The following is a 54,061-nucleotide window of genomic DNA, read 5'->3' as shown; positions in this document are numbered from 1 at the left end:
TTTTCCCGGCGACACGCCGATCGACGTCGAAAGGATCGGCGCGGCCCTCGGCGAGCGGCTCGATGCGGCACCCGATATTCTGCGCACCAGCGAGTTCGCTATCGAACTCGGCCGCTGGCTGGTCGGCGAAAGCGGCGTCTATCTGACGCGGATCGTCGACCGGAAGGAGAGCAGGGGCGAGGTCTTTCTCGTCGTCGATGGCGGGCTGCATCACCAGCTTGCCGCCAGCGGCAATTTCGGCACCGTCGTTCGCCGCAACTATCCCGCTGCGATTGCCGCGAAAATGGCGGAAGAGGCGCAGGAAACGGTGTCCGTGGTCGGTTGCCTCTGCACGCCGCTCGACCGGCTGGCGGATCGAGTCGCGCTGCCGCGGGCGGATGTCGGTGACGTCGCCGCGATATTCCTCGCCGGAGCTTACGGCCTGACGGCAAGTCCCACGGTCTTTCTCGGCCACCCCAAGCCCGCGGAGTTGCTGGCCAATTCCGGGCAGACCTAACGCTAATTTAACCTCTCCATCCCATAGCATCGTCGATCCTGCGCGCCTTGCCGGAGTGACGTCACCGGCATCGGCGCGCCAGAGCGGGGAGTTGGACGACGATGCGATTGGTGTCTTTCGGTAAGCTGGTGGCGGCCCCTGTGGCTGCTGCGCTGCTACTCACCGGCTGTATGGGCGGAAGCCGTCCCGAACTGCCGCCGGCGAGTTTCGTCGCCGGAAGCCAGGCGCCCAGCGAGCATTACATCATCGGCCCGCTCGACAAGCTCAACATCTTCGTCTGGCGCAATCCCGAACTTTCGGCGCAGGTACAGGTTCGCCCCGACGGGCGCATCACCACGCCGCTGGTCAGCGACATGCCCGCGGTCGGCAAGACCCCCGAAATGCTGGCCAGCGACATGAAGCTGGCGCTCAGCGAATATATCAACGATCCCATCGTCTCGGTCATTGTCGAGAATTTCTCCGGCACGTTCAGCCAGCAGATCCGCATCGTCGGCGCGACCGAAAAGCCGGCATCGATCCCGTACCGCGCGAACATGACGCTCCTCGATGCGATGATCGCGGTTGGCGGGCTGAACCAATATGCCGCGGGCAATCGTGCCCGCCTCGTGCGCTTCGATCCCGACACCGGCAAGCAGAAGGAATACCACATCCGGCTCAACAGCCTGCTGAAGGACGGCGATGTCAGCGCGAATGTCCGGCTGGCGCCGGGCGATGTGATCATCATTCCGGAAAGCATGTTCTGACGTGGACGGGCTCTACAACGAAATCCGCGCGGCGCTTCATGCCGTCTGGTCACGCCGCTGGATCGCGCTGGCGGTAGCGTGGGCACTGTGCCTCGCCGGCTGGCTGGTCGTGTCGCAGATCCCCAACCAATATACCTCGACCGCGCGCGTATCGGTGCAGGTGCGCGACATCCTGCCCGGTCAGACCAGCGGGATGAGTTCGGTCGAGCAGTCGAAGCAGATCGACCGCGTGCGCCAGACGCTGACCTCTGCGGTCAATCTCGAAAAGGTCGTGCGCGGTACCGATCTCGCCAATTCGGTCGCCAACGACCGCGATGTCGCCGCGAAGGTCGCGTCGCTTCAGAACATGATAAAGCTGACCGCGCAGCAGGATAATCTGTTCCAGATTTCGGCGACGGTCGCCGGCGGGTCGGATGCCGAAAGCGCCAGGCTGTCGCAGCAGATCGTTCAGAAGCTGATCGACATCTTCGTCGAGGACAATCTCGCCAGCAGCCGCGACGAAACCAACCAGTCGCTCCAGTTCCTCAACCAGCAGCTCGCCCAGCGCCAGAAGCAGCTTCAGGATGCCGAGGCGAAGCGCGCCGACTTCCGGAACCGCTATCTGGCAGCGTTGCCCGGCACGGGGTCGCTCAACGACCGCATATCGGCTGCGCGCACCGAGCTGGCGCAGGTCAATTCCGACCTTGCCGCCGCGCAAAGCAGCCTCAATGCGGTCAATTCGCAGATGGCGGCGACGCCGCGCACCAGCCCCGGCACGGCCACCGCCGGCCCTGCGCATGCCCGTGTCGCGGCGATCAAGGGGCAGCTTGCCGATGCCCGCGCGCGTGGCTGGACCGACAGCCATCCCGATGTGATCGCGCTGAAACAGCAGCTTGCCGATGCGGAGGCGGCGGCGAAGAAGGAGCCGAATGTCGTTGCCGGCGGCGCGACCAATCCGCTGTTCCTTCAGCTTCAGTCGATGCAGACCGACAAGGCTTCGACCGTCGCATCGCTGCAGCAACGCAAGAACCAGCTCGAATCCGATCTGCAGCAGTTGCAGACCAAGATGAACGACGATCCGGCGGTCGCCGCCGAACAGGCGGACATCGAACGCAATTATCAGGTGCTCAAGGACCAGTATGACAAGCTGCTTGCCGACCGCGAGCAGGTGAAACTGCAGGCGCAGGTTCAGGACCAGACCGATGCCGTGAAATTCTCGGTCATCGACCCGCCGACCGCGCCGACCGCGCCGACCGCGCCCAACCGGCCGCTGCTGCTTACCGCTGTGCTTATCATGGGGCTGGCCGGCGGTGTCGGTGTCGCCTTCGGCCTCAGCAAGTTGCAGACGCGCTTTGCCACCGTGCCACAGCTCGAACGCGCCAGCGGGATGCCGGTGATCGGTTCGATCGGTGAGGTCGTGACAGCGGCGCAGACCGCGCTTCGGCGCCGCAGGATGCGCATCTTCTATGGCGGTCTGGCGGCGCTGGGCGTTGCCTATGTCGCGCTGCTCGGTGTCGAGTTCATCCAGCGCGGCCTGGTGGCGTGAGGGGGATCAAGCGATGAATGACGCCACACCACGCAAGTTCAAGGGCTCGTTGCTCGAACGCGCGGCCGAGGTCTATCCGTTCGGCCTGGAACCGGCACTGCGCCCGGTGCCCGAGCGCGAGACGGTGTCCGAGGGGCCGCAAGAACCAGAAGTGCGGTTCGTCGCCGAGACGGCCGAGCCTCTGCCGCTCCACCGCGAGCCCGAGCCCGTCGCGCGCGACGATGAAGCCGCCGATGCGGACATGGCCGAACCGTGGATGGAGCCGGCCGCCGAAGAGGATCGGCCTTCGCTTCTTTCCACCATTCGCGGCAAGATCGCGATGCGGTTCCGTCGCAAGCAAGGTGGTGATGAGCCTCATACCAATACCATGCCCGATGCGGCCGAGGAGGAATTTCTCGAGCCGTTGCAGGCTGGCGGCGCGGTTTCGCGCAAGCGGCTGGCGCGCAGGGGCATGCTGATCCCCGGTGGTCCGGTCACCGTGCTCGCCGAAGAGTTCCGCATGATCAAGCGTCACCTTCTGACGACCTCGCGCGCGGTGTCGGCGAACGATCCCGAAGGTGCGCGGATGGTGCTCGTCTGCTCGGCGCGGCCCAATGACGGCAAGACCTTCTGTGCGATCAACCTCGCCATCTCGATGGCTGCCGAAAAGGACGTCGAAATCCTGCTCGTCGATGCCGATTTCGTTCAGCCCGGACTGATGAAGGCGCTCGGCCTGAAAGATGGTCCGGGTCTGCTCGACGCGCTCGCCGACCCCACGGTCGATGTCGAGGACTGCGTCGTCCGCACCGATATTCCGCAGCTGTCGGTGCTTCCCGCCGGCACGCCGCGCAGCACCGATACCGAGCTGCTCGCGAGCGAGCGTGCGCGCACGATGCTCGATGGCCTGGCCGCCGCCAATTCGCGTCGCATCGTGATTTTCGATTCGCCGCCAGCGCTCGCCGCGTCGCCGGCCTCGGTCCTTGCCTCGCATGTCGGGCAGGTGATGCTTGTCGTCCGCGCCGACAGCACCACCGAATCCGACCTGCGCGAGACGGTGCAGTTGCTCGAGGCCTGCGAGCATATCCAGCTCGTGCTCAATTCGGTGTCCTTTTCTCCCGGCGGGCCGCGCTTCGGCACCTATTATGGTGAGGAGAAGGCGGCATGAAACGGCTTCTGATCCTCGTTGCCGCCGGCGCGCTCTGCACCCCGAGCGCAGCGTCCGCGCAGCAGCATAGCCAGGTCACGCCGTATATCGAGGCGAGTCAGGTTCTGACCGCCGATCTGCAGAACGGCGATGTGCTGACCTATTCGACGATCGGTGCTGGCGTCGATGCCAGCGTCCAGACTCGCCGCGTAGAGGTCCAGCTCAGCTATCAGTACGAACACGCCTTCTCCTGGGACGGCAGCGGCGATTCGGACGTCCATAGCGGACTGGCGCGTGCCAACGTTCATGTGACGCGCGACGTGACGTTCGAAGCGGGCGGGATCGCGACGCGCGCGCGTTCCGACATTCGCGGGATCGATTCGTTCTTCTTCGGCGACAATTCCAATACGTCGCAGGTCTATTCGGGCTATCTCGGCCCCAATGTCGCGACGCATGTCGGCGTCGCCAGCCTGACCGCGCTCTATCGCCTCGGCTATACGAAGGTGGAGACGCCCGGCTTTACCGGCGTTCCGGCAGGCCAGCCGCGGCTCGATTATTATGACGACGCCACCAGCCAGCTCGCCATGGCGAGCATCGGGACCAAGGCTGGTGACATCGCGCCCTTCGGCATCACGCTCAGCGGCGCGGGCCAGCGCGAAGATGCCGGCCAGCTCGACCAGCGTTATCAGGGCGGCTTCCTCCGCATCGACATCGTTCAGCCGGTCAGCCGCCAGCTCGCACTCGTCGCCGGCGCTGGGTACGAGCATATCCGCATCAGCCAGCGCGATCCGCTGCTGGACGCCAATGGCGTGCCGGTGCTCGACCGCAACGGACGTTTCGTCACCGACCCCGGTTCGCCGCGCCGTACCGCCTATGAAACCGACAATCCGATCTTCTGGGATGCCGGCATCATCTGGCGGCCCAGCCCGCGAACCGAACTGGAAGCACGCGTTGGCCGGCGCTACGACAGCTGGACCTATACCGGCTCGTTCAGCCACGAAATCGGCCCCGGTTCGGGTATCCAGATCGGCGTCTATGACAATGTGCAGAGCTTCGGGCGTCAGTTGAACGACGGGCTGGCGGCGCTGCCGACCAGCTTCACCTCGACACAGGACCCGTTCAGCAACAACTATAATGGCTGCGTATTCGGGACGGTCGGCAATGCGGCCGGGGGCTGCCTCAACGGCATCTTCCAGTCGATCGCGACCGCCAACTACCGTGCGCGCGGCGTTAACGGCATCATCGCGTTCAACCGCGGCCGGACGCGCTACGGCGTCGGCGCCGGCTATGCCAATCGTCGCTTCTATGCGCCCGATACCGGGCCGGGGTTCACGGTCAACGGCGTCGATGACGACGCCTATTACGCACAGGCCTTTGCCGCACGCGCGCTCGATTCGGTGTCGAGCCTGGAGGGCAATGTCTATGTCAGCCGCTATCACAGCGGCATCATCGCTGCGCCGGTCGTGTGGACCGGCGGCGCCAACGCCTCCTACCACCGTTCGTTCGGCCGGCTCGCCGCGAACGCATCGGTAGGGATTTACTGGTACGACCAGCAATCGGCGGACGATGTGTTCGCCCAGGCGATGCTCGCGCTCGGCTATCGGTTCTGAGAAGAGGCAGGGAAGCAATGTACGACGACCATTACGGACTGAGCGAGCGGCCTTTCCAGCTTACGCCCGATCCGAAATTCTGGTTCGATACGGCGACGCATCGCAAGGCGATGGCCTATCTCGGCTACGGTCTCAGCCAGGGAGAGGGCTTCATCGTCATCACCGGCGACCCCGGTGCCGGCAAGACCACGCTGATCGGCCATCTGACCGCGCAGATCGATCCAGAGCGGCTGAACGTCATCAAAATCGTGACCACGCGTATCGAGCCTGACGATCTGCTTCACCTCGTCGCGGCCGGGCTCGACGTGAAGACCGACGGCATGGGCAAGGCGCAGCTTCTGACCGAGATCGAGCGCGGGCTGCACCGCGTCGCGCGTACCGGCAAGCGCTCGCTGCTGATCGTCGATGAAGCGCAGGGGCTTCCCGTCGGCTCGCTCGAAGAGCTGCGGATGCTGTCCAATTTTCAGGCGGGCGGCCATCCGTTGCTGCAGATCCTGCTCGTCGGTCAGCCCGAATTTCGCGACGTGATGCAGGGTGGCGATCGGCTGGAGCAGTTGCGCCAGCGCGTCATCGCCATGCATCATCTCGATCCGATGGGCCCCGACGAGGTCGAGGACTATCTCGTCCACCGCCTGTCGGTCGTCGGCTGGCAGGGGAGACCGGATTTCACGCAGGAAGCGGTCGATGCGCTCTATCGTCATTCGGGCGGTGTTCCGCGTCGCCTCAACCAGCTTGCCGGCCGCGTGATGCTGTTCGGCGCGATCGAGAATATCGACTGTTTCGGAGAGGATGACGTCAACGCCGTCGTCGCCGACCTCGAAGCGGACATGACCGGCCATACCGAAAAGCCCGCGGTCGAGGCCTCGGCTCCGGCGGCACCGCCGCAGCAGGTGGCCGATGCCGCCAGCCGCGAGCAGGTCGAAGCGCTGACGCGACAGATCGCGACCATCGAGAACCGGCTGGAGGAGCAGGACAAGGCGCTGCGACGCGTTCTTACGCTGCTCGTCGACTGGATCGAGAGCGATGCCAGCCGGCCGGACCTGTCGGCAATCCGGGGTAGCGCCGCCTGAGGGGAGCCCCGATGCTGAACGGCATGTCGGTCGATATCGAGGACTGGTTCCAGGTCGGCGCCTTCGAAACGGTGATCGACAGGCGCGACTGGAATTCGCTCGAACACCGTGTCGAGGCCAATACCGATGCGGTACTCTCGCTGTTCGGCGAAGCGGACGTAAAGGCGACGTTCTTCACGCTTGGCTGGGTTGCGCAGCGCTATCCGGCGCTGATGCGGCGGATCGTCGAAGCGGGGCACGAACTTGCCAGCCATGGCTGGGACCACCGGCGAGTCTTCACCATGGATTCCGACATGTTCGGCAAGGATCTCGAGCGCGCGCGCAAGGCGCTGGAGGATGCCTCTGGCATAGCGGTGACCGGGTACCGCGCGCCTAGCTTTTCGATCGACAAGCGCACGCCCTGGGCGCACGCCATTCTTGCCGAAGCGGGCTATCGTTATTCGTCGAGCGTCGCGCCCGTGGTGCATGACCATTATGGATGGCCCGAAGCGCCGCGCTTCGCACACCGGCCGCTGCCGGATTCGGACCTGATCGAGCTGCCGGTGACGACCGCGCGGGTCGCCGGGCGCAACATGGCGACGGGGGGCGGCTTCTTCCGCCTGCTGCCCGGTGCGCTTACCCATTGGGCGTTTGACGCCGTCAACGGGCGTGAGGGCCGCCCTGCTATATTCTATTTCCACCCATGGGAAATCGACCCCGACCAGCCGCGCGTCGCGCGCGCGCCGTTGAAGTCAAAGCTACGTCATTACAGCCGGCTGCCCGTAATGGCGGATAAGCTCCGCACGCTGATGAAGCGCCGCCAATGGGGCCGGGTGGACGAAGTCGTCGCGGCGGAGGCGAAGCGGCTGGCATGAACGCACCGACGCTCCATCCGTCCCTCGAAATCCGCACCGTCGATCTGGCCGATGCGGGCAATTGCGCGCGTATCGAGGCGTTTATCGGTGAACATCCGGAAGCCACGCCGTTCCACCTACCGCAATGGCTTCGCGCGGTCGCGCGCGGGTGCCGACAGCGCGGCCATTATCTGATCGCGGAGCGCGGCGACGGTTCGCTCGCGGGCGTGCTTCCGCTCACCGAGGTGCGTTCGCTGCTGTTCGGGCGCGCGCTCGTTTCGTCGGGCTTCGCGGTTGGTGGCGGAATCCTGGCGACGAATCCAGCAGCGGTTGATGCGCTTTCAGCAGCAGCCTGGGACATGGCCGAGCGGCTGGATTGTCCGACGCTGGAGCTTCGCGGCGGGCCGAACCCGGGTAATGAATGGCTGGTCGATGACGACACCTATCTCGGTTTCGCTCGTGCGCTTGCCGACGATCCCGACGCCGAACTTCAGGCGATTCCGCGCAAGCAGCGCGCCGAGGTTCGCCGCTCGCTGAAATTCGATCTCGACGTGTCGGTCGGACGGGATGGGCGGCACCGTGCGGCGCACTATGCCGTATATGCCGAATCAGTGCGCAATCTTGGTACGCCCGTATTTCCGGCGCGGCTGTTCCGCGAGACGCTCGATGCGTTCGGCGACGATGCCGACATCCTTCTCGTCCAGCACGAAGGACAGGGCGTCGCAGCGGTGCTCAGCCTGTACTGGCGCGGCTGCGTCTATCCCTATTGGGGCGGCGGAACGCATGCTGCGCGTGGGCTGCGCGCCAATGATCGCATGTATTTCACGTTGATGAACCATGCGCGTGAACGTGGCTGTTCGCGGTTCGATTTCGGGCGTTCGAAGGCAGGAACCGGTCCGGCGGCGTTCAAGAAGAACTGGGGGTTCGAACCGCAGCCGCTGACCTATTACAAGCGCGCTGCCAAGGGTGAAGCCCCGCGTGAGATCAATCCGCTCGATCCCAAATATCGCAAGAAGGTCGAGGCGTGGCAGAAGCTTCCGCTGTGGCTTGCCAACCGTGTCGGTCCGCATATCTCGCGGGGGCTCGGCTGATGGGCGATATCCTCTTCCTCGCGCATCGCATTCCCTATCCGCCCGATCGCGGCGACAAGATGCGCGGTTTCCACATCCTGAAGCATCTTTCCCGACGCCACCGCGTGCATCTCATCGCCTTTGCCGACGATCAGCGCGACCTGGCGCATCAGGCGGTGCTTTCCGGGCATGTGGCAAGCTGTCAGGTCATCTGGCGCGGTAAGCACAATATCGTCGCCGCGCTGCAATCGCTGGCGACGCACCGCGCGGCGTCTATCAGTGCGTTCGACAATCGCGAGATGGCGGCGACCGTTGCCAAGGCGCTCAAGACGCGGCCGATCGATACGATCTACGTCTTTTCCAGCCAGATGGCGCAATATCTGCCCGCAAAGCCCAGGCAGCGCGTGCTGATGGATTTTGTCGATGTCGATTCGGCCAAATTCGAAGCCTATGCCGGGCAGGCGCGCTGGCCGATGCGCTGGATGCACGCGCGCGAGGCGAGGCTGCTCGGCGGGTATGAACGCGCGGTCGCGCGTCGCGTCGATGCCGGGCTTTTCGTAAGCGAGGCCGAGGCTGCGCTGTTCCGCAGCCGGGCCCGCGGCGGCAACATCCAGGTCCTCGAAAACGGCATCGATACCGACTTTTACGATCCGAAAGCAGCGATGGAGCGGATATCGGGGATGGGGCCGCTGCTCACCTTTACCGGCCAGATGAATTATCGTCCCAATGTCGAGGCGGTGAAATGGTTCGCCGACCGGGTGATGCCGCGCATTCGCGAACATCATCCGCGCGCGCGCTTCGCGGTGGTCGGGCGCAGGCCGGCCGATGCCGTGGTTGCGCTCGCGAGCCGCGAAGACGTGCTCGTGACCGGCGAAGTCGCCGATGTTCGCGGCTGGCTTGCCGCCGCATCGGTTGCGGTGGCTCCGCTGCGGCTGGCGCGCGGTATTCAGAACAAGGTTCTCGAAGCGATGGCCATGGCGCGTCCTGTCGTCGCCTCGGCCGCTGCCGCCGAAGGAGTCGACGACGCCGGGACGATCCGCGTGGCTGACGGCGAAGCGGCGATGGCGTCGGCCATTTGCGCGCTGCTTGCGGATCGCGAAGCGGCGGAAGCACTTGGCGCATCGGCGCGCGAGCGCGTCCTTGCGCGCTATGGCTGGGCGGCCCGGCTGGCACCGCTCGACGTGCTGCTCGGCGATGCCGCTCGCGACCGGAAGTCGGCGGCATGACGGCGATCGCCCAAACTGCGCCGTCCGATGCGCAGCCGGTGCATTTCAACGCGAAATGGCGTCGGCAGGCGGGGATGCTCGCCGCGATCTGGGCGGCATTGCTGCTGCTCTTTTACCGCGATGTCGGCGACCTCGCCTATATCTACTGGAACAGCACGACCTTCGGGCACTGCATCTTCGTCCTGCCGGTGATCGGCTGGCTGGTCTGGCAGCGTCGCGAAGAACTTTCGCGCCTCGACCCCGTGGCGTGGTGGCCGGGCCTTGCCGTGGTTGCGGCGGGGGGATTCGCCTGGTTGCTCGGTTCGGCCGGGGGCGTCGCGCTGTTCCGCCATTTCGGGTTGATCGTGATGTTGCAGGGCGCTGCGATCACGCTCCTCGGTCCGCATGTGGCGCGCGCGATGGCCTTTCCGATCTTCTACCTGTTCTTCCTCGTGCCCTTCGGGGAGATGTTCGAGGCGCCGCTCCAGTCCTTCACCGTAGCAATGACGATGAAGCTGCTGCACCTGTCGGGCGTGCCCTCGCTCGTCGACGGCGTCCTCATCACGATCCCGAACGGCTATTTCGAGGTGGCGGAGGCCTGTTCCGGCGCCAAATTCCTGATCGCGATGATCGCGTTCGGCACGCTCGTCGCCAATGTCTGCTACGTCTCATGGGGCAGGCGCGCTGCCTTCATGGCGATGGCGCTGGTAGTGCCGGTCATCGCGAACGGGTTGCGCGCGTTCGGCACGATCTATGCCGCGCATCTGACGTCGGTGGAGGCGGCGACGGGCTTCGACCACATCGTCTATGGCTGGATATTCTTCGCGCTCGTCATGGCTGCGGTGCTGGCGATCGGCTGGCGCTGGTTCGACCGTGATCCAGATGCGCGCTGGTTCGATCCGACGCGCTTCCCGTTGCCGGTCCGGTATCGTGCCGACCTGACGACCGCTGCCGGGCTGGTGCTTGGCATTGCGGTTGCCTTCTTCGCCTGGTCGGCCGCCATTGCCGGTAGGAGCGATAGCTTACCCGCGCAGATGTCGCTGCCGGAAGTGCCCGGCTGGCACCGGACGCAGCTCAGCAAGACCGCGCCCTGGACGCCCAACTATCCACGCGCCGACCATTTTCTGATCGGTCGTTATGCGAACGGGCAAGGGGCAGCGGTGACGCTTGCCATCGCGGTCTTCGCCGACCAGCAGGAGGGCAAGGAACTGGTCGGATTCGGGCTCGGGCCGATCCGGGAGAATGACGTCTGGGTGCGGGTCATGGACGAACCCGACCTTGCCGGTGGCAAGATGCTGCGCATGACCGCCCCCGGCCCGGTGGAGCGAGAGGTTGCGCTCTGGTACCGGGTGGGCGATGTCGTCACGTCCAGCGCCAGCGAGGTGAAATTGCAGACGCTCAAAGCCAGGCTCCTCGGCGGTCCGCAACGTGCCGTCGCCATTCTCGTCTCGTCCGAGCGCCAGCCGGGGCGCAACGCGCGCGCCGACATGGCGAAGTTCGTGCAGGCGCTGGGGCCGCTCGACAGGTTGGCCGATCGAACCGCCGGGACGCCGCGCTGATGTGCGGTATCGCCGGGCTGTTCTATCCCGCCACGCCAAAGCCGATCGAACCCTCTCGCATCGCTACGATGACCGAGGCGCTGGCGCATCGCGGGCCGGACGGATCGGGCGTCTGGGCCGCACCGGGCGTCGGCCTGGGCCATCGGCGCCTGTCGATCATCGACCTCGAAGGCGGCGCACAGCCGATGGCGAGCGCCGATGGTCAATATGTCGTCAGCTATAATGGCGAGATCTACAATTTCCGCGAAATCCGCGCCGAGCTCGAGGAGAAGGGCGCCGAGTTCGTAACCGACAGCGATACCGAGGTGCTGCTGCATGGCTGGCGCGCCTGGGGCCCCGATATGCTGTCGCGCCTCAACGGCATGTTCGCGTTCGCGCTCTACGACGCCGCGCGTCGCAGCCTGTTCCTCGCGCGTGACAGGATGGGCGTGAAGCCGCTCCACTATGTCGAGCTTTCCGACGGCGCGATCGCCTTTGCCAGCGAGTTGAAAGGGCTGCTCGCGCACCCGCTCGTCCGGCGCAATCCCGACCTGACGGCGATCGAGGATTTCATGGGACTTGGCTATGTCCCCGACGACGCCAGCCTGGTCGCCGGAGTTCGCAAGCTTCCCGCCGGGCATTTCCTCCTTCTCGAACGCGGCAAGCCGGTGCCGCAACCAGTACAGTGGTGGGACATCGACTTTTCCAACCGGGCAAAGGGATCGGCGCGCGAGCTCGAGGCTCAGCTCGCCGAGCTGTTGCGGCAGGGCGTGCGCTCGCGAATGGTTTCCGACGTGCCGCTTGGCGCGTTTCTGTCGGGGGGCGTCGATAGTTCGGCAATCGTCGCGCTGATGGCCGAGGCTACCGCCAAGCCCGTCGAGACCTGTACGATCGGCTTCGATGAGGCCGATCACGATGAGACCGCCTATGCGCGGAGCGTCGCCGAGCGCTTTGCGACGCATCACCGGACGCGCACGGTCGCGTCGGACGATTTCGCGCTTATCGATACGCTGGTCGAAGCGTTCGATGAGCCCTTTGCCGATGCCTCGGCGCTCGCCACCTATCAGGTCTGCGCGCTCGCTCGCGAGCAGGTGACGGTGGCGCTGTCTGGCGACGGCGCAGACGAGGCGATGGCGGGGTATCGTCGCTACAAGTTCCAGCATGCCGAGGAGCGCGTCCGCGGGCTGCTGCCCCAGGGGGTGCGGTCATCGCTGCTGGGTACGCTGGGCCGCGTTTATCCCAAGGCCGACTGGGCTCCGCGGCCCTTGCGCGCCAAGACGACGCTGCTCGCGCTGGCGGGGGAGGGCGACGAGGCTTATGCCAAGGCGGTCGGCGTCACGACGCCTGCACTGCGCGACCGGCTATACACCGAAAGCATGCGCAAGCGGATCGGTGGCCACCGTGCGGAGGCGCGCTATATCGAGGCGATGCGGAACGCGCCTGCGCGCGACCCGCTCGACCGCGCGCAATATGCCGATTTCCGCCATTGGCTGCCCGGCGATATCCTGACCAAGATCGACCGCACGAGCATGGCGGTCAGCCTCGAAGCGCGCGAGCCGCTGCTCGATCACCGCTTCGTCGAATTCGCCGCCACGCTGCCGGTGTCGATGCGGCTGAGGGGCGGCGAGGGCAAGTGGCTGATGAAGAAGGCGATGGAACCCTGGCTTCCCAAAGACGTGCTCTACCGCCCCAAAATGGGGTTCGTGACACCGGTAAGCGCGTGGTTCCGCAAGGCGCTCGCCGGCGAGGCGATGGCGCTCGCGCAGTCGCCGATGCTGACCGCCTGGTTCGACCGCAAGGCGATCGAGCGGATCGCGACCGACCACAAGGCAGGCCGCGCCGATCACGGTCGCACCTTGTGGCAACTGATGATGCTCGAACGCTCGGCGCGCCGGCTGTTCGGCTAAGGCACACCACCACTACACAAGCGCATACCCACCCCGCTGGTTTCGAGCGCAGTCGAGAAACCGCCCCGCAATCGCCAGCTTCCGTTTCTCGGCTAGGCTCGAAACAAGCTGCGATTGAGACCAGGATTTTCTGGCGGTACTCTAAGCCGGTGTGGCGGCGCCTCCGCCATGTTTTGCCATCCACAGCGCGAACAGTTCGGGCCACAGATTGGCCGGCAGCCCCTCGGCAAGATGCTCGATGCCGAAGCCGTGCCCGCCCTCTTCGAAGAAATGCGCTTCGACCGGCACCTTCGCCTCGCGCGCGGAAGCGAGCATCGCCAGTGAATTGTCGGGATTGACCAGCGGATCGTCGAGCGCCTGCACCAGGAACAGCGGCGGCGTCTTCGCCGTGACCTGCCTGCTCGTGTCGTAGCGCGCCACCGCGTCGGCGGGCGGGTTGGGGCCGAGCAGGTTCTGCGAGGAATGGCTCTTGTCGATCGACAGGTCGATGACCGGATAGCACAGCCCGGCAAAGGCGGGGCGCGCCGACCGTTCGTCATCGGCATCGACCGGCTCGTACACCTTCGTGTCGTATAGCGTCGCCAGCGATGCACCCAGATGCCCGCCCGCCGAAAATCCGACGATGCCCAGCGTCTCTGGATCGATGCCCCAGGTCGATGCGCGCGCGCGGATCAGCCGCATGGCGCGCTGCGCATCCTGAAGCGGAACGTCCCAGCGCTGCGCCCATCCTTCGCCCGGCAAGCGGTAGATCAGCACGAAAACGGTATAGCCGCGCTGGGTGTAATAGCGCGCGATATCCATCCCTTCATTCTGCACCGACAGGAATCCATATCCGCCGCCCGGAATCGACATCAGCCCGTGCCCGTTGGGCGTCTTGGGTCGATAGACCGCGACGAACGCCTCCGGCACGCCGTACAGCCAGAGCTGGCGGTCACCGGCCGGGCCGTTCATCGTATTGTGTGGAACGGGCAGCGTATCGGGCGTTCCCGGCGCGCCGTTCGGCCAGAGCGGGAAATGTTCGGGCGGTGGCCAGTCGGGGCGGTCGACGGAGGTGGCAGCGGGGGTCGGCTTGCCCCATTCCTGCGCATTGGCGCGGCTGGCGAGCGTCATTGCGAGCGCGCTTCCAATCAGCGTCCGGCGGTCGATCCTCATGGCTGTCTCTCCTTCGTTATCGGGTATGGCGTTTTGTCCAGAGCGCAAACATCTCGGGCCAGCGCGATCCGGTCAGATCGGGCGGGAGCGATGCTCCGAAGCCGTGACCACCGGTTTCCAGCAGGTGCATTTCCACCGCCACACCCCTGGCTCGCGCTGCCTTGGCCAGGCCGGTGCTCATCCAATAGGGTACGATCGGATCGTCCATGGCATGGCACAGAAAAAGGGGCGGCGTGCGCACGGTCACGCGTTCGACCGCGCTGTATCTGGTAATCAGCGACGGCGCCGGGTCCGGCCCCAGCAGGTTCCTGCGCGACTGGCTGCGCGGCGGCACGACCGTCAGCGTCGTTACGGGGTAGAACAGCCCGCCAAATGCAGGCCGTGCCGATAGCGTATCGGCGAAATCGACCGGCTTATAGACCTCGTCGTCATAGGCTGTGACCGCAACCGACCCCAGATGGCCGCCCGCGCTGAACCCCATGATCCCCAGCTTTTTCGGGTCGATACGGTATCGGTCGGCATGGCGTCGAACCAGTCGGATCGCCCGTTGGGCATCCTGCAGCGGCACATCATAGCGTCGGTTCCAGCCATCGACCGGCAACCTGTAATCGACGACAAAGGTGGTGATGCCGAACGGCGCCAGCGCCCGCGCAATGTTCGCGCCTTCGCCAACCTGCGACACGAAGACATATCCACCGCCCGGGAATACGACGACGCCTCGTCCATCGGGCCGGGGAGGGCGATAGACCGAAACGGTCGGCTCCGCCGTACCCTTGCGGTTGGCCGCGGGCGGGCCGCCCGGCGGCGTTTCGGGCCAAAGCCGGAACCGTTCTGTCGATAGAGGAGCGTTAGCCACGGTGCGGCACGGCGAAGATCTGGTCCCGATGCATCGCTGCCCCTTCTAACCGCCGCTTGCGACAAGAAAAGGGCGATGTTCGGCGCGCTGGTCGGGCTGCCTATATGTCAGATGAAATCGGCGAGGCTATCCGTGTTTCGATAACGATATTCCTTATAGTCCTGTAAAACGGAGTCCTGCCGTATATTTTGAAGGGGTTGAAACTCAGACAAATGAGTCTCAGACTGGTCAAAATACAAGAACGACATGGGGAGAGGTCATGAGTCGCAACAAGATCGTTGCCGTAACGCGCGCCTGCGCGCTGGCGATCGCAACCGCAAGCCTGGCATCGTGCGGAGGTGCAGGCGGGTCGGGGAGCGTCAGCTCTCCGGCGCCGAGCCCGACGCCGCCACCCACCGGCGGTACGCAGACGCCCGACGCCGGTACCGTCGCGACCGTCGATGACAGCGTCGCGATCCGCATCCAGAATGCCGATACGGGTCAGTATCTGACGATTGACGGCGACAGCCAGACGGCAGGTGCGGCGATCGCGCAGGCCGGAGGGACAAGCAGCAGCGCCACGGGCTGGCACGCCATTCCCATGCCCAATCGCCAGTATAATATCGAAAACATGCTCAGCCATCAGGTGATGGGAATAAGCGCGGCCGCCAAAACGGCCGGCGCGGCGGCGGTGCAATGGGCCGACAATGGTACGAGCGACCATCTCTGGACCTTCTACAAGCTCCAGAACGGCAACTACCTCATCAAGAACGCCAATAGCGGCCTGTACCTGCAGGCCGATACCGATAGCAGCGGCAAGGCGGTGATCGATCAGGGCGAGCGTGCGACGAGCGGAACAGGGTGCGCCTGTCAGGAATGGTCGCTCGTTCAGGGGACCGATCCGGTGTATTCGATGCCGCCTGCGCTCACCGGCTCGGGGATCGATGTTCATGACCCGGATCTGATCCAGGACACCAGCGGCAAGATTTGGCTCTACGGCACGCACAACACGCTGGCGACCTCGACAGACGGGCAGCATTTCACATCGACGGGATCGCCGATCATATCGCCCGATTTCCCGTGGTGGGCGTCGAAGAACACGACATGGCAGGGCAGGACCGATATCTGGGCGCCGAGCATCCTGCACGCCAATGGCATCTATTATCTCTATTATTCGATCCCGATCTATCAGACGCCGTCCGATCCGACGACCAATCAGGGTGCCCAGGCACTGATCGCGCTGGCGACGAGCACAAGCCCCAATGGCCCATGGGCCGATGCGGGCAAGATCATCGAATCATGTGGCGACGCCGCAGGATGCACGACGACGTTCAACGCCATCGACCCCGCGCCGTTTATCGACGCGAACGGGCGCTGGTGGATGTCGTTCGGTTCATGGCAGGACGGCATCCATGTCCTCGAGCTTGATCCCGCGACCGGGTTGCGCCTGCACCCCGACGCCACCCCCGTTTCGATTGCCGCGCGCGGCGCGGGTGAGGAGGGCTCGTTCATCCTTCCGCGCGTCGTCAACGGAAAGCAGTGGTACTATTATTTCGCGTCGATCAATCCGTGCTGTTCGGCCGACAGCACCTACCGTGTCGTCATGGGCCGTTCCGAAAATCCGACCGGGCCGTATCTCGATCGCGGCGGCCTCGACCTGCGCGACGGCGGCGGAACGATCCTTGTCAGCACGCACGACTATGTCGTCGGGCCGGGTGGCGAGAGCGTGCGCGATGTGAACGGCAAGCTGAAGCTCGTTTATCACTTCTACGATGCACGCGCGAACGGGGCGCCGAAGCTCGGGCTCAACGATCTCGCTTTCGATGGCGATGGCTGGCCGTATCTGAAATGAGGCGGGCGGGGCGCTTCGGGCTGATCCCGAAGGCGCCCGTTGCTTCCGGTTGCCGCACGTTTCGGGCCTCAGAAAACTGCCATCGCGGCATGCACCGTCAGTGCAAGCAGCGCGATCGTCGCCAGGCCGAACAACATGAACCGGACCGCGACCCGGTTCCAGGTCGCCTGCACGATGCTGTGGAGGATGCGCAGGCCGACATAGATCCACGCGATCGTTGCGTTGATGCCACCGCCCCAGCCGGCGACCGCGAGCACGAGGCAGACCGCGTAGAACAGCGTCGGCTGTTCCATCAGATGGTTGTAATTATGCGCCTTCCACTGTGCCCGGTCGGGAAGCATGCCATCGGCGTCGGAACCCTTGCTGCCCGTCAGCCGGGTCAGATCGACGCCAGCCGCCTTCATCGCGGGCATCCGGGTCATCAACATCCAGAACAGCATGAACAGCGACCATGCGATCAGCACGACCACCGGTTTCAGAATGTCGCTGTGCATGAAAAAGCCTCCCCGCTCATATTGTGCGGGGAGGCTGCATCAATCGGTTCGGATGTGCAACGGAATTAGTCTTCCGCGAACAGCTTCGCCCAGCGACGCTTTTCACGGTCCTTCCAGTATCCGCGGTGATAGGCGTCGGAGGCGAGGAGCGGCATCACGCTGCCGGCCTCCGCGAAGACCATCTGTTCCTCGGTGGTCTGGACCTTGCCCCAGCTCGCCGCTTCCTGCAGCGTCGAGGACGAGCAGGCGCCGTCGCGGACGTCGGCGACGGTGATCTGCACGGCGTATTTGTGCATCTCGACATCGTCATGGCCAAGGATCTCAGCACACACGACGGTATCCTGGATGAAGTTCTTGGGCACGCCGCCGCCGATCATCAGCAGGCCGGATGCGCCGGCCTCGATCTTGATGTCGGTCAGTTCGCGGAAGTCCGCGACCGCGTCGATCATCAGGTACGGCTTGCCTTCCTTCATCCGGTCGACCTGATGCTTGACGAGGCCGAAGCCCGCCGAGCTGTCGACGAATGCCGGGCAGAAGATCGGAACGTCATGCTCATAGGCGAGCTTGACGAGGCTGTTCTCCTTCTTGCCGTGCTCGGAAAGATATTTGCCCATCGCGCGGATGAACTCGCGGCTCGACATGCCCTTGGCCGGCTGCTCGTCGGCGATCTTGCCGATCGTGTGGTCGCAGTCCTGAAGCTGCTCCTCGTCGATATAGGTGTCGTAGATGCGGTCGATATAGAGCGAGCGAAGCGTGTTATCATCGGGGATTTCAAGGGCCTGATAGTGTTTGTGGCCAAGCCCTTCAAAGAAATCCATGTCGACGATCGAAGCGCCCGTCGCAACGACGCAATCGACCATGTTGTTGCGCACCAGCTCGGCATAAAGGTCCATGCACCCGCCCGCGCTCGTCGATCCCGCGATGACAAGGAAGATCGTGCAGTCCTTGTCCTTCAGCATCTGGTTGTAGATGCCGGTCGCGCGCGCGAGGTCGCGGCTGGTGAAGCTCATCTTGCCCATCGAATCGATGATCGGGCGCGCGTCGAAGCTGGTGATGTCGATGTGTTCGACCTGCTTCGAGAGCAGTTCCTTCTTGCGGGTGTCGTTGATTTGCGTGTCGGTCATGGGTGCTCCCATCGTCCAGGAAGGTCCGCAGTCGTTAAGGGGGACGCGGATAACCCGTCGAACGGAGGCGGGCAAAGACCCGCCGCCGTCAAAGTCGTTGTCGAGAGGCGTTACAGCGTTACGACGTTCGACGGAATGCGGCGATCCTCATCGGACAGATAGAGGCTCGCCATCGGCTCGTCGTCGACGATCACCGTCTCGTCCGAACCGAAGCCGTTGAATGCGGTGCGCATCGCCGATCCGTATGCGCCCAGCATACCGATCTCGATATAATCGCCCGCCTGCACGTCGCCCGGCAGTTCGAACGGACCTGCCATATGATCGAGATCGTCGCAGGTAGGACCGTAGAAGCTGAACTCCATGTCGCGCACGTCGGACGGCGTCTCGCGGAGCAGCCGCACCGGAAACCGCCAGCCGATATGCGCCGCGTCGAACAGCGCGCCGTACGCGCCGTCGTTGATGTAGAGTTCGTCCCCGCGGCGCTTTTCGACGCGCACGATCAGCGAGCTGTACTCGGCGCACAGCGCGCGGCCGGGTTCTGCCCACAGTTCGGCCGAATAGGAAATCGGCAGGCTTTCGAACGCACGGTAGATCGTTTCGAAATAGCTTTCGAGCGCAGGCGGTTCCATGCCCGGATAGCTCGACGGAAATCCGCCGCCGACATCGACGACGTCGACCGTCACCGACGCCTCGACGATTGCCTGGCGGACCAGCTCCATCGCGTTGCCATAGGCCTCCGGGCTCATCGCCTGGCTGCCGACATGAAAGCAGATGCCCAGCGCGTCCGCCGCCTGGCGGGCTGCGAACAGAAGCTGTTTGCTTTCATGCGGATGCGCGCCGAACTTCGAAGCAAGGCTCAACCGCGACAGGTCGGACGAGACGCGCAGACGCACGCACAGCGTCAGATCCTTGGCGTTGTTGGTCGCGCGCAGAATCTTGTCGAGCTCTTCCATCGTGTCGAGCGAAAAGGTGCGCACGCCGTGCGTGTGATACGCCTCGGCGATAGCCTCTTCCGCCTTGACCGGATGCATGAAGCACATCGTCGCCTGCGGAATCGTCCGCGCGACCATGCGTACTTCGCCGATCGAAGCGACGTCATAATGGGTGATGCCGGCTTCCCAGAGGGTCTGGATCAGCTCGGGCGAAGGGTTCGCCTTCACCGCGTACATCGAACGGCCCGGGAAATTCCTCACGAAATACTGGGCAGCCCGCTGTGCGGCATGGGGACGAATAAGCGTGACCGGCTGGACCGGCGCGCTTTTAGCGATGTCCATGCCACGGGTGACATGAATGGGGGCGGTTGCTAGCCCCAGCGCGCTATTATGTTCGGCCAATTCAAGGGACCTCCACAGGGTAGTTCGACACGACGTGCTGCCTTGCGGTTAGGAAGTCCCCTGGGGCAGCGGAGCGCCCACATAGGGACCAGCTATTCCTATGTAAAGCGTTTCGGATACACACCGTTCCAAAGCCGGGAGGATTTGTGACCATAGTAAGACAGCCAACCCGCGCCGGCGTGCGCGATGCAGCAGCCAAATTGGCGGAAATCCTTCCCCGAACACCGCTTTTGACCCATGACATGGACGGAACGACCGTTGCGTTCAAGGCCGAGTGTCTGCAACCGATCGGCGCATTCAAGCTGCGCGGAGCCTGGCACCGACTCACCGCGATCGATCCCAAGGAACGCGAACGCGGGGTCGTCGCCTTTTCGTCGGGCAACCATGCGCAGGGAGTCGCGTGGGCCGCGAAACGGTTGGGAATGCCGGCGGTCATCGTGATGCCGTCCGATGCGCCCAAGGTGAAACGCGACGCGACGCTCGCACTGGGGGCAGAGGTCGTCAGCTATGACCGGGCGACCGAAAGCCGGGAAAAGATCGCCGCGCACCTCGCCCATGCAAGGGGCGCCGTGCTCGTGCCGAGCTTCGACGATCCGTGGATCATCGAAGGGCAGGGAACCGCGGGGATCGAGGCGATGAGCCAGCTCGTCGAGCGCGGGCTTCCCGACCCGGTGCATGTCGTTACGCCGTGCGGCGGCGGCGGGCTGGGCGCAGGGCTGGCGCTGGCGCTTCCCGACGCGCGCATCACGCTAGTCGAGCCGGAAGGATGGGACGATATGCGCCGCAGTCTGGAGGCCGGCTGGATCGAATCGGTTCCCGACGACGCTCCGCCGACCGCGTGCGATGCACTGATGACGAAGCGCGTCAGCGAGCGCACGTTCAACGTTCTCGCCAAGCGCGATGCGCACGGCCTCGCCGTCAGCGAGTCCGATATCCGCATGGCGCAGCGCTGGGCGGCGGCGAAGCTGCGGCTGGTGGTCGAACCCGGCGGCGCGGTCGCGCTTGCCGCGCTGCTGACCGGGAAGGTCGCGCCCGAACCGGGACTGGTGGTGATTCTGTCCGGCGGCAATGTCGATATCGACCAATATGCAAAGGTTCTCGCCGATGGGTAGCGGTCTGACCGCGATAGGGCAGGCGGCGCCCGCAATCGCCATGGTCGCGGTGTTCGCGCTTGTCATCGGCGGCATAACGCTGGTGCGCCGGGGCGCGCAGAACCGTCAGAAGGGCATCCTGATGCTCGTCTGCGCCGCAGTCGTTCTGGCGAATGTGCTGATCTGGACGATCTGACGCAGTGAACTCCGTCGGCGGTGCGAGCGTTGGCTGGCTCCACCGTTGGAAGGGATTTACCTCATGCGTATCGCGAAACTCTGGCTGATCGGCGCGCTTTCGCCGTTGGCACTGACGGCCTGCGGCCAGACCGGGTCGCAAGCGGCCGATAGCAATTCGGTGTCAACGGGCAACGCTTACGCCACCACCCCAACTATCAACAGCGCTGACGACGTTGAGACCAACAGCGCCGGTGAGACGAACACCGAACCGGTGTCGCGCCCGACGCCGAAATCGCCCGTTCAGGACGAAGCCGGGGATGCGGATGCGCCAAAGGCGGCGGCCGATGTCGTGAAGCGTTATTACGCCGACATCGACAGTGGCGACTACCGCGCGGCCTATGCGCTGTGGGGCGATGGCGGCAAGGACAGCAAGCAGACCCTCGAACAGTTTCGCGACGGCTTCGCGAATACCGAATCGACCGACGTTTCAACCGGCGACCCTGGAAGGAGCGAAGGCGCCGCCGGATCGATCTACATAACCGTGCCCGTCACGGTCCGAGCGCAGTTGCGGAACGGTACGCATCAGCGCTTTACCGGCAGCTATGTCCTGCGCCGCGTCAACGACGTTCCGGGATCGACCGCCGAACAGCGGCGCTGGCACCTCTATTCGGCGGACCTTGAACAGGCCAGGTGATCCCCGCTCATGCTATTTGATCGGCGAGTTCGGGTCGAGCCGCATGTCGAGATAATCGTCGACGCTCTTCATCAGCGCATCCATCTCGTTTTCGAAGAAATGGTTGGCGCCGGGAATCGTGTCGTGGTGGATCGTGATGTGCTTTTGCGTGCGCAGCTTGTCGACCAGACGCTGCACGCCCGACGGGGTAACCACCTCGTCGGCCTCGCCATTGATGATGATGCCCGAGGAGGGGCAGGGGGCGAGGAAGCTGAAATCGTAGAGGTTCGCCGGCGGCGCGATCGAGATGAAGCCGCGAATCTCGGGCCGGCGCATCAATAGCTGCATGCCGATCCATGCGCCGAAGCTGGGCGCTGCGACCCAGGTCGTCGATGCTTCGGGATGGAAGCTCTGCACCCAGTCGAGCGCGCTCGCCGCGTCGGACAGCTCGCCGATGCCGTTGTCGAACGTGCCCTGGCTGCGGCCCACGCCACGGAAATTGAAGCGCAGCGTCGCGAATCCGCGCTGCTGGAACGTCTTGTAGAGCGCCTGGACGATGTGGTTGTTCATCGTGCCGCCCGACGCTGGATGCGGGTGGAGGATCAGGGCGACCGGCGCGCGTGGCTTCGGCGCAGGGGCGAAGCGGCCTTCGAGGCGACCTTCGGGACCGGGGAAAATGACTTCGGGCATTGGCGACCTGCAAGTGATGGAGCGCGCGCGGTGGCGCGATGAGACGTGGAGGCTATATAGGCCCGGTGACGATCCGCGCAATCATCGGAAACCATCTTGGCTCAGCGCATCTATCTCGATCATGCCGCGACGACGCCGATGCGGCCCGAAGCCATCGCAGCGGTGGAGGAAGGGATGCGCCGCTGGGCCAATCCGTCTTCGCCGCACGCCGAAGGCCGCGCCGCGCGCGCCGCACTCGAAGACGCGCGTGCGCGCATCAAGGCCGCGCTGGGCTGGGACGGCGAACTGATCTTCACCAGCGGCGCCAGCGAAGCGATCGCGATCGCGATGGCGCGGGCCAAGGCCGGTTCCCGGCTGGTGAGCGCCATCGAGCATGATTCGGTGCTGCGAGTGGCAGGCGATGCGGCGCGCATTCCAGTCAGGCCCAATGGTACGATCGACCTCGATATTCTGCAGGCGCTGATCGAGCGCGCGCAATCGCCGCTGGTCGCCGTACAGCACGTCAATTCGGAACTTGGCGCGTTTCAGGATGCCGCTGCCATCCGCGCGATGGTCGCCGCCCGCGACGGTTTGTTTTTCTGCGATGCGAGCCAGTCGGCGGGCAAGCATCCGCTGCCAAAGGCGGACCTGATCGCCCTGTCGGCGCACAAATTCGGTGGCCCGATCGGCATTGGTGCGCTGCTCGTGCGCGATTTCGCCATGCTCGATCCGAGCGGCGGTCAGGAGTTCGGCTATCGCGGCGGTACCGAGAATCTGCCCGGCGCGCTTGGAATGGCGGCTGCTCTCGATGCGACCGAACGCATGGGCGATGGCGCCGCCAGGTGGCTGGCGGACCTGCAACCTGCGCTGCTCGGCCTCAGGATGAAGGTGGCCGATGCCGGTGGCAATTTCATTGGCGGGGATGGGGCGGGAACCGCGATCGCGGCGATAGCGATGCCGGGCGTGAAGGCAGCCGCGCAGCTCATCCAGCTCGATTCGATGGGGTTTGCGGTTTCGGCTGGCAGCGCCTGTTCGTCGGGTTCGCTCAAGACCAGTCATGTGCTCGAAGCGATCCGGACCCCGCCCGAGGTCGCCGAAAGCACGATCCGCGTCAGCGTCGGCTGGAACACGATGGCCGAAGACATCGCCCGTTTTGCCGGGGCCTGGCAGCAGATCGCGCAAAGGGCGCGGAGCCGCGCCGCGTGATCTATCTCGATTATCAGGCGACGACGCCGCTCGCCCCTGAAGCGCTTGCAGCAATGCTGCCCTGGCTCGAGAGCCAGCACGCCAACCCGCATTCGCCGCACAAGGCCGGCCGTGCCGCGCATGCCGCGGTTGAGGTCGCGCGCGAACAGGTCGCGGCGCTCCTTCCTCAAGGCGGCAGCGTCAGCTTCACCAGCGGCGCGACCGAGTCGCTCAACTGGGCGCTGAAAGGCGTGGGCCAGGGACGCATCGTCACCATCGCCACCGAACATGCCGCGGTTCTCGACACCGTCGAGGCGCTGCGTGCCGGCGGCCGTGATGTCGTCATACTCCCCGTCGATCGTGACGGCCTGGTCGACATGGATGCCGCCCGCGCCGCGATCATGCCGGGTACCGCGCTGGTCGAGGCTATGCTCGTCAACAATGAGATCGGCACGATCCAGCCCGTCGCCGAACTTGCCGACCTCGCGCACCGAGCGGGCGCGCTGATGCTGTGCGATGCGGTACAGGGCTATGGCCGCGTACCGATCCCGGACGGCTGCGATCTGATCGCGCTGTCCGCGCACAAGATACACGGGCCCAAGGGCATCGGCGCGCTGTGGATTCGCGATGGGGTGACGCTCACGCCGCTGCTCCACGGCGGCGGGCAGGAAAAGGGTGGCCGTTCGGGCACGCTGTCGCCCGCGCTTTGTGCCGGCTTCGGGGCGGCCGCGGCGCTGGCGGCCGAACGCCGCGACGCCGATGCAGCGCATGTCGCCGACCTGTTTGCCGCAGCCGTTGCGCAGCTTGACGAGGCATGGGTCATCAACGGTTCAACCGAACATCGCTATCGCGGCAACCTGAACATCCGCCGCGAGGGACTCGATGTGAACCGGCTGATGAGCGAATTGCGCGACATCGCCTTTTCGGCCGGTTCGGCATGCGCCAGCGGGTCGGGCCGGTCGAGCCATGTGCTGCGCGCGATCGGGTTGACCGATGCCGAGGCGAAGTCGAGCATCCGCCTCGGATTCGGGCGTTACACGGAGAAGGGCGAATTGCTGGAAGCACTCGAACGGATCGACCGGGCGGCGGGCGCTCAGCGGGCCGCGGCATGATCCGCGTCCGCTTCATAGACCGCGAGGGCGAGCATGTGCGCGAGGTGGAGGCCCGCCCCGGCGATGTGCTGCTGGATGTGGCGCAGGCCGACGGCCAGCCGCTTGAAGGAACATGCGAAGGCCAGATGGCGTGTTCGACCTGCCACGTCCTCGTCGCGCCCGAGGATTTCGACAAGCTTCCCCCCGCGAGCGAGGAGGAAGAGGATATGCTCGATCTCGCGGCCGGCGCGGGGCGTACCAGTCGGCTCGCCTGCCAGATATGCCTTACCGACGAACTCGACGGGCTCACGGTACGCATCCCCGTGGAGGCCCATGACATGCAGGGAAAAGTCTGATGATGAACCGCCGCACGCTGATCGCCGCTTCGGGTACGCTTGGCCTTGCCGCGCTGGCGGCACCGGCTGCCGCCTTCCAGGGCAAGTCGTCGATCTTCGATGTGCTCGAACGCGACGCAAAGGGCCGCTTGGGCCTTGCCGTGCTCGACACCAGCAACGGCCACCGGCTGTTCTGGCACGGCGAGGAACGTTTCGCGCTGTGTTCGACGTTCAAGGTGCCGCTTGCCGCCGATGTTCTGCTGAAATCGGAACGCGGCAACCTGCCGCTCGACCGTAGGATCAATTTCAGCCAGCGCGACGTGCTCGATTATGCGCCGGTGGTGAAGGCCAATCTTGCGAGCGGATCGATGACCGTCGAGCAATTGGCGAAAGCTGCGGTGGAGCAGAGCGACAATAGCGCGGCGAACCTGCTCCTCGCGCAGATCGGCGGGCCGAGCGGGCTGACGCGGTTTCTGCGCGAACAGGGCGATCAGGTGACGCGGCTCGACCGGACCGAACCCGATCTGAACCATGTCGCGCGCGATGACGAACGCGATACGACGACGCCCGGCGCGATGGTTGCGCTGATGCAGGACCTGCTGATCGGCAACATCCTGGGTCCCAAGTCGCGCGAGAAGCTGATCGGATGGATGGTCGACAGCAAGACCGGGTTGCAGCGCCTGCGCGCTGGCCTGCCGCAGGACTGGCGCGTCGGCGACAAGACCGGGACCAGCGGCGATGGCAAGTTCAACGATATCGCCATCGCCTTCCCACCGGGGCGCAAGCCGATCCTGATCGCCTGCTATCTCGATGCTCCGGGCCTCGGCGGCGATGCGGCGAACAAGATTCACCAGCGTGTAGGGTCGCTGGTCGGCACGCTGTTCGGACAGGCCTGATTAAGGCGATTTGACACCAAAGGCGATGACCACACCCTTGCCGCTACCCACCCCGATCGGCCAATAAGCATCCAATGACGATTCTGGTGGACATGGGCACCGACGGGACCGGGAAGTCGGTTCCGATCGACCTTGAGGAACTGCTCGCGACGCGGCTGTTGGTGCAGGGCAACTCGGGCTCGGGAAAGTCGCACCTGCTGCGCCGACTGCTCGAAAAGAGCGCGGGACAGGTCCAGCAGGTCATCATCGACCCCGAAGGCGATTTCGTTACCTTCTCCGAACCGTACGGCCATGTCGTCATCGACGGGCTCGACCATAGCGAGCGCGAGGTTACGCGGCTCGCCGAGCGCATCCGCGAACATCGCGCCTCGGTCGTGCTCAACCTCGAAGGACTCGAGGCGGAGGGGCAGATGCGCTGCGCCGCCGCTTTTCTGTCTGGGATGTTCGATGCCCCGCGCGAACACTGGTATCCCGCGCTCGTCGTGGTCGACGAGGCGCAGCTTTTCGCCCCGACCGGCGGCGGCGAGGTTTCGGAGGAAGTACGCCGCGCCTCGCTCGGCGCGATGACCAACCTGATGTGTCGCGGCCGCAAACGCGGTCTGGCAGGCATCATTGCCACGCAGCGGCTTGCCAAGCTCGCCAAGAACGTCGCGGCCGAGGCGTCGAATTTCCTGATGGGGCGTACCTTTCTCGACATCGACATGGCGCGCGCCGCCGACCTGCTCGGCATGGAGCGGCGACAGGCGGAACAGATCCGCGATCTCCAGCGCGGGACGTTTCTCGCGCTCGGCCCGGCGGTCTCGCGCCGTCCGGTCGCGGTGAAGATCGGCGACGTCGAAACCTCGGCACGCAGCGGCAGCCCCAAGCTGACCCCGCTTCCCGAAGCGCCGCCCGAGGACATGAAGGAGCTGCTGTTTTCCTTCGCCGACGAAGCGCCGCCGCCACCGCCGCCGCCCGCACCGCCCAAGCGCCCGCCGTCGGAGGCGCTGATGGAAAAGCTCGCGGCTTCGGTCCCGAGCCCGGTCGCAGCGCTTCCCGACAAGGACCCCGAAGAGGTCGAGACGATCGTTGCCGATGTGCTGCGCGCGATCGTCGGCGATGCCGATTCCTCAATGCGCTCGGCGGCAGTGCTCTATCAGGATTTCCAGGTCCGCTGCCGGATGGCGGGGCTAGCGCCGCCGCCGCTCGACATCGCCGGTTTCACCCGTCGCCTCGCCTGCGCGCGCGCCGGGATATTCGACGCGCCGGGCGAGGACTGGGCGCCCGCGCTCGATCTCGCCGAAAGCCTGCCCGACGACATGCTCGGCGCGTTCCTCCTCGTCGCACGCGCCGCGCGCGAAAATGCGCCGTGCCCGAGCGATTCCGAAATCGCCGAGACCTACGGCACCAGCTCGCTCGGCCGCGTGCGCCGCCTGCTCGGCTATATCGAGAGCCGCGACCTGTTCGTCGCCCGCGTCGATCTTGCGGGCAAACGCTCGATCAGCCTCCCGCATCTCGGCTGGACCACGCAACCTGCCGAGGTTTGACGAAGCGGCTTCAGTGATCCGCCCCGACAGGTTCGGTTGACGCTTCGCCCATCAGCCGCTTCGAAAGGAACAGTTTGAACAGCAGGAACACCACGCCTGCCGCCGCCGCACAGGCGCCGTGGATCAGCCAGAATTCGGTTGTCGGCATCTTCACGTAGAAGCCGCCGAGCCAGCCGATCAGCGAATTGGCGGCGGTAAAGGCGAGGTAATAGAAGCCGATCACCGTCGCATTCAGCGCCTTGGGTGCCAGCCGCGCGAACAGCGCCAGGCTGACCGGAAGCATATGCGCGAAGCCGATCGAGTTCATGATTTCGAACATCATCGGCCAGAACATGCTAATCTTGTGCCCCGCGGGCGTCGTCGCGGCGGCCATGAACAGGCACAGCATCCCGCCGATCGAAAACAGCGATCCGATGATGATCTTGGTCAGTTCGTCGGGCTCCTGCCAGTGCTTCGCGTACCACCGGTAGAAGAGCGAGACGAGGAACAGAAACGATACCGAAACGATCGAGTCGATCGTGATGAGGTAGGAGGACAGAAATCGGAAATCGAGCGCTGGCACGTTGAATTGGCTCAGCGCGAAATGCTGATCTCCCCAGATCAGGTAGATGTTGAAAATCTGCATGTTGGGAATCAGCGCAATCGCCATCACCGGAATGAGCAGCAGCACCGCGGCGAGCGCGGGGATGTCGGCACGCGTCAGCTTGGCGCGCGGCGCGGCGTCGGTGCGCTTGCCCTGCGCCCGGAAATGTTCGCGCGGCAGATATTTCTGGCCCGAAATATAAATAGCGAGCGACACCAGCATGCCGACGCCGGCGGCGCCGAACCCCCAGTGCCAGCCGACATCCTGGCCCAGCGTGCCGACGATGATCGGCGACAGGATGACGCCCGCATTGATGCCCAGATAGAAGATCTGGAACGCATCGGCACGGCGCAGATCCTCCGGCTTGTAGAGCGCGCCGACCTGACTGGCGATATTGCCCTTCATCAGCCCGCTGCCGATGACCAGCGCCAGCAGCGCGAACAGGAAGCTCGCTTCGAACGCCATCAGGAAATGGCCAAGCGCCATCGTGATCGCGCCGATCAGCACCGCCAGCCGTTTGCCGATCCAGCGGTCGGCGATGAGTCCGCCCGCAATCGGCGTCAGATAGACGAGCGAGGCATAGGTGCCGAAAATCGCCGATGCCAGCGCCTCGCCGTGCAGACCGCGATACATGGGCAGCGAATGGAAGACGCTGAACGCCGCGACATGGTCGATATGCTCGGGCTTCAGCAGATACTGGACCATGTAGAGCACCAGCAGCGTCTGCATCCCGTAATAGGAAAACCGTTCCCACGCCTCGGTAAAGGCGAGGTAGGCCAGCCCCTTGGGATGTCCGAAGAACGCCTTGTCGCCATGTTCCAGTATGTCGAGTTCGGGCGTCGCTTCGGCTGTCGTCATGCGGTGGTCGTCCTTGGCAAGTGGTATCGCTGGAAACCACATTTCCGTACCGTTCGCAAATGAACACAAGCTGGCCGGCCTTGCGCGGCCCGCTGCGCCGCCGTACCGCGCTGGCAGGAGAGGAGAGCCGATGAACGACGCAGATCGTGCCGCGAAACGCGGCTGCACCCATTTTCTGCCGATGCATGTGCCCGAAACGCCGGCCGCCACGCTACGCCGCCTCGCGGCGCTGGATGCGGCCGAGGTCGATGCGGACAGCTATGGAGACAGCGGCGCGGTAACGCTGCTCGAAAAACGCTGCGCCGGGCTGCTCGGCACGTCGGCGGCGCGGTTTTTCATCAAGGGCATGATGGCGCAGGCGGCGGCGCTCACCGTCTATGCCGATGACCGCGGCACGCGAAACGTCGCGGTCCACCGGATGAGCCATATCAATCTCGACGAAGGCGACGCTATCGAGCGCGCATGCGGACTGCGGTCGATCCGGCTCGGCACGACAATGCCTTTCGGTGTCGAGGACCTTCGCCGCATTACTGAGCCGCTCGCCGCGGTGGTGGTCGAGCTGCCGCTGCGCCGTGCGGGCTTTCTCCTACCCCCGCTGGCCGAACTGCGCGCGATCTCCGCCTGGTGCCGCGAGAACAAGGTGCCGCTTCATTTCGACGGCGCGCGGCTGTGGGAGGCGGCGGCCGGATACGACATGCCGCTCGAGGCGCTGGCGACGCTCGCCGACAGCATCTATGTCTCCTTCTACAAGGGGCTGGGCGGGCTCGGTGGTGCGATGCTGGCTGGCCCCGAGCGGTTGATCGACGCGACCGCGATCTGGCAGCAACGCTATTTCGGCAATCTCTACACGGTCCATCCCTATGCGCTGTCGGCGCTGGACGGTCTCGACCGCTATCTGCCGCGCATGCCCGAATTCGTCGCCCGGGCGCGCGAACTCGCCGCCGCGCTGCGCGACATGCCGGGCGTGATGGTAAATCCCGCCAAGCCGCATGCACATGCCTTTCAGATTATCGTGCCGGGCGATCCCGCCGATTTGACCGATCGCAACCGTCGCTTTGCCGAGGACCATAAAGTGTGGTTGTTCAATGCCTTTCAGCCGGCGCCGATTGCCGGGCATGCGCTCGCCGAAATCAATATCGGCGACGGTAGCGATAACTGGAGTGTCGAGCAGGCCGCCGGCTGGCTCCGGGACTTCTTTTCCGGCGGCGGGTGATCGTCATCGGCGGCGGAACATCGCGGGCGGGTCGATGCGTTGATACGCCAACTTCGAATTGGGGAGAGAAAGAATGCGCAAGAATACGGGATGGGCGCTGCTCGGCGCCGGTGTCGCGGCAGTGGCCGGGATCGGCGGATATCTGGTTGCGCGCGAACGCTCGGTCGAACAGCCATCCTATCGCACGCGCGACAAGGACAAGGCGATCGAAATTCGCGATTATCCCGAACTGCTCGTCGCCGAAACCACCGTCACCGGTGCCCGCGAGCAGAGCCTTCGTCAGGGGTTTCGCCGGCTCGCCAGCTATATCTTCGCCAAGGACCGCGACGGCGACAAGATCGCGATGACGGCGCCGGTACTGTCGGACAATCATGACGACAGCAGGCGATGGCGGACGCGGTTCATCATGCCGGCGAAGCTGCGCCGCGGATCGGTGCCGCCGACCGATGCCGATGTGCAGTTCGAACGCATCCCCGCGCGTCGCGTCGCCGCGATCCGCTTCAACGGCAAGCCGACCGACGAGCTTTTGCGCGACAAGGAACGCGAACTGCGAAGCTGGCTCGCGATGAAGGGCTATATTCCTGTCGGCCCGGTCGAGCACGCCTATTACAATTCGCCGATGGTACCCGCGCGGCTGCGCCGGAACGAGGTGCTGCTGCCGCTGCGCGATTAAGGGGGCGGGCGCAGCCGCCTCTTGCGTCGGCCGCGCCGATCGACCATATGCCCGCGCGGGAGTCGGGCGGACGTAGCCGTCGCCAACCCGGTCAGGTCCGGAAGGAAGCAGCCGTAACGATTTCGCTGCGGGTCGTTCCGGCTCCCACCACCAGCAATATGTAATAGCGAAGAGCGGCGGTTTTCCGGTCCGCGGTGATTGCGGGCACGCGCTTCAGACTGGATTGGCTCGGCGACTATACGCCAGCGCCAGCCTGACGATCGCCCATATCGGCCCCATGACTGCGGCTGCCACCATTGCCCCGGCAAAATCGGGCTGGAACAGCAAAAGCGTCCGGATCGATCCTCCGAACATCGCCGGTATGACTACCGTCAAAAGTCCCGCTACCGCGAGCATGGCGACCAGCGGAAACCACAGGCTGAACATGCCTGCCGCACCGGACTTGGTCCGCAGCTTTTCGCGGTGCCACCACGCCCAGACGATGCTGGCCAGAAAGAAGAGCGGAAGCAGCATCACCAGCAGATATGTCATCTTCGGCACGAGCCTTGACCCGTGGCCCGCATAATCGAGCCCCAGCGCCTTCGCGGTGATGCCCTCGCGCAGTTTCAGGGTTTCGCCGAAGCCGATACCGCTGTTCGCATTGACCAGCACGACCACCGCCTTCCCTTGGGAAGGCAAGAGGGTGGCGAGCGTTTCCGTCCCCGGGACCAGGCCATCATGATAGGCCGTGCCGGTTCGGCTATCGAGGAACCAGCCAAAGCCGTAAAAGGGCGACGTCTCGCTCGCCGGGCGCAGCATCGCCGCCTTGCTTGCGGCGCTGATAATATCGTCTTTGCCGTTCAGCATCATCGCGAGATAGAGCGCCAGATCGTCGGCGCTTGCGAATATGCCGCCCGCGGGAGCGCTTACGCGGTTCGTCCTCCGCATTTCATATGCGCGCTTGCCGCCGAACCAGGGCCGATGGCCGACGGCGACTTTTCCCGGCGTCTGGCCGTCGGAGACAAAACTGTTCTTCATGCCGATCGGGGCAAGGATATGTGCTTGCACATAGTCGGGATAGCGCTGCCCGCTCGTCGCCTCGATCAGCGCGCCGAGAATTTGGTAGTTTGTATTGGAATATTCCCACCGGCTGCCAGGGGGATGGACCGGTTCCCATTTCGCAACTCGCGACGCATAATCGCCAAGGCTCCCCTCGCTCAGCGACGTGTCCATGTGCGCGCGATTTCCCTGGACGGTTGAAAAACCGCTGGTGTGGCTGAGCAATTGCCGAATGGTGATTGCGCCCGAAGGGCGCCCCTGAAAGGCACGAAGGTACGTCGCTATGCTCGCGTCTAGCCTTATTTTTCCCGCTTCGACCAGCTGCATGACCGCCACGGCCGTGAAGCTTTTCGAGATTGATCCGATCAGGAATGGGGTGTCGGGCGTAATGGATTGCCCGCTGTCCGCCAGAATGGTGCCCCGGCCGCCAGAGCGAAATGCGCCGCCATCGACAATCGCATATGCGACGCCTGGAGCGCCGGATGATGGCAGCTCGCGTTCGATGAATGCGTCGATCGACCGATCCGCCATGCTGGCCTGCGATGCAGGCACCAGCAGGAACCCGAACAATATCAGCATCAGCCGCATCGTCTTTCCCCTCCGATAGGCACAATAGCTGATGGACGTCGGGCCGCCACAAAATCATGGCGTTTCTCGTCTCGAACAGGTGGAGAGCGACATCGATAGTGCCGGTTGCCGGCCCCTTTTAGCGGAGGAGCCGCGTCTCGTCGCTTTCCTACAGCGTCGGTTTCTGGCACCCGGATGAAGAACAAAACGAGGTCTCCTGCCAATGTCACGAGCCAGACTGCAGTTCGGCCGAACAGCGTCGTCGTTGGCGGGGAGGGGCATCGAAGGGGGACGTGTCGCTAACTTCGCTAACTTCCGCACGGCGCTGACATCGCCGCATGGTTGAGCTAAACCGATCCCGATGACCGATTCCGCGCTCGACCTCGGCGAACCGCCGCAGCCCGAACGCGCCGACGCCTATCAGGTGCTGGCGCGCAAATACCGTCCGCAGACCTTTTCGCAGCTGATCGGACAGGACGCGATGGTGACCACGCTCGCCAACGCGATCAAGCGCGACCGGCTGGCGCACGCCTTTCTGCTCACCGGCGTTCGCGGCGTGGGCAAGACCTCGACCGCGCGGTTGATTGCCAAGGCGCTCAATTGCGTCGGGCCGGACGGCGAGGGCGGGCCGACGATCGATCCGTGCGGCGTGTGCGAGCCATGCCGCGCCATTGCCGAGGGGCGCCATATCGACGTGATCGAAATGGACGCCGCCAGCCATACCGGTATCGACGACGTTCGCGAGATCATCGAGGGGTCTCGCTATGCGGCGGTTTCGGCGCGCTACAAGATCTACATCATCGACGAAGTCCATATGCTGTCGAAGCCGGCCTTCAACGGCCTGCTCAAGACACTCGAGGAACCGCCGGCGCATGTGAAGTTCCTGTTCGCCACCACGGAAGTGAACAAAGTACCGGTGACGGTGTTGTCGCGCTGTCAGCGTTTCGATCTGCGCCGTATTTCCGCCGATCAGCTGGCCGAGCATTTTGCCGGCGTGGTCGAAAAGGAAGGCGTCGATGCCGAGCCAGAGGCGCTGGCACTGATTGCCCGCGCGGCCGAAGGATCGGCCCGCGACGGGCTGTCGATCCTCGACCAGGCGATCGCGCATGCCGGGATGGAAGGCGGCGGCGTGCGCGCAGGTGCGGTGCGCGACATGCTCGGCCTGTCCGATCGTGGTGCCATTCGTGAACTGTTCGGCTTGCTGCTTGGTGGTGATGCCGAAGGCGCGCTCAAGGCGCTGCGGCGGCAATATGATTATGGTGTCGATCCGCAGGCGGTGCTGAAGACGCTGCTGGAGACGGTGCACGGCGCTACGCTCGCCAAAGTCGGTACGCCGCCCGAGGCCGCGCAATCGACCGAGGAGCGTGAGGCGCTTCAGCACTGGGGCACGCTCCTGTCCTTTCCGATGCTCCACCGGCTTTGGCAGTTGCTGTTGAAGGGGCATGAGGAAGTGTCGCGCGCGGCGCTTCCGATCGAGGCGTGCGAAATGGCGCTGCTGCGCGTCGTCCATGCCGCGACATTGCCCGATCCGGGCGATCTGGCGAAACGGCTGGCCGAAGGAGGCGAGGGGCTTTCGCGGCCGCAGCAGGTCGGCGCTCCCGCACCGTCCGGGGCGACTGCCGAACTTCAGCAACCGCAGCCGGAGGTGGTGCCGCTTCCGGGCGATGTCCGCGCGCTGTGGAAGCTGCTCGGCGACCATGGCCGCAACGAACTGCAGGCGCAGGTGCGCAATCATCTGCGCCCCATACGGTTCGAACCGCCCGAGCTGGAAATCAGCGCGTTGCGGCCGCTGCCTGCCGATTTTGCCCGCGATCTCGGGAACGAGTTGCGCGCGATAACCGATACCAACTGGAAGATAACCACTGCCAACGCGCCGGGCGAGCCGAGCTTGCGTGAGCGCGAGAAGCAGGATGACGACGATTTCAAGGCGCAGGTACGCGCCGATCCCGTCGTATCCGCAGCGTTCGAGGCGTTTCCCGATGCTGCGATCGATTGGGAAAAGACCAAGCGGAGTATGTAAAATGGACAAGCTCGAAGACATCATGGCGATGGCGCAGAATGTGCAGAAGCAACTGCAGGATGCGCAGGCCAATCTCGACAATATACAGGTCGAAGGCCAGTCGGGCGGGGGCATGGTAAAGGTTACCGCCTCGGCCAAGGGCCGTATCGTTGGGCTCGATATCGACGAATCGCTGCTCCAGCCTTCCGAAAAGGGCATGCTGGAGGATCTGGTGATCGCTGCGTTCAATGACGCGCGGGCCAAGGCCGATGCGGCCTCTCAGGAGGAAATGTCGAAGATGACGAGCGGCATGGAGCTGCCGCCGGGATTCAAGCTCCCCTTCTGAACATTACACAACGGGAACAATTTTTTGCGGCCCTCCGTTTAGACGCCAGTCTTTAATCGGAGGGACTGCAATGAGTGACGAACGCGTAACCGAGACCGAAACCCACACCAATGACGGCAATGGTCACACGACGGTGATCGAGCGCCGCAGCGGCGGTGGCGGCGGCCTGTTGATCGGGCTGGCGGTCCTGATCCTCGTCGTTGTCGGCGCCTTTTTCCTGCTCAATCAGAGCAAGAACGACAATATGAAGACCGATGCCGTGGTCGGTGCCGCCAAGAGCGTCAGCGGTGCCGCCGATCAGGTCGGCGATACCGCGAAAAAGGCGGGCGACGCCGTCCAGAACTGAGTCAGTTCAGGCAACTATCCAGCCCGTCGTTACGGATCGTGGCCATCCGTCTTGCGATGGTATTTCCGTAACGGCGGGTAAATCCCGTCGGGGATGTTCCCGGGCGCTGTTTCGGCAGGGGAAGAACCGCCGCGATCTGGGCGGCTTCATGTGTGGTCAAGTGATCGGCCCCGTGCCCGAAATACCGCCGTGCGCCGGCATCCGCGCCATAGGTCCCGATGCCGGTTTCCGCGACGTTCAGATACACTTCCATGATCCGGCGCTTGCCCCAGAGCCCCTCGATCAGGACCGTGAACCACGCCTCCAGGCCTTTGCGAAAATATCCGCCGCCCTGCCACAGAAAGACATTCTTCGCGGTCTGCTGGCTGATCGTCGATCCGCCGCGGATTACGTGACCGCGCTTCTGGTTGCGCTCGAAGGCTTTCTTGATCGCCTCGTAATCGAAGCCGTGATGTTCGCAGAATCCCGAATCCTCGCCCGCCATCGCGGCGCGCGCCATGTCCGGGTCCATCTTCGACAACGACATCCAGTGCCGCGCGGCGCCGCGGCCGGCGACGATATCGCCGATCATCGTCGCGGTGATCGGCGGCGGGACGAAGCGGTAGATGCCTACCCATGCCACCGAAATGAGGACGAACCAGACAAACGCCATCGCCAGCAAACGAAAAACGCGCCCCGGCAGGCTCTGCCGGCGGCGCGTATTCGGCTTTCGTCTTTTCGGCTTGCCCATGGCAGACCGGATAAGCGGATCAGGAGGTGGCGAGCAACCGTTTCTCGCCGGCGATGCGCATCATCGCCTTCTGCAGCTTCTCGAACGCGCGCACCTCGATCTGGCGAACACGTTCGCGGCTGACTCCATATACCTGGCTCAGTTCCTCGAGCGTCTGCGGATTATCGGTCAGGCGACGCTCGGTCAGAATGTGGCGCTCGCGCTCGTTGAGATCGTCCATCGCTTCGACGAGCATCTCGTGGCGAACATCGGCTTCCTGCGCCTCGGCGACGACATGATCCTGCAGCGGCTCGTCATCCTGAAGCCAATCCTGCCACTGGCCCTCGCTATCCTCGCGCATCGGAACGTTGAGCGACGTGTCACCGCCCATCGCCATTCGCCGGTTCATACTCGTGACCTCTTCCTCGGTCACGCCGAGATCGGTGGCGATCTTGGCGACGTCCTCGGGCTTCAGGTCGCCGTCCTCGAACGCATCGAGCTTGGCCTTCATCCGGCGGAGGTTGAAGAACAGCTTTTTCTGGGCAGCGGTCGTGCCCATCTTCACCAGGCTCCACGAGCGCAGGATGAATTCCTGGATCGACGCGCGAATCCACCACATCGCATAGGTCGCAAGGCGGAATCCGCGATCGGGCTCGAACTTCTTCACGCCCTGCATCAGGCCGATATTGCCTTCCGAGATCAGTTCGGAAACGGGCAGGCCATAACCGCGATAGCCCATCGCGATCTTCGCCACGAGGCGCAGATGCGACGTAACCAGCTGGGCGGCAGCCTCCGTATCGCCATGCTCCTGAAACCGCTTGGCGAGCATATATTCCTGCTCGGGTTTCAGGATGGGGAATTTCTTGATCTCGGCGAGATAGCGGTTGAGGCTCGCCTCGCCGCCGAGCGCGGGGATCGTCGCAGGGACGTTGCTACCGCTGGCCATGATCGTTTCTCCCTTTGAGGCGGTCGGTCGATTCGGATCGACCCTGCCTAAACTTATACGTGAAGTTGGTTGAACAGTTCCTGCATATCCGCAGGAATTTCGCTATCGAACGCCAAAGCGTTACTATTTATGGGATGGATGAACCCCAGCCGGGCCGCGTGCAAGGCCTGGCGGCGGAAACCCAGTGTTTCCAACAACGCACGGTGCGCCGGACGGGGCCGTCCATAAACCGGGTCGCCAAGCAGCGGATGGCCGATCGACGCCATATGAACGCGGATCTGATGCGTCCGCCCGGTTTCCAGCCGGCATTCGACCATTGCCGCTTCTTTCAGCGGTGACAACAGGCGGTAACGTGTGACCGCGTGTTTGCCGCCGGGTACGATCGCGACCTTCTTGCGATTGGCCGGCGACCGCGCCAGTGACGCCTCTATAACGCCTTCGCCCTGGGTCAGTTGGCCATTGACGATGGCGATATAGCGCCGGTCGATCGTATGCGCCTTGAACTGGCGGGCGAGCCCTTCATGCGCGCGGTCGTGCTTTGCAGCGACGATCAGGCCCGATGTGTCCTTGTCGATCCTGTGGACGATGCCCGGTCGCGCAACGCCGCCGATTCCCGACAGTTGCCCCGCGCAGTGGTGCAGTAGCGCGTTGACGAGCGTGCCGTCCGGATTGCCTGCCGCAGGATGGACGACCATGCCCGCGGGCTTGTCGACAACGATCAGATCCTCGTCTTCGTACACGATATCAAGCGCGATCTGCTGCGGTTCGTTGTGCGCGGGCTCTGGCGCGGGAATCGTGATGCTGAAGATCGTTCCCGCGCTTGCCTTTTTCGACGGATCGCGCGTCGGGACGCCCTTCGGATCGACGACCTGCCCGCTGGCGATCAGCGCCTTCAGGCGTTCTCGTGAAATACTGGGAAGGGCCTGGGCCAGCGCACGGTCGAGCCGCCAGCCATGTGCGCCCTCCGAAATCTGCGCTTCTATGGTGGAAACCCCCCGGTCCATTCTGGTAGGCGAGATGGGTAATGACCCCGCAAATATCAAGCGTGCTGCTGCGCAAAATAATGCAGGAGGCGAGGGGGTCTCCCAACGCCGAGATTTGCGGGCTTTTGAGAGGGCGCGGAGCCGTTATCCGCAGCGCGGAATCGACGGCTAACTGCGCGGCCGATCCGTCGGGCTTCTTCGAGATCGACCCGTCGCGGCTGATCGCCGCCTATCGGCAGGCGAGACAGCCGAACGGCCTCGAACTGCTCGGCTATTTTCACTCGCATCCTGCCGGCAGCCCCGATCCTTCGCCGCGCGACGCCGAACATGCGGTGGCTGATGGCAGGCTGTGGCTGATCGCGACGCACGACACGGCGCGGATGTGGCGCGCCGTGTCGAATGGCGCGGTCCATGGCCGCTTCGATCCGGTTGCTTTCGATATCGTGACTGGTAAGCGGGTGACACGATCCGTGGCGAGCGTTCGGCTGCTCGGCGCGCAAAAGCGGTGGAGCCTTGAATTTGACCATTTCCCCGACTGATTTCGCCAGCCTGCTCTGTTCGCGGCTATGCCATGATCTGCTCAGTCCTGTCGGTGCGCTCAACAACGGCCTCGAGCTGCTGGCGGACGAACATGATCCGGAGATGCGGGCGCGGTGCCTGGAGCTTCTCGGCGAGAGCGCACGCGCCTCTGCCAACAAGCTGAAATTCTTCCGTCTCGCCTTCGGCGCGGCGGGCGGTTTCGGCGAGACGGTCGATGCGCGCGAGGCGCAGGCGGCGATCGAAGGGCTGTTCGTCGATAATCCCAGGATCAAGGTCGGCTGGATGGTCAGCGAGGCGGTGCTGCCCAAACAGGCGATCAAGGTTCTTCTCAATCTCGCACTGATCGGCGGCGATGCGCTCGTGCGCGGCGGGCAGCTCGATATCGGCGCCGAGGCGGTGGACGGCATGCTGGAGATAGGCGTGCGCGCCGAAGGTCAGCGGATCATGCTCGACCCCGAATTGCGCAACGCGCTGACCGGTGACGGTGGCGAAGCGCCGGTGACGCCGCGCTCGGTGGCCGCACATCTCGTTCGCGAACTGGTCGACGATGCAGAGGGCAGCTTGCAGGTTTCGCCACCCGAGGCAGAGATGCTGGTGTTCGGAGCGTCGTTCCGCGCCGGGTAAACCTAGCTTTAACCGTCTCGCGGCCATGGTCGTTCGCGGCCAAGTCGCGGGGACCCATGGACGATCTGCTTCAGGAATTCATTGCCGAAACGCGCGAGACGCTCGAAACCCTGGCGGGTGAGATCGTTGCGTGGGAAGCTGCGCCGGGTGATCGGGCGCGGCTCGATGCCATTTTCCGTTTCGTGCACACGGTCAAGGGAAGCTGCGGTTTCCTTGACTTGCCGCGTCTCGAACGGTTGAGCCATGCTGCCGAAGACGTGCTGGCACAGGTCCGCGACGGTGCTCGCGTGCCCGATCCCGCGCTCGTCAACGCGGTGCTGGCGATCGTCGACCGGATCGGTGAAATCGTCGAGGCGATCGATGCCGGCAACGCGCTTCCCGATTCGGGCGAGGAGTTGTTGATCGCAGCACTCGAAGAGGGAGCGGAGGCCGTGGTGCAGACTACGGCGCCTGCTACTCGCACCACTTCGCGCAGCGTTCGGCTGAATGTCGAACTGCTCGACCGGATGATGAGCGGCATGTCCGACATGGTGCTCGCTCGAAACGAACTCGCTCGCCGGTTGCGCGAGGACGACATCGATCCGCAGGTCGAAGCGGCGCTCGAACGCATGTCGGCAAGCGTGGCCGATATGCGCGAAACCGTCACCCGAACCCGCATGCAAAAGCTCGACACGCTGTTCTCGGTCCTGCCGCGCGTCGTGCGCGATACGGCGGCCGGCGTCGGCAAACAGGTCAAGTTGAGCGTCGAAGGCGCCGACGTCGAACTCGATCGTGAGATGATCGAGGCGATGCGCGACCCGCTGGTCCACATCATTCGCAACGCGATCGACCATGGCATCGAAACGCCGGACGATCGGCGCCGCGCCGGCAAACCCGAAAACGGCCGCCTGACTGTCGCCGCCCGCCAGTCGGGCAACCAGATCGTGATCGAAATCGTCGACGATGGGCGCGGGATCGATGTCGCCAAGGTGATACGCAAGCTTGCCGGCAATACCGGACGCGATGAGCAGGAACTTCGTAGTCTGTCCGACCGCGCCAAGCTGGGCCTGATCTTCGAACCGGGTCTTAGTACCAAGGACGAGGTGACCAATATTTCCGGTCGCGGCGTCGGCATGGACGTGGTGCGTTCGTCGATCGATCAGATCGGCGGTCGCATCGAACTCGACAATGCGCCGGGCAAGGGGTTGCGGATCGCCATTCACGTCCCGCTGACCCTGTCGATTATCTCGGCGGTGGTCGTCGGCATCGGGGAGCAGCGTTTCGCCATTCCGCGGCAGGCGGTCGAGGAGATCGTCAGCGAGCGGGCCGGCAATGTTCGCGTCGATGTTCTGGGCAAGGGCAGCGTTGCTACCGTTCGCGATCGCAAGCTCGCGATGGTGGATCTGGGCGAACTGCTCGGCGTGCCGAGCGCGCGTAACGATCACTGCGCCATGCTGGTCATCGTCAGCACCGGAACGGGCAGCTTCTGCCTTGCGGTGGACAGCGTGATCGACAACGAGGAACTGGTTATCAAGCCCGCGGCACCCAGCGTGATGGCGACCGGCGTTTATGGCGGACAGACGCTTCCCGACACGGGAATGCCGATGCTGGTGCTCGATTGTGCCGGCGTTGCGAGCACCGCGGGTCTGCGCTTCGGCCTGGGCGACATGTTTGCCGATGAAGAAGAAGAGGAAGCCGAGGCCGCGGCATCGCAGGGCCTTGCGGCGCTGATGGTCGCCGACCTCGATGGCGCTCACCGTGCCGTGCCGCTGGCGGTCGTCGATCGTATCGAGAAGGTCGGTGCTGACGCCATTCGCTACTCCGCCGGGCGGCTGCGCATCGCAATCGACGGCGAGATCCTGCCCGTCGCGGCGCTGGGAGACATTGGCGACCGCACCGAGATCGCACTGCTTCGCCTGCATTCCGGCGACAGCGAGGTGGCCTATGCGGTGGCGGAGGCCATGGATATCGTCACCATCACGGAAGATGTCGTGCCGGCGCCCGAATACGGACCCGTTGCAGGCGCCGTGCTACTCAACGATGAACATATCGAGCTGATCGATGCGAACTGGATGTTCGACACGCACGCTGAATGTGCCGATGCCGACCAGGCGACGGCGCCGACCTGCCTGCTCGCCTCCAACCGGGATGGCTGGATGCGGACGTTCGTCCGTCCGCTTCTCGAACAGGCGGGCTACCGCGTCGTCAATACTCTGAAGGAAGGCGAACGCGCAGCGATCGTGCTGACCGAAGACGATTCGCCCGGCTCCGTCACCGACGGCGCCTCTGTCATAAGGCTGCGCGACAGCCGCACGGGATCGGCCGATGGCAGCGTCTTCCGCTACGATCGCAAGGAACTCCTGTCCGCCATCGCGGCACGTATTTCCGGAGATGCGGCATGAGTGAGCTTTTCTTGATCGCGATGATCAGCGGACGGCCGGTCGCCATTCCATCCGATCAGGTCGAATCGGTCGTCGATATCAGCGAGGTGACTGCGGTGCCGCGGGCCGCCTCGCATATCCGGGGCCTGGCCGCGCTGCGCAGCCGCGTGGTCACCGTGATCGACGCGGTGGCGGCGCTCGGCCTTGGCAAGAGCGTTTCGGCGACGCGCGCGGTCATCACGCAGGTCGACAATCACTATTACGCCGTCCTCGTGGAGGCGCTTGATGACGTAACGCCGTTCGATCGCCAGCCGCTCGCCAATGGCGTGACGCTGGATGAACGCTGGGACGCGGTTGCTGAAGGCGTCGTGGAGCGTGACGGCGAGCCGATTCTGATCGTCAACGCCGCCGCGCTGATCCCGGGGCCGTCGGAGATCGCTGCATAGTCCGGCAATTAACGCGAAGCTTACGAACTTTGTGCCAGAACGAATCGGTGCTTCCAACAGGGTGTATTTTATGAAGACCTGCCTCGTCGTCGATGACTCCAAGGTGATCCGAAAGGTTGCCCGCCATATTCTCGAAACGCTCGAGTTCGAGGTGCGTGAAGCCGGCGACGGTCGCGAGGCACTGGAAAGCTGCATGGCGGCGGTGCCCGATGTCGTGCTGCTCGACTGGAACATGCCGGTAATGAGCGGAATGGATTTCCTGCGCGCGCTTGGCGACAGCGGAATCGAGAACAAGCCGAAGGTGGTGTTCTGCACGACCGAAAACGGCATGGGTCACATCCGCGCTGCCATCGAAGCCGGCGCCGACGAATATGTGATGAAACCGTTCGACAGGGAAACGCTGGAAAGCAAGCTCCAGATCGTCGGCATGGCCTGAACGCCTGTCGGCGATGGGCGCTCCTGACAAACTTTTCGGTCCCTTCAAAAGGACCAGGCCGGCACCGGCCAGGGTGCTGATCGTCGATGATTCGATGGTCGCGCGGACCGTGCTCACTCGCATGGTTTCCGCCACGCACGGCTTTACGGTTGCCGCCGCGGTCGCCGATGCGCGGGCCGCGCTCGATTTCCTCGCCGTCAACACGGTCGAAGTCATCCTGCTGGATATAGAGATGCCCGGTGTCGATGGCCTGACCGCGCTTCCCGATCTTGTTCGTGTCGGAAACGGAGCCAAGATCTTGATCGTGTCCTCGTCCTGCGACACCGGTGGCGCATCGATGGTCCAGGCACTTGCGCTCGGTGCGGCCGACACGCTCGTGAAGCCAGGCATGGGAAATTTTGCCGGCAAGTTTTCCCGAGTTCTCGAAGAACGCCTCGGCCGCCTGGTAGGCCCCGCCGAAATCGCCGAGCCGACCGACGTTCCGGCGAAGATCAACGATGCGCCGGTACATGATTTCGATATCGTGGCGATCGGCGCGTCGACCGGGGGCATTCACGCCCTCACCAAATTGTTGCGTGCGGTACCGGACGACTGCGACGTGCCGATCCTGGTCACCCAGCACCTTCCCGCGTCTTTCATGAGCTATTTCGCGACGCAGTTGGCGTTGCTCGCCAACCGGCCTTGCGAGGTTGCGCGCGATCACACCCGTATCCTGCCCGGGCGTATCATCATCGCGCCCGGCAATGCCCATCTGCGCTGTACGCGCATGTCGGACGGCACATCGATCCGGCTGAATGCGCAGGCGGCGGTCAGCGGCTGCATGCCCTCTGTCGACCCGATGCTCGAATCGGTCGCCGAAATTTACGGCGAGCGTGCGCTTGCGGTTGTGCTCAGCGGCATGGGGCGTGACGGCAGCGTCGGAGCGGCCGCCATTCGCCATGCAGGCGGCGCGGTGGTTGTTCAGGACCAGGCGAGTTCGGTGGTCTGGGGAATGCCCGGGACGATCGCTTCGCGCGGCGACGCATCCGCCATATTGCCGCCCGAAGAGATCGGCGCGCTGATCGCACATCGGCGCAGGCCCGCATGATGCTTGGCAATCAACCCCAGGTCGCATCGACCAGCGCCATGGGCGTAATCGCAGCGATGCTCGAGCAGCGCACGGGGCAGCAGATCGCTGCCAACCGAAGCTGGCGGATCGAAACCGCGCTCAAGCCGATCCTGCGCAAGCACCGGCTCGAAACGCTCGACGAACTGGTGGCGGCGCTGATGGCGGGTCAGAACGGCAACCTCGCGGAGACGGTCGTGGATGCAATGCTGAATCAGGAAACCTCATTCTTCCGCGATGCCGCCGTGCTCGACCAGATAGCCGACGCGGTCGTGGCGCTCCAGCAGACGGTCGGTGGCCGCCGCCTTCGAATCTGGTGCGCAGGCTGTTCGACCGGACAAGAGCCGTATTCGCTGGCGATCCTGCTGTCCGAACGGTTGGGCGATGCATCGCCGACCTTTCCCGAAATCGTCGCGACCGACATTTCCGCAGCGGCGATCTCGCGCGCCCGTAACGGACGATATTCGCAATTCGAAATTCAGCGCGGAATGCCGATCCGGCGCATGATCCGCTGGTTCGACGCCGAAGGCGAGGAGTGGCAGACCAAGGCCGAGCTCACCCGGCTTATCCAGTTCAGGAAGGCAAACCTGGTCGGCGACCAGCCGCCGCCGGGCCGGTTCGACGTGATTCTTTGCCGCAACGTACTCATGTATTTCTCGGCAGCGCTGCGGCGGCGGGTCTTTTGCCAGCTAGCCGAATCGATCCGGCCCGAAGGATTGCTGGTGCTTGGCGCGGGCGAGACGGTTATCGGGCAGACCGAGCTCCTGAAGCCCAGCCAGCAGTTTCGCGGCATGTACACCCTGGCACCCGCGAAGGATGCCGCCTCTCACTGCGTCGCATAATCGGTTGCCTTTCCGCGCGCTTCGTCCCATCGATTGAGCGACCGGAGCAAAGCGGAGCGGCATGCAGATCATCGACACGCCATCGCCGAATTTCGACGATCGCTCGTTGCCGGTTTCCATGCTGGTGCTGCACTATACCGGGATGCAGGATGCGGAGTCGGCAATAGCGCGGCTCACCGATGCGGAGGCCAAGGTATCTGCGCATTATCTGGTGGCGGAGGACGGCACCGTTTTGCGGATGGTCGATGAGGACAAGCGCGCCTGGCACGCGGGCCGCTCGCACTGGCGCGGTATTTCTGACGTGAACAGCGCAAGCGTGGGGATAGAGATCGTCAATCCCGGCCATGAATTCGGCTATCGTCCCTTTCCGCCGGAACAGATCTCTGCGTTGATTCCTCTCGTTTCCGATATTGTCGAACGGCACGAGATCACACGCGGGAATGTGGTTGGTCATTCCGATGTCGCACCTGCGCGCAAGCAGGACCCCGGCGAGTTGTTCCCGTGGAGCAAGCTTGCGCGCCTGCGCCTGGCGCTGCCGCGCCCGACGCGCAATCTTGCCGACCCGCACTGGACCGATGGCGGGTTCATGCTCGCGCTCGAACGCTTCGGCTACGATGTGTCCGACGCCGAGGCTGCGGTGATTGCGTTTCAGCGGCGTTTCCGGCCCGAACGGATCGACGGCGTGATCGACGGCGAATTGCGTTCGATCCTGCTTGCCTTGCTGCTTCCCAAACCGCAGGGCGACGACTAGATAGGTCGCGCCAGAGGGCCGGGCGGCCGCGTGGAAACACGAGGAAAGTCCGGGCTCCACGGAAATGACGGTGCCGGGTAACGCCCGGCGGGGGCGACCCCAGGGAAAGTGCCACAGAGAGCAGACGGCCGGGAACTCGCCCGGTCATGGTGAAAGGGTGCGGTAAGAGCGCACCGCGCGACCGGTAACGGAAGCGGCACGGCAAACCCCACCGGGAGCAAGACCGAATAGGGGCGGCATATGGGCATCTTTCCGGCCCGTCGCCCGGGTTGGTTGCTTGAGGCGGTGCGCAAGCACCGTCCTAGAGGAATGGCCGCACAGCGCCCGCAAGGGCGTGGACAGAACCCGGCTTACAGGCCCTCTGGCGAATTCTTGACGTCATAATGTTCCGGCAAACTGGCCTTTGGCCGTTTGGGCCACTATCTGGAAACGCTATGGCACGTTCTAAGCGATCAGTTGATTGGGGATTTCCGCGCTGGCGCGGCTATGGCAGCGAGCGCGACGCCGTGAAGGTGCGCATCTGCGACCGGGCGGGATGCGACGAACCGGGCGACCGGCCCGCCCCGAAATCGCCCAATAGTTCGGAACGCTGGTATTTCTGCGAAACCCACGCGGCGGAATATAATCGCAACTGGAACTATTTCGAAGGACTGTCGGACGAGGAAGCGAAGCGCCGCGCCGCCGAAGAGATGCGCGACGCCAGCGGCTATGCGCAGTCCAGCCACCATGGCTGGGCGGGGCCAGGCGATGGCAGCCGGTCGCGCGACGAGATGCACGCGCTCGAAATTCTCGAGCTAGAGGCCGATGCGGATTTTTCGGCGGTGCGTGTCGCGTGGCGCAAGCTGGCCAAGGAAAACCACCCTGACGTCAAGCCGGGTGATGAGGAGGCCGCGAAGCGCTTTCACGCGATCCAGGCCGCATTCGACGTGTTGAAAAGCGCCGAAGAACGTCGCCAATGGCGCCCCGAGGAGTGACGACGGGCGTTCGTGCAGGCTGGTCGAACCATGTTATGGTTTGCGCGAAATGTTCGAAGAAGATCGGCGGCGGCTTCGGCGCCAAGGGAAAGAAGCCGTTGGCCAAGGCGCTGCGCAAGCATCTCCGGCTGAAAAAGGGGCGTAAGAGCGAGCTCGGGATCGTCGAGGTCAAGTGCCTCGGGGTTTGCCCAAAGGGAGCTGTTACCGTCATCAATGCCGCGGACAGCCGCCATTGGCATCTGGTGCCCGCGGGCGCCGATCTGGATGAAGTTGTTGACCAGCTTGATCTGCAGGTGACAGCGGGCGGCTAGTCTGCGTAGCGGCGCGCTGTTTCGCGGATCAGGGCGATCATGTTGGGGATGCCCTGTGTGCGGTTGGAACTGAGCTGGTTCCTCAGGTCGAACGGCGCCAGCGCGGCTTCGATATCGGTGTCGAGGATGGCATCCGGCTGCTGGTCCTGAACCGTCAGCAACACCAGCGCGATGATCCCCTTGGTGATCGCCGCATTGCTGTCGGCGAGGAAATGCAGCGTACCGTCGTCGCGAGTGGTCGGGTAAACCCAGACGGCGGCGGAGCATCCACGGACGAGCGTGGCATCGGTCTTCAGCGCATCGGGCATCGGCTCCAGCTCGCGGCCCAGTTCGATCAGCAGCCGATAACGGTCGTCGGGTTCGAGGAATTCATATTCGTCTTGCAGGTCGCTCAGGCTTTGCATGGGCAGCGATATAGCGAGCCTGGCCTATAATGAAACCGCGCGCCGCGAGGGGCGGGGCGGGACCTCTCAGAGGTCCACGCCCGCTGCGATGGCTTCCAGCTTGCGGATGCGCTCTTTCAGATCGGCGATCTCGATGCGCGCACCGGCGGAGGAGGACGGCATGTCCCCGTCGTGATGGCGCCCGGCCAACGAAAGCTCCTGCTGCTTGAGCGAGAGCCACCCGCGCCAGCCGATCAGCGAGGCTGCAACGAGCATCGCCAGACCGGCCAGCGACGCCGATGCCAGGATCAGATAGAAGGTTGCTTCGGTCATGCGTCGTCTCCCTGTCGTCAGACGCGATCGCTGTCGCGCAGGCGTTCGATCTCGCGGTCGAGATTCACGCTGCTGTGATTGTCGGTGATGACCCGTTCGAGGACGGCGATGCGTTCCTTGAGCGAACGGATTTCTTCGCGAGCCCGCATCGCTTCGGCGGTGTCGGCGCCGCGTGCACCGCGGTCTGCGTCGGCCTTGAACCGGGCCTGCAACACCTTGCCGATGGTCACCACAATGATGATGGCTACGACCATTTCGAACGGATTCATCTCAAACTCCCTCTTGTCTTGTTCTTGTTATTCTTGATTTGTCAGTTGAGCGGCTGGTCGCGCAGACTTTCGATCTCATCGGACAGATCGACCCCCTTGTCGGTCGCGATGCGCTCTAGGACCCGGACGCGCTGTTCCAGCCGTTCGGTGTGCGCCGCATATTGCGCCGATTTCTCGGCGATCAGCTTCGCCTCGATCTCCAGTCGCTTTTCGCGGTGTTGCAACCAGGGTTGCACGATCAGTTTGGCGACAAGGACGATGATCGGGATCAGCGTACCGAGCGTGACGGCGATAATCGGTATCAGGACTGGGCTAAGCATGGTCCGCTCCTCAGTTGGTCTTGCCGCGCAGCTGTTCGATTTCACGATCGAGCAGGCTGCCGCTGTCGGTGACAATTCGTTCTACGGTGGCCAGGCGATCCTTTACCGCGCCCAGTTCGGCGCGAAGTTGCGCATTCTCCTGGCTCAGCAATTTTACGCGTTCGACCGTTTCGTCGTTCTTGCGAGGATAGACCGCCTGACCCCAGGCGCCGTCGAGTGGATAGCCGTTCTTAATGCGCATCCAGGTGGTCAGAACCCAACCGGCGACTGCGCAGATGCCGACGATGGCGACGACGGGGGCGAATTCTCCAAACGGAAACATGGCGTTATCTCCTCAGAGCGGGCTCGCCTCAGCGCAGGCTGTCGATCTCGTTGGCGAGGCGCGTATTGCGGCTGGTGTAATAGGTCTCGATGTCGGCAAGCCGGCGGTCGATGTCGCGCATCTTGGAGCGGACTTCGCCGGTCGAGCGCTTCGGATTGGAGCGCACGCCCTGCCAGAACTTCGCGTCCTCGGCCGTTTCGTACAGGCCGATCGGCTTGGTCGGCGCCATCCATGCAATCATGAAATAGGCGATGACAGTCCAGGGGAAGCCACCGGCGAGCGTCAGGATGACGGCACCGATGCGGATCCACATCACGTCGACCCCGGTATAGTCGGCGATGCCTGCGCAGACGCCCGACCATTTGCCATGTTGCTTGTCGAGATAGAGTTTGGTGCGGCTGGCGGACATGGCTCAGTTCCTCCGGGAATAATCGATTTCGGGCATTTCCGGCGCTGTGGGGACCTGCGGCCGGAAGTCGGGATTGTCGGCGGCGATGATGCGTTCGATCGTCTGCAACCGGTCCTCCAGTCGGCGGGCGGTATAGTGCAGTTCGTCGAGCAGCTTCTCGTCCTCGCCGGTCAGCGTCGCCGACTGCTTCCACTTGGTGACATAGTGCATGACCACCCAGGGAAGGCCGATGAACAGCATCCCGACAATGATGATGGGCAGAAAGACGTCTTCCATCGGATCAGCCCTCCTTGTTCAGCCGGGCCTTCAGTTCGGCGAGATCGGCTTCGACCTTTTCCGACGATTTCAGCTCGGCGATTTCCTCTTCGAGGCTCTTCGGGCTCTCGCCCATTCCGGCGGCATCGGCGCGGCCTTCGGCCATATCGACGCGGCGTTCGAGAACGTCGAACCGCGAAAAGGCGTCCTGCGTGCGCGATCCCGAATAGACTTCGCGCATCCGGGTACGGTTGTTCGCCGATTCGAGGCGCGTCATGATCGAGTTCTGCCGCGTGCGCGCTTCGCGCAGCTTGTTCTGCAGCTTCTGGATGTCCGCTTCCGAGCTCTTGAGCGTATCGTCGAGCACGGCGATTTCCTCGTTGAGCTGGTCGGCCATGTCGGCAGCCTTCTGGCGCTCGATCAGCGCGGCCTTGGCCAGATCCTCGCGGTCCTTCGACAGCGCCAGTTCGGCCTTTTCGGTCCAGTTGTCCTGAAGCTTTTCCAGCTTCGCGATGTGACGGCGCATTTCTTTCTGGTCGGCAATGGTACGCGCGGCGGACGCACGTACCTCGACCAGCGTCTCCTCCATTTCGAGGATGATCATGCGGATCATCTTCGCCGGGTCTTCCGCCTTGTCGAGCAGGTCGGTGACGTTGGCGGCAATGATGTCCCGCGTTCGTGAGAAGATACCCATCAAATTACTCCTTCGTGCAATCTCGTATCGGGGCGACCGGGGCGGGTGGGGCGGCTCCGCCCCGGTCGGTGTGCCGCCGTCCGGAGACAGCGGCCGGTAAAGTTCAACGCAGTGCGACATGACTATCGCCGTCCACCGTCATGTGCTGAGCCGCCGGAACCTTTACGGCCATCGCCGGCGAGACTGCGCCCATCACGAGGATGGAGCAACACATTGCAGCAAGCGCGACGTTGGAGAGCGAGCGGACTGCGGTGTTTGCGTTCATATTCATGTCGGTTCTCCCTGAACCCTGGTGGTGTGTCGCGCCGCTTTGGGCGTTTGCCCTTAGCTTTGCATGGGGCGTGCCAGTTTTCAGTTTTGGCAGAAATGCGTTGATTTTTGGGTGAGGCAACAGGGTGGCGACGTTTATTGTTGCCAACTGTTGGTAAAATACGCCAAACCTCTCGCCCATGGAGCGGGTATCGCAGGTCATCGGGGAATCGAGCGCCTTTCTGGACGTGCTGGAACGCGCCAGCCGGGCGGCGGGGCTCGACCGGCCGGTGCTCGTGATCGGCGAGCGCGGCACCGGCAAGGAACTGGTCGCCGAGCGCCTCCACCGGCTCAGCTCGCGCTGGGACCAGCCGCTCGTCATCATGAATTGTGCCGCGCTTCCCGAAACGCTGATCGAGGCAGAGCTGTTCGGGCACGAGGCCGGGGCCTTTACCGGCGCCACCAAGGCGCGCGCCGGTCGGTTCGAAGAGGCCGATGGCGGTACGCTGTTCCTCGACGAGCTGGGTACGCTTTCGATGGCCGCGCAGGAACGCCTGCTGCGCGTCGTCGAATATGGCGAAGTCTCGCGCATCGGTTCGTCGCGACCGATCAATGTCGATGTCCGAATCGTCGCCGCGACCAATGTTCACCTGCCCGACGAAGTGGGAAAGGGCACGTTCCGTGCCGACCTGCTCGACCGGCTGTCGTTCGAGGTGGTCACGCTGCCGCCGCTCCGCGCGCGGGGCGAGGATGTGATGGTGCTCGCAAACCATTTCGCTCGGCGGATGGCGGCAGAGATCGGCTATGAGGAATGGCCCGGTTTCGGGCCCAACGCCGTCGACATGCTGACGAGCTACTCGTGGCCGGGCAATGTCCGAGAATTGCGCAATGTCGTGGAACGCGCCGTGTATCGCTGGGAACGCGAAGGGCCTGTTGACGAAATTCAGATCGACCCGTTCGCCTCTCCTTATCGCCCAGAGAATCGTGCTGCGGAGGATGCGCCGGGCGATGCTGGAGGCACTCCGCAGGAAGATCCGGAAACCGTGACGCTTTCGGAGCCCGGCGCCTATGATTTCAAGGAGCGCGTCGCGCGCTTCGAACGCAGGCTGCTTACCCAGGCGATGGCCGATCATCGCTACAACCAGCGCGCGACGGCGGAAGCATTGGGGCTGAGCTACGATCAGCTCCGTCACGCGCTCCGCAAACACGATCTGCTGTAGCGCGACTGCGCTGAATCGTTCGCTTGCGTAACGATTGTTCCGGACCCATCTGGGCTCTGCGACGTTCGTCAGACAGAACCCCAACCCTTACGCCAAAGGAGATAAAGATGGCCTTCGAACTTCCGCCGCTTCCCTACGCTTACGACGCGCTGGAGCCGACCATCAACGAAGAGACGATGAAGCTCCACCACGACAAGCACCACAATGCCTATACGACCAAGTTCAACGAGGCCGCCAAGGAAGAGGGCTTCGACGGCCAGTCCGCCGAAGACGTGCTTGCGCAGATTTCGAAATATTCGACCAAGGCGCGCAACAATGGTGGCGGTTTCTGGAACCACGCCTTCTTCTGGGAAATCATGACCCCGGGCGGCAGTCAGCCGTCGGGCAAGCTTGCCGATGCGGTCGCCGAATTCGGCGGTCTCGACAAGCTGAAGGACGAATTTAACAACAAGGGCGCCGGCCAGTTCGGTTCCGGCTGGGCATGGCTCGTCGCCGACAAGAGCGGCAAGCTGTCCGTCACCAGCACGCCCAATCAGGACAACCCGCTGATGGACATCACCGATGTTTCGGGAACGCCGGTACTCGGCAACGACGTGTGGGAGCACGCCTATTACCTGACCTATCGCAACGACCGCGGCGCCTATCTAAAGGCGTGGTGGGATGTCGTGAACTGGGACCAGGCGAACAAGAATTACGAAGCCGCGCTTGGCTAAGCCTTGCGGTTCACCTGCAAATAAAGGGGCTCCGGGCGACCGGGGCCCTTTTTCTTCGGCCTCAGCCTTCGGGCGGGATCGGCGGGTCCTCGCTTTTTTCCTCGCCCATGCCGTGTTTCAGCAGCATCGGGATGTTCGCTGCGGCGAAGATCAGTGTCAGCGGCACCGCACCCCATAATTTGAACGCGACCCAGAAATCGGTGCTTTGGGTGCGCCAGACGACTTCGTTGAGAATCGCCATGCCGATGAAGAACAGCGTCCAGTTGATCGTCAGCAGGCGCCAGCCACGCGCGTTCAGGCCCGGATATGCGGTTTCGAGCAGCATCTGGAGCACCGGCTTGTCGCTGATAAGGCCATAGCCGAGCACGACGGCGAAGATCGCATAGACGATCGTCGGCTTCATCTTGATGAAGTTCTCGTCGTGAAAATAGAGCGTCAGCCCGCCGAACACGATCACGAGTACGCCCGATATCCAGAGCATCGGCGAGATATGCCGAGTCTTGATCTGCGAAACGAGCATCGCGACCAGCGTTGCGATCATGAACGCGGCGGTGGCCAGCAGCAGCCGTCCGATGCTTTCGACCGGCCCGGGCAGCGGGATATATTTGGCGAGGAAATTGACCGCGAAGAATATGACCAGCGGGCCGAAATCGATCGCCATGCGGAGCCCGGGCGAAGCGGGCGTCTGTTCCTTCGCCATCGTCAGACCGCCTTGTCCACGCCGGCGATGATGCGCGCAACCTCATTGGCATCGAAAGGACGCAGATCATCGACTTTTTCGCCGACGCCGATCGCGTGAATCGGTAGCCCGTATTTCTCCGCCGCATTGACGAGAACACCGCCGCGTGCGGTGCCATCGAGTTTCGTCATTACCAGTCCTGTCACGCCCGCCACTTCCTTGAACACCTCGATCTGGTTGAGCGCATTCTGTCCGGTCGTGGCGTCGAGCACCAGAACGACATCGTGCGGTGCTTCGGGGTTCAGGCGGCCCAGCACGCGGCGGATCTTGGCGAGTTCGTCCATCAGCTCGCGCTTGTTCTGCAGGCGCCCCGCCGTGTCGACGATCAGCACGTCGGTGCCGATGGCGGTGGCCTGTTTTACCGCGTCATAGACAATTCCGGCCGCGTCGCCGCCCTCGGGGCCGGACACGATGGGCACGCCGATACGGTCGGCCCATGTCTTGAGCTGGCCGATCGCGGCTGCCCGGAACGTGTCGCCTGCCGCGAGCAGGACGTTGTAGTCCTGTTCGAGGAACAGATTGGCGAGCTTTGCGATCGTGGTCGTCTTGCCCGATCCGTTGACCCCGATGACGAGGATAACCTGCGGCCGGGGAAAGGCGTCGATTTCCAGCGGTTCGGCTACCGGGGTGAGGCTTTTTTCGACCTCTTCGGCGACGACCAGCCGGATGCCGAGTTCTTCCATGTTGCGTTCGAACTGACCTTCGGCGAGCCGCTTGCGAACGCGCGCGGCCATTTCGGGGCCGAGGTCCGATGCGATAAGCGCTTCTTCGATCTCGTCGAGCGTTTCGTCGTCGAGGCGCGCCCCCGAAAGGCCGGCAAGATTGCCCATCAGGCGGTCTGACGTGCGCTTGAATCCGCCCATCAGGCGGTCGTGCCAGCTTCCGTTGCTCATGCCGCGGTGCCTGTCAGCTTGCCGTCGGTCGTGCCGGTAATGGCCACGTTGGCGATACTCCCAATTTCCAGTCGTGCCGGCCGTTCGAGGACGACCTCTGCGAAGTTTCCCACATGGCCCCGGTCGCCCGGTCTTTCCACCAGCATTTGCTGAACGGTGCCATGTTGCGCAGCCAGCCACCGCGACCTGCGCCGCGACCCGGCCTCTCGCAGCGACGCCGCACGGACCTTGATCCGGTCACCGGGCACCTGCGGCATTCGCGCAGCCGGGGTGCCGTCCCTGGCCGAATAGGGAAAGATATGCGGATGGACGATGTCGCAATCGTCGATCATCGCCAACGTATTCGCCGCCATCGCGTCGGTTTCGGTCGGGAAGCCGGCGATGATGTCGGCGCCGATGGCGATTTCCGGCCGGGCTGATTTCAGCCGTTCGACGATCGCCACTGCATCGCGCCGCGAATGCCGGCGTTTCATCCGCTTGAGGATCATGTCGTCGCCGGCCTGAAGCGACAGGTGGACATGCGGCATCATCCGCCGTTCTTGCGTCAGCAGCGAGAACAGCCGGTCGTCGATCTCGATCGAATCGAGCGACGAGAGACGCAGCCGTTCGAGCGCGGGCACATGATGCAGAATGCGTTCGACGAGCATTCCCAGCGACGGCGCACCGGGAAGGTCGGGGCCATAGCTCGTCAGATCTACGCCGGTCAGCACGACTTCTCGGTGCCCTGCGTCGACAAGTGCCGCGATGCGATCGACCACGATGCCCGCCGGTACCGAGCGGCTGTTGCCGCGGCCATAGGGGATCGCGCAGAAGGTGCAGCGATGGTCGCAGCCATTCTGCACTTCGACAAAGGCGCGGGCATGTGCGGCGAAGCTTGCGGCGAATTGCGGAGCCGTCGTCTCCAGCGCCATGATGTCGCGCACCACAACGGCATCGTCCGAACGCCACGCTGCGGGCGAGAGCTTGTCGCTGTTGCCGATCACTCGGTCGACTTCGGGCATGGCGGAAAAGGATTGCGGGTCGATTTGCGCCGCGCATCCGGTGACGATCACCTCGAC

60 protein-coding genes and 2 other RNA genes (2 of these 62 running past the window's edge) are annotated in these 54,061 nt (G+C 64.0%); 39 read left to right on the top strand and 23 right to left on the bottom strand.

The window, feature by feature from the left end; translation table 11 throughout:
• The 11 genes from J7S20_RS05405 to J7S20_RS05355 all read left to right on the top strand — a co-directional run.
• A protein-coding gene (locus J7S20_RS05405; protein WP_284053194.1) for a pyridoxal-dependent decarboxylase, exosortase A system-associated crosses the window boundary here: on the top strand, positions 1-496 show its 3' portion. It extends 740 nt beyond the left edge of the window; the window shows 496 of its 1,236 coding nt (coding positions 741-1,236); its start codon lies off the left edge, out of view; its stop codon occupies positions 494-496.
• Between the two features lie 101 nt (positions 497-597).
• Positions 598-1,239 (top strand): XrtA/PEP-CTERM system exopolysaccharide export protein, encoded by a 642-nt coding sequence (locus J7S20_RS05400; RefSeq protein WP_284053193.1) that lies wholly within the window; start codon positions 598-600, stop codon positions 1,237-1,239.
• Position 1,240: 1 nt separating this feature from the next.
• Positions 1,241-2,764 carry an XrtA system polysaccharide chain length determinant gene (locus J7S20_RS05395; protein ID WP_284053192.1) on the top strand — a complete coding sequence of 508 codons (1,524 nt, stop codon included), beginning with the start codon at positions 1,241-1,243 and terminating at the stop codon, positions 2,762-2,764.
• A 13-nt stretch (positions 2,765-2,777) separates the two neighbouring features.
• Positions 2,778-3,908 carry an AAA family ATPase gene (locus J7S20_RS05390; RefSeq protein WP_284053191.1) on the top strand — a complete coding sequence of 377 codons (1,131 nt, stop codon included), beginning with the start codon at positions 2,778-2,780 and terminating at the stop codon, positions 3,906-3,908.
• Positions 3,905-5,497 (top strand): TonB-dependent receptor, encoded by a 1,593-nt coding sequence (locus J7S20_RS05385; protein ID WP_284053190.1) that lies wholly within the window; start codon positions 3,905-3,907, stop codon positions 5,495-5,497. The genes J7S20_RS05390 and J7S20_RS05385 overlap by 4 nt, the downstream gene beginning before the upstream one ends.
• 17 nt (positions 5,498-5,514) lie before the next feature.
• On the top strand, positions 5,515-6,567 hold the full coding sequence (locus J7S20_RS05380) for an ExeA family protein (protein WP_284053189.1): 1,053 nt from the start codon (positions 5,515-5,517) through the stop codon (positions 6,565-6,567).
• An 11-nt stretch (positions 6,568-6,578) separates the two neighbouring features.
• Complete coding sequence (locus tag J7S20_RS05375) at positions 6,579-7,421, top strand: XrtA system polysaccharide deacetylase (RefSeq protein WP_284053188.1); 843 nt, start codon at positions 6,579-6,581, stop codon at positions 7,419-7,421.
• The gene (locus J7S20_RS05370; RefSeq protein WP_284053187.1) at positions 7,418-8,491 is read left to right on the top strand and encodes a FemAB family XrtA/PEP-CTERM system-associated protein; all 1,074 of its coding nucleotides are present in this window, start codon (positions 7,418-7,420) and stop codon (positions 8,489-8,491) included. Before J7S20_RS05375 ends, J7S20_RS05370 begins: the two co-directional genes overlap by 4 nt.
• Positions 8,491-9,696 carry a TIGR03087 family PEP-CTERM/XrtA system glycosyltransferase gene (locus J7S20_RS05365; protein ID WP_284053186.1) on the top strand — a complete coding sequence of 402 codons (1,206 nt, stop codon included), beginning with the start codon at positions 8,491-8,493 and terminating at the stop codon, positions 9,694-9,696. The genes J7S20_RS05370 and J7S20_RS05365 overlap by 1 nt, the downstream gene beginning before the upstream one ends.
• Entirely contained in the window at positions 9,693-11,234 is a 1,542-nt protein-coding gene (gene xrtA / locus J7S20_RS05360) for an exosortase A (RefSeq protein ID WP_284053185.1), read from the top strand. Before J7S20_RS05365 ends, xrtA begins: the two co-directional genes overlap by 4 nt.
• On the top strand, positions 11,234-13,120 hold the full coding sequence (locus J7S20_RS05355) for an XrtA/PEP-CTERM system amidotransferase (protein WP_284053184.1): 1,887 nt from the start codon (positions 11,234-11,236) through the stop codon (positions 13,118-13,120). The genes xrtA and J7S20_RS05355 overlap by 1 nt, the downstream gene beginning before the upstream one ends.
• Before the next feature lie 141 nt (positions 13,121-13,261).
• On the opposite strand, the gene J7S20_RS05350 is transcribed toward J7S20_RS05355, so the two are convergent.
• Positions 13,262-14,272, bottom strand: a complete 1,011-nt coding sequence (locus J7S20_RS05350) for an alpha/beta hydrolase (protein WP_284053183.1) — start codon at positions 14,270-14,272, stop codon at positions 13,262-13,264.
• Positions 14,273-14,288: 16 nt separating this feature from the next.
• A complete protein-coding gene (locus tag J7S20_RS05345; RefSeq protein WP_284053182.1) occupies positions 14,289-15,128 on the bottom strand; it encodes an alpha/beta hydrolase in 840 nt (279 codons plus the stop codon).
• 259 nt (positions 15,129-15,387) lie between these two features.
• Here J7S20_RS05345 and J7S20_RS05340 point away from each other — a divergent pair, with 259 nt between their 5' ends.
• Entirely contained in the window at positions 15,388-16,959 is a 1,572-nt protein-coding gene (locus tag J7S20_RS05340; protein ID WP_284053181.1) for a family 43 glycosylhydrolase, read from the top strand.
• Positions 16,960-17,027: 68 nt separating this feature from the next.
• Here the strand turns inward: J7S20_RS05340 and J7S20_RS05335 are convergent, their stop codons facing one another.
• The 3 genes from J7S20_RS05335 to J7S20_RS05325 all read right to left on the bottom strand — a co-directional run bounded on the left by J7S20_RS05335 (position 17,028) and on the right by J7S20_RS05325 (position 19,911).
• The gene (locus J7S20_RS05335) at positions 17,028-17,453 is read right to left on the bottom strand and encodes an MAPEG family protein (RefSeq protein ID WP_284053180.1); all 426 of its coding nucleotides are present in this window, start codon (positions 17,451-17,453) and stop codon (positions 17,028-17,030) included.
• A 65-nt stretch (positions 17,454-17,518) separates the two neighbouring features.
• The gene (locus tag J7S20_RS05330) at positions 17,519-18,577 is read right to left on the bottom strand and encodes a 1,9-bis(guanidino)-5-aza-nonane synthase (RefSeq protein ID WP_284053179.1); all 1,059 of its coding nucleotides are present in this window, start codon (positions 18,575-18,577) and stop codon (positions 17,519-17,521) included.
• 110 nt (positions 18,578-18,687) lie between these two features.
• Positions 18,688-19,911, bottom strand: a complete 1,224-nt coding sequence (locus tag J7S20_RS05325; protein ID WP_284053178.1) for a type III PLP-dependent enzyme — start codon at positions 19,909-19,911, stop codon at positions 18,688-18,690.
• A gap of 179 nt (positions 19,912-20,090) precedes the next feature.
• Between J7S20_RS05325 and J7S20_RS05320 the strand changes: the two genes are divergently transcribed.
• From J7S20_RS05320 to J7S20_RS05310, 3 genes are all read left to right on the top strand, one after another.
• Positions 20,091-21,023 carry a threonine ammonia-lyase gene (locus J7S20_RS05320; RefSeq protein WP_284053177.1) on the top strand — a complete coding sequence of 311 codons (933 nt, stop codon included), beginning with the start codon at positions 20,091-20,093 and terminating at the stop codon, positions 21,021-21,023.
• Positions 21,016-21,198: a hypothetical protein gene (locus J7S20_RS05315; RefSeq protein ID WP_284053176.1), complete on the top strand. Its 183-nt coding sequence runs from the start codon at positions 21,016-21,018 to the stop codon at positions 21,196-21,198. Before J7S20_RS05320 ends, J7S20_RS05315 begins: the two co-directional genes overlap by 8 nt.
• 63 nt (positions 21,199-21,261) lie before the next feature.
• Positions 21,262-21,873: a hypothetical protein gene (locus J7S20_RS05310; protein ID WP_284053175.1), complete on the top strand. Its 612-nt coding sequence runs from the start codon at positions 21,262-21,264 to the stop codon at positions 21,871-21,873.
• Positions 21,874-21,885: 12 nt separating this feature from the next.
• On the opposite strand, the gene J7S20_RS05305 is transcribed toward J7S20_RS05310, so the two are convergent.
• The gene (locus tag J7S20_RS05305; protein WP_284053174.1) at positions 21,886-22,542 is read right to left on the bottom strand and encodes an alpha/beta hydrolase; all 657 of its coding nucleotides are present in this window, start codon (positions 22,540-22,542) and stop codon (positions 21,886-21,888) included.
• Between the two features lie 96 nt (positions 22,543-22,638).
• Here J7S20_RS05305 and J7S20_RS05300 point away from each other — a divergent pair, with 96 nt between their 5' ends.
• From J7S20_RS05300 to J7S20_RS05280, 5 genes are all read left to right on the top strand, one after another.
• Positions 22,639-23,727, top strand: coding sequence for a cysteine desulfurase family protein (locus J7S20_RS05300; RefSeq protein WP_347709217.1), 1,089 nt, complete (start codon positions 22,639-22,641; stop codon positions 23,725-23,727).
• Positions 23,724-24,818 carry a cysteine desulfurase family protein gene (locus tag J7S20_RS05295; RefSeq protein ID WP_284053173.1) on the top strand — a complete coding sequence of 365 codons (1,095 nt, stop codon included), beginning with the start codon at positions 23,724-23,726 and terminating at the stop codon, positions 24,816-24,818. Before J7S20_RS05300 ends, J7S20_RS05295 begins: the two co-directional genes overlap by 4 nt.
• Entirely contained in the window at positions 24,815-25,153 is a 339-nt protein-coding gene (locus J7S20_RS05290; protein ID WP_284053172.1) for a 2Fe-2S iron-sulfur cluster-binding protein, read from the top strand. Before J7S20_RS05295 ends, J7S20_RS05290 begins: the two co-directional genes overlap by 4 nt.
• A complete protein-coding gene (gene bla / locus J7S20_RS05285) occupies positions 25,153-26,028 on the top strand; it encodes a class A beta-lactamase (protein ID WP_284053171.1) in 876 nt (291 codons plus the stop codon). The genes J7S20_RS05290 and bla overlap by 1 nt, the downstream gene beginning before the upstream one ends.
• 74 nt (positions 26,029-26,102) lie before the next feature.
• The gene (locus J7S20_RS05280; RefSeq protein WP_284053170.1) at positions 26,103-27,554 is read left to right on the top strand and encodes a helicase HerA domain-containing protein; all 1,452 of its coding nucleotides are present in this window, start codon (positions 26,103-26,105) and stop codon (positions 27,552-27,554) included.
• 10 nt (positions 27,555-27,564) lie between these two features.
• On the opposite strand, the gene J7S20_RS05275 is transcribed toward J7S20_RS05280, so the two are convergent.
• A complete protein-coding gene (locus J7S20_RS05275; protein ID WP_284053169.1) occupies positions 27,565-28,995 on the bottom strand; it encodes a peptide MFS transporter in 1,431 nt (476 codons plus the stop codon).
• 130 nt (positions 28,996-29,125) lie between these two features.
• Between J7S20_RS05275 and J7S20_RS05270 the strand changes: the two genes are divergently transcribed.
• The 3 genes from J7S20_RS05270 to ffs all read left to right on the top strand — a co-directional run bounded on the left by J7S20_RS05270 (position 29,126) and on the right by ffs (position 31,032).
• The gene (locus tag J7S20_RS05270; RefSeq protein ID WP_284053168.1) at positions 29,126-30,208 is read left to right on the top strand and encodes a threonine aldolase family protein; all 1,083 of its coding nucleotides are present in this window, start codon (positions 29,126-29,128) and stop codon (positions 30,206-30,208) included.
• 73 nt (positions 30,209-30,281) lie between these two features.
• The gene (locus tag J7S20_RS05265) at positions 30,282-30,881 is read left to right on the top strand and encodes an SOUL family heme-binding protein (protein ID WP_284053167.1); all 600 of its coding nucleotides are present in this window, start codon (positions 30,282-30,284) and stop codon (positions 30,879-30,881) included.
• A gap of 55 nt (positions 30,882-30,936) precedes the next feature.
• Positions 30,937-31,032: signal recognition particle sRNA small type (gene ffs, locus J7S20_RS05260), an RNA gene on the top strand.
• 62 nt (positions 31,033-31,094) lie between these two features.
• Here the strand turns inward: ffs and J7S20_RS05255 are convergent.
• Positions 31,095-32,507, bottom strand: coding sequence for a serine hydrolase domain-containing protein (locus tag J7S20_RS05255; RefSeq protein ID WP_284053166.1), 1,413 nt, complete (start codon positions 32,505-32,507; stop codon positions 31,095-31,097).
• A 340-nt stretch (positions 32,508-32,847) separates the two neighbouring features.
• On the opposite strand from J7S20_RS05255, the gene J7S20_RS05250 reads away from it, so the two are divergent.
• The 3 genes from J7S20_RS05250 to J7S20_RS05240 all read left to right on the top strand — a co-directional run bounded on the left by J7S20_RS05250 (position 32,848) and on the right by J7S20_RS05240 (position 35,177).
• Positions 32,848-34,506: a DNA polymerase III subunit gamma/tau gene (locus tag J7S20_RS05250; RefSeq protein WP_284053165.1), complete on the top strand. Its 1,659-nt coding sequence runs from the start codon at positions 32,848-32,850 to the stop codon at positions 34,504-34,506.
• Between the two features lies 1 nt (position 34,507).
• Positions 34,508-34,831, top strand: coding sequence for a YbaB/EbfC family nucleoid-associated protein (locus J7S20_RS05245; RefSeq protein ID WP_284053164.1), 324 nt, complete (start codon positions 34,508-34,510; stop codon positions 34,829-34,831).
• A gap of 70 nt (positions 34,832-34,901) precedes the next feature.
• A complete protein-coding gene (locus tag J7S20_RS05240) occupies positions 34,902-35,177 on the top strand; it encodes a hypothetical protein (protein WP_284053163.1) in 276 nt (91 codons plus the stop codon).
• Position 35,178: 1 nt separating this feature from the next.
• Here J7S20_RS05240 and mtgA read toward each other — a convergent pair whose 3' ends face one another.
• Genes mtgA through J7S20_RS05225 form a run of 3 tightly spaced genes read right to left on the bottom strand, consistent with a single transcriptional unit; the run spans position 35,179 to position 37,836 of the window.
• Positions 35,179-35,907, bottom strand: a complete 729-nt coding sequence (gene mtgA / locus J7S20_RS05235) for a monofunctional biosynthetic peptidoglycan transglycosylase (protein ID WP_284053162.1) — start codon at positions 35,905-35,907, stop codon at positions 35,179-35,181.
• 19 nt (positions 35,908-35,926) lie between these two features.
• Positions 35,927-36,832 carry an RNA polymerase sigma factor RpoH gene (gene rpoH / locus J7S20_RS05230; protein ID WP_284053161.1) on the bottom strand — a complete coding sequence of 302 codons (906 nt, stop codon included), beginning with the start codon at positions 36,830-36,832 and terminating at the stop codon, positions 35,927-35,929.
• A gap of 53 nt (positions 36,833-36,885) precedes the next feature.
• Complete coding sequence (locus J7S20_RS05225) at positions 36,886-37,836, bottom strand: RluA family pseudouridine synthase (protein WP_284053160.1); 951 nt, start codon at positions 37,834-37,836, stop codon at positions 36,886-36,888.
• 20 nt (positions 37,837-37,856) lie between these two features.
• On the opposite strand from J7S20_RS05225, the gene J7S20_RS05220 reads away from it, so the two are divergent.
• From J7S20_RS05220 to J7S20_RS05170, 11 genes are all read left to right on the top strand, one after another.
• Entirely contained in the window at positions 37,857-38,354 is a 498-nt protein-coding gene (locus J7S20_RS05220) for a M67 family metallopeptidase (RefSeq protein ID WP_284053159.1), read from the top strand.
• Complete coding sequence (locus tag J7S20_RS05215) at positions 38,335-38,979, top strand: histidine phosphotransferase family protein (RefSeq protein WP_284053158.1); 645 nt, start codon at positions 38,335-38,337, stop codon at positions 38,977-38,979. Before J7S20_RS05220 ends, J7S20_RS05215 begins: the two co-directional genes overlap by 20 nt.
• Positions 38,980-39,035: 56 nt before the next feature.
• Positions 39,036-41,360 carry a chemotaxis protein CheA gene (locus tag J7S20_RS05210; protein ID WP_284053157.1) on the top strand — a complete coding sequence of 775 codons (2,325 nt, stop codon included), beginning with the start codon at positions 39,036-39,038 and terminating at the stop codon, positions 41,358-41,360.
• Positions 41,357-41,785, top strand: coding sequence for a chemotaxis protein CheW (locus J7S20_RS05205; protein WP_284053156.1), 429 nt, complete (start codon positions 41,357-41,359; stop codon positions 41,783-41,785). Before J7S20_RS05210 ends, J7S20_RS05205 begins: the two co-directional genes overlap by 4 nt.
• A 70-nt stretch (positions 41,786-41,855) precedes the next feature.
• Positions 41,856-42,221, top strand: coding sequence for a response regulator (locus J7S20_RS05200; RefSeq protein ID WP_284053155.1), 366 nt, complete (start codon positions 41,856-41,858; stop codon positions 42,219-42,221).
• A gap of 73 nt (positions 42,222-42,294) precedes the next feature.
• A complete protein-coding gene (locus tag J7S20_RS05195) occupies positions 42,295-43,308 on the top strand; it encodes a chemotaxis protein CheB (RefSeq protein WP_284053154.1) in 1,014 nt (337 codons plus the stop codon).
• 38 nt (positions 43,309-43,346) lie between these two features.
• On the top strand, positions 43,347-44,168 hold the full coding sequence (locus J7S20_RS05190; protein WP_284053153.1) for a CheR family methyltransferase: 822 nt from the start codon (positions 43,347-43,349) through the stop codon (positions 44,166-44,168).
• Positions 44,169-44,229: 61 nt separating this feature from the next.
• Positions 44,230-44,919, top strand: a complete 690-nt coding sequence (locus tag J7S20_RS05185) for an N-acetylmuramoyl-L-alanine amidase (protein WP_284053152.1) — start codon at positions 44,230-44,232, stop codon at positions 44,917-44,919.
• 10 nt (positions 44,920-44,929) lie between these two features.
• Positions 44,930-45,288, top strand: an RNA gene (gene rnpB, locus J7S20_RS05180) — RNase P RNA component class A.
• 65 nt (positions 45,289-45,353) lie between these two features.
• Positions 45,354-45,893 (top strand): J domain-containing protein, encoded by a 540-nt coding sequence (locus tag J7S20_RS05175; RefSeq protein WP_284053151.1) that lies wholly within the window; start codon positions 45,354-45,356, stop codon positions 45,891-45,893.
• Complete coding sequence (locus tag J7S20_RS05170; protein ID WP_430980906.1) at positions 45,875-46,204, top strand: (2Fe-2S) ferredoxin domain-containing protein; 330 nt, start codon at positions 45,875-45,877, stop codon at positions 46,202-46,204. The genes J7S20_RS05175 and J7S20_RS05170 overlap by 19 nt, the downstream gene beginning before the upstream one ends.
• Here J7S20_RS05170 and J7S20_RS05165 read toward each other — a convergent pair.
• The 9 genes from J7S20_RS05165 to J7S20_RS05125 all read right to left on the bottom strand — a co-directional run bounded on the left by J7S20_RS05165 (position 46,201) and on the right by J7S20_RS05125 (position 49,661).
• Complete coding sequence (locus tag J7S20_RS05165) at positions 46,201-46,608, bottom strand: SufE family protein (protein ID WP_284053149.1); 408 nt, start codon at positions 46,606-46,608, stop codon at positions 46,201-46,203. The two genes, J7S20_RS05170 and J7S20_RS05165, sit on opposite strands and share 4 nt — an antisense overlap.
• Positions 46,609-46,674: 66 nt before the next feature.
• Positions 46,675-46,920 carry a hypothetical protein gene (locus J7S20_RS05160; RefSeq protein ID WP_284053148.1) on the bottom strand — a complete coding sequence of 82 codons (246 nt, stop codon included), beginning with the start codon at positions 46,918-46,920 and terminating at the stop codon, positions 46,675-46,677.
• Between the two features lie 17 nt (positions 46,921-46,937).
• Positions 46,938-47,189 carry a hypothetical protein gene (locus J7S20_RS05155; protein WP_284053147.1) on the bottom strand — a complete coding sequence of 84 codons (252 nt, stop codon included), beginning with the start codon at positions 47,187-47,189 and terminating at the stop codon, positions 46,938-46,940.
• A gap of 41 nt (positions 47,190-47,230) precedes the next feature.
• Positions 47,231-47,509, bottom strand: a complete 279-nt coding sequence (locus J7S20_RS05150) for a hypothetical protein (RefSeq protein ID WP_284053146.1) — start codon at positions 47,507-47,509, stop codon at positions 47,231-47,233.
• A 10-nt stretch (positions 47,510-47,519) separates the two neighbouring features.
• A complete protein-coding gene (locus J7S20_RS05145; protein WP_284053145.1) occupies positions 47,520-47,831 on the bottom strand; it encodes a hypothetical protein in 312 nt (103 codons plus the stop codon).
• Between the two features lie 28 nt (positions 47,832-47,859).
• Positions 47,860-48,240 (bottom strand): envelope stress response membrane protein PspC, encoded by a 381-nt coding sequence (pspC, locus tag J7S20_RS05140; protein ID WP_284053144.1) that lies wholly within the window; start codon positions 48,238-48,240, stop codon positions 47,860-47,862.
• 3 nt (positions 48,241-48,243) lie between these two features.
• Positions 48,244-48,516: an envelope stress response membrane protein PspB gene (gene pspB / locus J7S20_RS05135; protein WP_284053143.1), complete on the bottom strand. Its 273-nt coding sequence runs from the start codon at positions 48,514-48,516 to the stop codon at positions 48,244-48,246.
• A gap of 4 nt (positions 48,517-48,520) precedes the next feature.
• On the bottom strand, positions 48,521-49,189 hold the full coding sequence (pspA, locus tag J7S20_RS05130) for a phage shock protein PspA (protein WP_284053142.1): 669 nt from the start codon (positions 49,187-49,189) through the stop codon (positions 48,521-48,523).
• Between the two features lie 103 nt (positions 49,190-49,292).
• A complete protein-coding gene (locus tag J7S20_RS05125) occupies positions 49,293-49,661 on the bottom strand; it encodes a hypothetical protein (protein WP_284053141.1) in 369 nt (122 codons plus the stop codon).
• Between J7S20_RS05125 and pspF the strand changes: the two genes are divergently transcribed.
• Together pspF and J7S20_RS05115 are read left to right on the top strand one after the other, a co-directional pair.
• A complete protein-coding gene (gene pspF / locus J7S20_RS05120; protein WP_284053140.1) occupies positions 49,639-50,658 on the top strand; it encodes a phage shock protein operon transcriptional activator in 1,020 nt (339 codons plus the stop codon). The genes J7S20_RS05125 and pspF overlap by 23 nt on opposite strands.
• Positions 50,659-50,765: 107 nt before the next feature.
• Positions 50,766-51,371 (top strand): superoxide dismutase, encoded by a 606-nt coding sequence (locus J7S20_RS05115; RefSeq protein ID WP_284053139.1) that lies wholly within the window; start codon positions 50,766-50,768, stop codon positions 51,369-51,371.
• A gap of 61 nt (positions 51,372-51,432) precedes the next feature.
• Here J7S20_RS05115 and J7S20_RS05110 read toward each other — a convergent pair whose 3' ends face one another.
• The 3 genes in view from J7S20_RS05110 to mtaB are tightly spaced (at most 2 nt apart) and all read right to left on the bottom strand, a layout consistent with a single transcriptional unit that may run on beyond the window.
• A complete protein-coding gene (locus J7S20_RS05110; protein WP_284053138.1) occupies positions 51,433-52,071 on the bottom strand; it encodes a septation protein A in 639 nt (212 codons plus the stop codon).
• Positions 52,072-52,073: 2 nt separating this feature from the next.
• Positions 52,074-53,003 (bottom strand): signal recognition particle-docking protein FtsY, encoded by a 930-nt coding sequence (ftsY, locus tag J7S20_RS05105; protein WP_284053137.1) that lies wholly within the window; start codon positions 53,001-53,003, stop codon positions 52,074-52,076.
• Positions 53,000-54,061 carry the 3' portion of a tRNA (N(6)-L-threonylcarbamoyladenosine(37)-C(2))-methylthiotransferase MtaB gene (gene mtaB, locus J7S20_RS05100; RefSeq protein WP_284053136.1) on the bottom strand. 171 nt of this gene lie beyond the right edge of the window, so 1,062 of the gene's 1,233 nt are visible here — the last part of the coding sequence; its start codon lies off the right edge, out of view; the stop codon is at positions 53,000-53,002. The genes ftsY and mtaB overlap by 4 nt, the downstream gene beginning before the upstream one ends.

This window comes from Stakelama marina (assembly GCF_018122655.1).
GTDB lineage: Bacteria > Pseudomonadota > Alphaproteobacteria > Sphingomonadales > Sphingomonadaceae > Sphingomonas > Sphingomonas marina.
The sequence above is the reverse complement of the archived record's forward strand: the minus strand, read 5'-3'. Positions and strand labels throughout refer to the sequence as shown.

What these genes read in the sequence shown, in the direction of transcription:
- J7S20_RS05220 (WP_284053159.1), top strand. Translation starts at nt 37,857, where the DNA reads ATGACCCCGCAAATATCAAGCGTGCTGCTGCGCAAAATAATGCAGGAG.
- J7S20_RS05330 (WP_284053179.1), bottom strand. Translation starts at nt 18,577, where the DNA reads ATGACCGACACGCAAATCAACGACACCCGCAAGAAGGAACTGCTCTCG.
- J7S20_RS05275 (WP_284053169.1), bottom strand. Translation starts at nt 28,995, where the DNA reads ATGACGACAGCCGAAGCGACGCCCGAACTCGACATACTGGAACATGGC.
- J7S20_RS05115 (WP_284053139.1), top strand. Translation starts at nt 50,766, where the DNA reads ATGGCCTTCGAACTTCCGCCGCTTCCCTACGCTTACGACGCGCTGGAG.
- J7S20_RS05335 (WP_284053180.1), bottom strand. Translation starts at nt 17,453, where the DNA reads ATGCACAGCGACATTCTGAAACCGGTGGTCGTGCTGATCGCATGGTCG.
- J7S20_RS05155 (WP_284053147.1), bottom strand. Translation starts at nt 47,189, where the DNA reads ATGAATCCGTTCGAAATGGTCGTAGCCATCATCATTGTGGTGACCATC.
- J7S20_RS05340 (WP_284053181.1), top strand. Translation starts at nt 15,388, where the DNA reads ATGAGTCGCAACAAGATCGTTGCCGTAACGCGCGCCTGCGCGCTGGCG.
- J7S20_RS05150 (WP_284053146.1), bottom strand. Translation starts at nt 47,509, where the DNA reads ATGCTTAGCCCAGTCCTGATACCGATTATCGCCGTCACGCTCGGTACG.
- J7S20_RS05240 (WP_284053163.1), top strand. Translation starts at nt 34,902, where the DNA reads ATGAGTGACGAACGCGTAACCGAGACCGAAACCCACACCAATGACGGC.
- J7S20_RS05380 (WP_284053189.1), top strand. Translation starts at nt 5,515, where the DNA reads ATGTACGACGACCATTACGGACTGAGCGAGCGGCCTTTCCAGCTTACG.
- J7S20_RS05305 (WP_284053174.1), bottom strand. Translation starts at nt 22,542, where the DNA reads ATGCCCGAAGTCATTTTCCCCGGTCCCGAAGGTCGCCTCGAAGGCCGC.
- J7S20_RS05110 (WP_284053138.1), bottom strand. Translation starts at nt 52,071, where the DNA reads ATGGCGAAGGAACAGACGCCCGCTTCGCCCGGGCTCCGCATGGCGATC.
- J7S20_RS05255 (WP_284053166.1), bottom strand. Translation starts at nt 32,507, where the DNA reads ATGCGGCTGATGCTGATATTGTTCGGGTTCCTGCTGGTGCCTGCATCG.
- pspF (WP_284053140.1), top strand. Translation starts at nt 49,639, where the DNA reads ATGGAGCGGGTATCGCAGGTCATCGGGGAATCGAGCGCCTTTCTGGAC.
- J7S20_RS05385 (WP_284053190.1), top strand. Translation starts at nt 3,905, where the DNA reads ATGAAACGGCTTCTGATCCTCGTTGCCGCCGGCGCGCTCTGCACCCCG.
- J7S20_RS05200 (WP_284053155.1), top strand. Translation starts at nt 41,856, where the DNA reads ATGAAGACCTGCCTCGTCGTCGATGACTCCAAGGTGATCCGAAAGGTT.
- J7S20_RS05355 (WP_284053184.1), top strand. Translation starts at nt 11,234, where the DNA reads ATGTGCGGTATCGCCGGGCTGTTCTATCCCGCCACGCCAAAGCCGATC.
- J7S20_RS05145 (WP_284053145.1), bottom strand. Translation starts at nt 47,831, where the DNA reads ATGTTTCCGTTTGGAGAATTCGCCCCCGTCGTCGCCATCGTCGGCATC.
- mtgA (WP_284053162.1), bottom strand. Translation starts at nt 35,907, where the DNA reads ATGGGCAAGCCGAAAAGACGAAAGCCGAATACGCGCCGCCGGCAGAGC.
- J7S20_RS05175 (WP_284053151.1), top strand. Translation starts at nt 45,354, where the DNA reads ATGGCACGTTCTAAGCGATCAGTTGATTGGGGATTTCCGCGCTGGCGC.
- ftsY (WP_284053137.1), bottom strand. Translation starts at nt 53,003, where the DNA reads ATGAGCAACGGAAGCTGGCACGACCGCCTGATGGGCGGATTCAAGCGC.
- rpoH (WP_284053161.1), bottom strand. Translation starts at nt 36,832, where the DNA reads ATGGCCAGCGGTAGCAACGTCCCTGCGACGATCCCCGCGCTCGGCGGC.
- J7S20_RS05245 (WP_284053164.1), top strand. Translation starts at nt 34,508, where the DNA reads ATGGACAAGCTCGAAGACATCATGGCGATGGCGCAGAATGTGCAGAAG.
- J7S20_RS05160 (WP_284053148.1), bottom strand. Translation starts at nt 46,920, where the DNA reads ATGACCGAAGCAACCTTCTATCTGATCCTGGCATCGGCGTCGCTGGCC.
- J7S20_RS05190 (WP_284053153.1), top strand. Translation starts at nt 43,347, where the DNA reads ATGGGCGTAATCGCAGCGATGCTCGAGCAGCGCACGGGGCAGCAGATC.
- J7S20_RS05170 (WP_430980906.1), top strand. Translation starts at nt 45,875, where the DNA reads ATGGCGCCCCGAGGAGTGACGACGGGCGTTCGTGCAGGCTGGTCGAAC.
- J7S20_RS05250 (WP_284053165.1), top strand. Translation starts at nt 32,848, where the DNA reads ATGACCGATTCCGCGCTCGACCTCGGCGAACCGCCGCAGCCCGAACGC.
- J7S20_RS05225 (WP_284053160.1), bottom strand. Translation starts at nt 37,836, where the DNA reads ATGGACCGGGGGGTTTCCACCATAGAAGCGCAGATTTCGGAGGGCGCA.
- J7S20_RS05315 (WP_284053176.1), top strand. Translation starts at nt 21,016, where the DNA reads ATGGGTAGCGGTCTGACCGCGATAGGGCAGGCGGCGCCCGCAATCGCC.
- J7S20_RS05365 (WP_284053186.1), top strand. Translation starts at nt 8,491, where the DNA reads ATGGGCGATATCCTCTTCCTCGCGCATCGCATTCCCTATCCGCCCGAT.
- J7S20_RS05265 (WP_284053167.1), top strand. Translation starts at nt 30,282, where the DNA reads ATGCGCAAGAATACGGGATGGGCGCTGCTCGGCGCCGGTGTCGCGGCA.
- J7S20_RS05400 (WP_284053193.1), top strand. Translation starts at nt 598, where the DNA reads ATGCGATTGGTGTCTTTCGGTAAGCTGGTGGCGGCCCCTGTGGCTGCT.
- J7S20_RS05210 (WP_284053157.1), top strand. Translation starts at nt 39,036, where the DNA reads ATGGACGATCTGCTTCAGGAATTCATTGCCGAAACGCGCGAGACGCTC.
- J7S20_RS05185 (WP_284053152.1), top strand. Translation starts at nt 44,230, where the DNA reads ATGCAGATCATCGACACGCCATCGCCGAATTTCGACGATCGCTCGTTG.
- J7S20_RS05290 (WP_284053172.1), top strand. Translation starts at nt 24,815, where the DNA reads ATGATCCGCGTCCGCTTCATAGACCGCGAGGGCGAGCATGTGCGCGAG.
- J7S20_RS05375 (WP_284053188.1), top strand. Translation starts at nt 6,579, where the DNA reads ATGCTGAACGGCATGTCGGTCGATATCGAGGACTGGTTCCAGGTCGGC.
- J7S20_RS05205 (WP_284053156.1), top strand. Translation starts at nt 41,357, where the DNA reads ATGAGTGAGCTTTTCTTGATCGCGATGATCAGCGGACGGCCGGTCGCC.
- xrtA (WP_284053185.1), top strand. Translation starts at nt 9,693, where the DNA reads ATGACGGCGATCGCCCAAACTGCGCCGTCCGATGCGCAGCCGGTGCAT.
- J7S20_RS05390 (WP_284053191.1), top strand. Translation starts at nt 2,778, where the DNA reads ATGAATGACGCCACACCACGCAAGTTCAAGGGCTCGTTGCTCGAACGC.
- J7S20_RS05125 (WP_284053141.1), bottom strand. Translation starts at nt 49,661, where the DNA reads ATGACCTGCGATACCCGCTCCATGGGCGAGAGGTTTGGCGTATTTTAC.
- J7S20_RS05165 (WP_284053149.1), bottom strand. Translation starts at nt 46,608, where the DNA reads ATGCAAAGCCTGAGCGACCTGCAAGACGAATATGAATTCCTCGAACCC.
- pspA (WP_284053142.1), bottom strand. Translation starts at nt 49,189, where the DNA reads ATGGGTATCTTCTCACGAACGCGGGACATCATTGCCGCCAACGTCACC.
- J7S20_RS05370 (WP_284053187.1), top strand. Translation starts at nt 7,418, where the DNA reads ATGAACGCACCGACGCTCCATCCGTCCCTCGAAATCCGCACCGTCGAT.
- J7S20_RS05350 (WP_284053183.1), bottom strand. Translation starts at nt 14,272, where the DNA reads ATGAGGATCGACCGCCGGACGCTGATTGGAAGCGCGCTCGCAATGACG.
- bla (WP_284053171.1), top strand. Translation starts at nt 25,153, where the DNA reads ATGATGAACCGCCGCACGCTGATCGCCGCTTCGGGTACGCTTGGCCTT.
- J7S20_RS05280 (WP_284053170.1), top strand. Translation starts at nt 26,103, where the DNA reads ATGACGATTCTGGTGGACATGGGCACCGACGGGACCGGGAAGTCGGTT.
- J7S20_RS05310 (WP_284053175.1), top strand. Translation starts at nt 21,262, where the DNA reads ATGCGTATCGCGAAACTCTGGCTGATCGGCGCGCTTTCGCCGTTGGCA.
- pspB (WP_284053143.1), bottom strand. Translation starts at nt 48,516, where the DNA reads ATGGAAGACGTCTTTCTGCCCATCATCATTGTCGGGATGCTGTTCATC.
- J7S20_RS05270 (WP_284053168.1), top strand. Translation starts at nt 29,126, where the DNA reads ATGAACGACGCAGATCGTGCCGCGAAACGCGGCTGCACCCATTTTCTG.
- pspC (WP_284053144.1), bottom strand. Translation starts at nt 48,240, where the DNA reads ATGTCCGCCAGCCGCACCAAACTCTATCTCGACAAGCAACATGGCAAA.